Annotated in this window: 49 protein-coding genes (2 of these 49 cut by a window edge); 37 read left to right on the top strand and 12 right to left on the bottom strand. The window is 46.0% G+C overall.

The genetic code is table 11. The features are described 5' to 3' along the window. From deoB to ACR1R9_RS11445, 3 genes are all read left to right on the top strand, one after another. Positions 1-287, top strand: partial view of a phosphopentomutase gene (gene deoB / locus ACR1R9_RS11455; protein WP_076288672.1) — the 3' end only. The gene continues 892 nt to the left of window position 1, outside the view; the window shows 287 of its 1,179 coding nt (coding positions 893-1,179); its start codon lies off the left edge, out of view; its stop codon occupies positions 285-287. Positions 288-433: 146 nt separating this feature from the next. Further along, positions 434-1,141, top strand: coding sequence for a purine-nucleoside phosphorylase (gene deoD, locus ACR1R9_RS11450; protein ID WP_076288673.1), 708 nt, complete (start codon positions 434-436; stop codon positions 1,139-1,141). 243 nt (positions 1,142-1,384) lie between these two features. Next, complete coding sequence (locus ACR1R9_RS11445) at positions 1,385-2,686, top strand: pyrimidine-nucleoside phosphorylase (RefSeq protein ID WP_326065488.1); 1,302 nt, start codon at positions 1,385-1,387, stop codon at positions 2,684-2,686. A gap of 85 nt (positions 2,687-2,771) precedes the next feature. Here the strand turns inward: ACR1R9_RS11445 and ACR1R9_RS11440 are convergent, their stop codons facing one another. Further along, a complete protein-coding gene (locus ACR1R9_RS11440) occupies positions 2,772-3,755 on the bottom strand; it encodes a TIGR03943 family putative permease subunit (protein ID WP_433948957.1) in 984 nt (327 codons plus the stop codon). Between the two features lie 40 nt (positions 3,756-3,795). Then, positions 3,796-4,830, bottom strand: a complete 1,035-nt coding sequence (locus ACR1R9_RS11435) for a permease (protein ID WP_099853898.1) — start codon at positions 4,828-4,830, stop codon at positions 3,796-3,798. Between the two features lie 277 nt (positions 4,831-5,107). Between ACR1R9_RS11435 and ACR1R9_RS11430 the strand changes: the two genes are divergently transcribed. The 7 genes from ACR1R9_RS11430 to ACR1R9_RS11400 all read left to right on the top strand — a co-directional run bounded on the left by ACR1R9_RS11430 (position 5,108) and on the right by ACR1R9_RS11400 (position 10,626). Continuing rightward, positions 5,108-6,307 carry a GTP-binding protein gene (locus tag ACR1R9_RS11430; RefSeq protein WP_433920999.1) on the top strand — a complete coding sequence of 400 codons (1,200 nt, stop codon included), beginning with the start codon at positions 5,108-5,110 and terminating at the stop codon, positions 6,305-6,307. A gap of 74 nt (positions 6,308-6,381) precedes the next feature. Next, positions 6,382-6,531, top strand: coding sequence for a 50S ribosomal protein L33 (gene rpmG, locus ACR1R9_RS11425; RefSeq protein WP_024631975.1), 150 nt, complete (start codon positions 6,382-6,384; stop codon positions 6,529-6,531). Positions 6,532-6,580: 49 nt separating this feature from the next. Next, the gene (locus tag ACR1R9_RS11420; RefSeq protein WP_433921000.1) at positions 6,581-7,288 is read left to right on the top strand and encodes a metal ABC transporter ATP-binding protein; all 708 of its coding nucleotides are present in this window, start codon (positions 6,581-6,583) and stop codon (positions 7,286-7,288) included. Continuing rightward, a complete protein-coding gene (locus ACR1R9_RS11415) occupies positions 7,234-8,127 on the top strand; it encodes a metal ABC transporter permease (RefSeq protein ID WP_433921001.1) in 894 nt (297 codons plus the stop codon). Before ACR1R9_RS11420 ends, ACR1R9_RS11415 begins: the two co-directional genes overlap by 55 nt. Further along, entirely contained in the window at positions 8,114-9,193 is a 1,080-nt protein-coding gene (locus ACR1R9_RS11410; RefSeq protein ID WP_433921002.1) for a metal ABC transporter substrate-binding protein, read from the top strand. Before ACR1R9_RS11415 ends, ACR1R9_RS11410 begins: the two co-directional genes overlap by 14 nt. A 201-nt stretch (positions 9,194-9,394) precedes the next feature. Continuing rightward, complete coding sequence (locus ACR1R9_RS11405) at positions 9,395-9,871, top strand: hypothetical protein (protein WP_076288680.1); 477 nt, start codon at positions 9,395-9,397, stop codon at positions 9,869-9,871. Between the two features lie 47 nt (positions 9,872-9,918). Next, positions 9,919-10,626: a M50 family metallopeptidase gene (locus tag ACR1R9_RS11400; protein ID WP_433921003.1), complete on the top strand. Its 708-nt coding sequence runs from the start codon at positions 9,919-9,921 to the stop codon at positions 10,624-10,626. Positions 10,627-10,684: 58 nt separating this feature from the next. Here the strand turns inward: ACR1R9_RS11400 and ACR1R9_RS11395 are convergent, their stop codons facing one another. The 5 genes from ACR1R9_RS11395 to ACR1R9_RS11375 form a co-directional block, all read right to left on the bottom strand. Beyond that, on the bottom strand, positions 10,685-11,056 hold the full coding sequence (locus ACR1R9_RS11395; protein ID WP_175382932.1) for a DUF4363 family protein: 372 nt from the start codon (positions 11,054-11,056) through the stop codon (positions 10,685-10,687). A 23-nt stretch (positions 11,057-11,079) separates the two neighbouring features. Next, on the bottom strand, positions 11,080-11,808 hold the full coding sequence (locus ACR1R9_RS11390; protein ID WP_083678848.1) for a DUF421 domain-containing protein: 729 nt from the start codon (positions 11,806-11,808) through the stop codon (positions 11,080-11,082). 231 nt (positions 11,809-12,039) lie between these two features. Next, positions 12,040-12,903 (bottom strand): SDR family oxidoreductase, encoded by an 864-nt coding sequence (locus tag ACR1R9_RS11385; protein WP_076288682.1) that lies wholly within the window; start codon positions 12,901-12,903, stop codon positions 12,040-12,042. Next, a complete protein-coding gene (gene uxuA / locus ACR1R9_RS11380) occupies positions 12,900-13,967 on the bottom strand; it encodes a mannonate dehydratase (RefSeq protein WP_433921004.1) in 1,068 nt (355 codons plus the stop codon). Before uxuA ends, ACR1R9_RS11385 begins: the two co-directional genes overlap by 4 nt. Before the next feature lie 47 nt (positions 13,968-14,014). Next, entirely contained in the window at positions 14,015-14,746 is a 732-nt protein-coding gene (locus ACR1R9_RS11375; RefSeq protein WP_433921005.1) for a GntR family transcriptional regulator, read from the bottom strand. A gap of 196 nt (positions 14,747-14,942) precedes the next feature. Between ACR1R9_RS11375 and ACR1R9_RS11370 the strand changes: the two genes are divergently transcribed. Together ACR1R9_RS11370 and ACR1R9_RS11365 are read left to right on the top strand one after the other, a co-directional pair. After that, positions 14,943-15,245: an ArsR/SmtB family transcription factor gene (locus tag ACR1R9_RS11370; protein ID WP_076288684.1), complete on the top strand. Its 303-nt coding sequence runs from the start codon at positions 14,943-14,945 to the stop codon at positions 15,243-15,245. 98 nt (positions 15,246-15,343) lie between these two features. After that, entirely contained in the window at positions 15,344-16,735 is a 1,392-nt protein-coding gene (locus ACR1R9_RS11365) for an aldehyde dehydrogenase (RefSeq protein ID WP_433923727.1), read from the top strand. Between the two features lie 65 nt (positions 16,736-16,800). On the opposite strand, the gene ACR1R9_RS11360 is transcribed toward ACR1R9_RS11365, so the two are convergent. Then, on the bottom strand, positions 16,801-17,712 hold the full coding sequence (locus tag ACR1R9_RS11360) for a helix-turn-helix domain-containing protein (protein ID WP_099853878.1): 912 nt from the start codon (positions 17,710-17,712) through the stop codon (positions 16,801-16,803). Between the two features lie 179 nt (positions 17,713-17,891). Between ACR1R9_RS11360 and ACR1R9_RS11355 the strand changes: the two genes are divergently transcribed. The 9 genes from ACR1R9_RS11355 (at position 17,892) to ACR1R9_RS11315 (ending at position 28,788) form a co-directional block, all read left to right on the top strand. Continuing rightward, on the top strand, positions 17,892-20,117 hold the full coding sequence (locus ACR1R9_RS11355; protein ID WP_433921006.1) for a glycoside hydrolase family 52 protein: 2,226 nt from the start codon (positions 17,892-17,894) through the stop codon (positions 20,115-20,117). Further along, a complete protein-coding gene (locus ACR1R9_RS11350) occupies positions 20,114-22,264 on the top strand; it encodes an alpha-glucuronidase family glycosyl hydrolase (protein WP_433921007.1) in 2,151 nt (716 codons plus the stop codon). Before ACR1R9_RS11355 ends, ACR1R9_RS11350 begins: the two co-directional genes overlap by 4 nt. A gap of 143 nt (positions 22,265-22,407) precedes the next feature. Then, positions 22,408-23,475 (top strand): NAD(P)-dependent alcohol dehydrogenase, encoded by a 1,068-nt coding sequence (locus ACR1R9_RS11345; RefSeq protein WP_433921008.1) that lies wholly within the window; start codon positions 22,408-22,410, stop codon positions 23,473-23,475. Positions 23,476-23,660: 185 nt separating this feature from the next. Further along, positions 23,661-23,909 carry an HPr family phosphocarrier protein gene (locus ACR1R9_RS11340; RefSeq protein ID WP_079696156.1) on the top strand — a complete coding sequence of 83 codons (249 nt, stop codon included), beginning with the start codon at positions 23,661-23,663 and terminating at the stop codon, positions 23,907-23,909. Positions 23,910-24,053: 144 nt separating this feature from the next. After that, a complete protein-coding gene (locus ACR1R9_RS11335) occupies positions 24,054-24,302 on the top strand; it encodes a type B 50S ribosomal protein L31 (protein ID WP_062319704.1) in 249 nt (82 codons plus the stop codon). 214 nt (positions 24,303-24,516) lie between these two features. Further along, complete coding sequence (locus tag ACR1R9_RS11330) at positions 24,517-24,822, top strand: Dabb family protein (protein WP_076288689.1); 306 nt, start codon at positions 24,517-24,519, stop codon at positions 24,820-24,822. A gap of 156 nt (positions 24,823-24,978) precedes the next feature. Beyond that, on the top strand, positions 24,979-25,740 hold the full coding sequence (locus ACR1R9_RS11325; protein WP_433921009.1) for an SDR family NAD(P)-dependent oxidoreductase: 762 nt from the start codon (positions 24,979-24,981) through the stop codon (positions 25,738-25,740). A gap of 225 nt (positions 25,741-25,965) precedes the next feature. Next, positions 25,966-27,693 carry a ubiquinone-dependent pyruvate dehydrogenase gene (gene poxB / locus ACR1R9_RS11320; protein WP_076288691.1) on the top strand — a complete coding sequence of 576 codons (1,728 nt, stop codon included), beginning with the start codon at positions 25,966-25,968 and terminating at the stop codon, positions 27,691-27,693. Positions 27,694-28,032: 339 nt separating this feature from the next. Then, positions 28,033-28,788 (top strand): SDR family NAD(P)-dependent oxidoreductase, encoded by a 756-nt coding sequence (locus tag ACR1R9_RS11315; protein WP_063563872.1) that lies wholly within the window; start codon positions 28,033-28,035, stop codon positions 28,786-28,788. 98 nt (positions 28,789-28,886) lie between these two features. Here the strand turns inward: ACR1R9_RS11315 and ACR1R9_RS11310 are convergent, their stop codons facing one another. From ACR1R9_RS11310 to ACR1R9_RS11295, 4 genes are all read right to left on the bottom strand, one after another. Beyond that, entirely contained in the window at positions 28,887-30,068 is a 1,182-nt protein-coding gene (locus ACR1R9_RS11310; protein ID WP_433921010.1) for an MFS transporter, read from the bottom strand. A gap of 246 nt (positions 30,069-30,314) precedes the next feature. Next, on the bottom strand, positions 30,315-30,599 hold the full coding sequence (locus tag ACR1R9_RS11305; RefSeq protein WP_076288694.1) for an ArsR/SmtB family transcription factor: 285 nt from the start codon (positions 30,597-30,599) through the stop codon (positions 30,315-30,317). A 170-nt stretch (positions 30,600-30,769) separates the two neighbouring features. After that, positions 30,770-31,114, bottom strand: a complete 345-nt coding sequence (locus ACR1R9_RS11300; protein WP_433921011.1) for a hypothetical protein — start codon at positions 31,112-31,114, stop codon at positions 30,770-30,772. A 39-nt stretch (positions 31,115-31,153) separates the two neighbouring features. After that, positions 31,154-32,344 carry a cytochrome P450 family protein gene (locus tag ACR1R9_RS11295; protein ID WP_433921012.1) on the bottom strand — a complete coding sequence of 397 codons (1,191 nt, stop codon included), beginning with the start codon at positions 32,342-32,344 and terminating at the stop codon, positions 31,154-31,156. A gap of 570 nt (positions 32,345-32,914) precedes the next feature. Here ACR1R9_RS11295 and ACR1R9_RS11290 point away from each other — a divergent pair. From ACR1R9_RS11290 to ACR1R9_RS11215, 16 genes are all read left to right on the top strand, one after another. Beyond that, positions 32,915-34,015: an ATP-binding protein gene (locus tag ACR1R9_RS11290; RefSeq protein ID WP_433921013.1), complete on the top strand. Its 1,101-nt coding sequence runs from the start codon at positions 32,915-32,917 to the stop codon at positions 34,013-34,015. Further along, positions 34,003-36,405 (top strand): DUF5682 family protein, encoded by a 2,403-nt coding sequence (locus ACR1R9_RS11285; protein ID WP_433921014.1) that lies wholly within the window; start codon positions 34,003-34,005, stop codon positions 36,403-36,405. The genes ACR1R9_RS11290 and ACR1R9_RS11285 overlap by 13 nt, the downstream gene beginning before the upstream one ends. Beyond that, complete coding sequence (locus ACR1R9_RS11280; protein ID WP_433921015.1) at positions 36,390-37,580, top strand: VWA domain-containing protein; 1,191 nt, start codon at positions 36,390-36,392, stop codon at positions 37,578-37,580. Before ACR1R9_RS11285 ends, ACR1R9_RS11280 begins: the two co-directional genes overlap by 16 nt. Before the next feature lie 51 nt (positions 37,581-37,631). Next, entirely contained in the window at positions 37,632-41,147 is a 3,516-nt protein-coding gene (locus ACR1R9_RS11275; RefSeq protein WP_433948958.1) for a DUF4132 domain-containing protein, read from the top strand. Positions 41,148-41,151: 4 nt separating this feature from the next. Beyond that, entirely contained in the window at positions 41,152-42,882 is a 1,731-nt protein-coding gene (locus ACR1R9_RS11270) for a hypothetical protein (protein WP_433921018.1), read from the top strand. After that, the gene (locus ACR1R9_RS11265; RefSeq protein WP_326065475.1) at positions 42,869-43,147 is read left to right on the top strand and encodes a hypothetical protein; all 279 of its coding nucleotides are present in this window, start codon (positions 42,869-42,871) and stop codon (positions 43,145-43,147) included. The genes ACR1R9_RS11270 and ACR1R9_RS11265 overlap by 14 nt, the downstream gene beginning before the upstream one ends. Before the next feature lie 180 nt (positions 43,148-43,327). Further along, entirely contained in the window at positions 43,328-45,838 is a 2,511-nt protein-coding gene (locus tag ACR1R9_RS11260) for a WG repeat-containing protein (RefSeq protein WP_433921019.1), read from the top strand. Positions 45,839-46,072: 234 nt separating this feature from the next. Further along, positions 46,073-47,872: an ABC transporter ATP-binding protein gene (locus ACR1R9_RS11255; protein ID WP_433921020.1), complete on the top strand. Its 1,800-nt coding sequence runs from the start codon at positions 46,073-46,075 to the stop codon at positions 47,870-47,872. Next, positions 47,869-49,611, top strand: a complete 1,743-nt coding sequence (locus ACR1R9_RS11250; RefSeq protein WP_433948779.1) for an ABC transporter ATP-binding protein — start codon at positions 47,869-47,871, stop codon at positions 49,609-49,611. Before ACR1R9_RS11255 ends, ACR1R9_RS11250 begins: the two co-directional genes overlap by 4 nt. A 59-nt stretch (positions 49,612-49,670) precedes the next feature. Next, positions 49,671-50,633 carry an ABC transporter substrate-binding protein gene (locus ACR1R9_RS11245; protein ID WP_433921021.1) on the top strand — a complete coding sequence of 321 codons (963 nt, stop codon included), beginning with the start codon at positions 49,671-49,673 and terminating at the stop codon, positions 50,631-50,633. 195 nt (positions 50,634-50,828) lie between these two features. Beyond that, positions 50,829-51,227, top strand: coding sequence for an RDD family protein (locus ACR1R9_RS11240; RefSeq protein ID WP_433956443.1), 399 nt, complete (start codon positions 50,829-50,831; stop codon positions 51,225-51,227). A 319-nt stretch (positions 51,228-51,546) separates the two neighbouring features. Next, positions 51,547-53,172: an extracellular solute-binding protein gene (locus ACR1R9_RS11235; RefSeq protein ID WP_433921022.1), complete on the top strand. Its 1,626-nt coding sequence runs from the start codon at positions 51,547-51,549 to the stop codon at positions 53,170-53,172. A gap of 56 nt (positions 53,173-53,228) precedes the next feature. Next, complete coding sequence (locus tag ACR1R9_RS11230) at positions 53,229-54,152, top strand: ABC transporter permease (protein ID WP_072732961.1); 924 nt, start codon at positions 53,229-53,231, stop codon at positions 54,150-54,152. 10 nt (positions 54,153-54,162) lie between these two features. Next, positions 54,163-55,044 carry a carbohydrate ABC transporter permease gene (locus ACR1R9_RS11225; protein ID WP_063563855.1) on the top strand — a complete coding sequence of 294 codons (882 nt, stop codon included), beginning with the start codon at positions 54,163-54,165 and terminating at the stop codon, positions 55,042-55,044. 102 nt (positions 55,045-55,146) lie between these two features. After that, entirely contained in the window at positions 55,147-56,205 is a 1,059-nt protein-coding gene (locus tag ACR1R9_RS11220) for a glycoside hydrolase family 88 protein (RefSeq protein WP_433923728.1), read from the top strand. A 260-nt stretch (positions 56,206-56,465) separates the two neighbouring features. Continuing rightward, positions 56,466-57,671: the 5' portion of a helix-turn-helix domain-containing protein gene (locus ACR1R9_RS11215; RefSeq protein WP_433956442.1), read on the top strand. 1,122 nt of this gene lie beyond the right edge of the window; only the first 1,206 of its 2,328 coding nucleotides appear in the window; the start codon lies at positions 56,466-56,468; its stop codon lies off the right edge, out of view.

The raw sequence follows: 57,671 nt of genomic DNA, 5'->3' as shown, positions 1-57,671 counted from the left end.
ACGCTCAGGCGCTTGAAGAGTATGATGCTCGACTGCCAGAGATCTTTAGCAAAATGACAGACGATGATCTGCTGCTCATCACAGCTGACCATGGTAATGACCCAACCTACCGCGGCACGGACCATACTCGTGAGTATGTGCCACTGCTTGTTTACTCTCCACGCTTCAACGAGGGTAAAAAGCTTGAACTGCGCAGCACGTTTGCTGATGTTGGAGCAACAGTAGCTGAGAACTTCGGAGTGAAACTGCCGGAATATGGTACAAGCTTCCTGAAAGATTTGAAATAGTCAACATTCTTATCTTTAACTGAACATGGGGAAAACTGATATTTTCTTGAAACACAAAGTCGGACAGGATGACCACGGGGGCAGCTTCGGCTGCTCCGGTTCCTGACTTTCATTCAATCATATGGATAACTGGAGGAGATTTAATCATGAGTACACATATTGGAGCTAAACCCGGAGATATTGCAGAAACAATCCTTTTGCCAGGAGATCCATTGCGTGCAAAATTTATTGCAGATACGTATCTTGAAGATGTTGTTTGTTACAACGAAGTTCGCGGAATGCTCGGATTCACGGGTACATATCAAGGACACCGTATCTCGGTACAAGGCTCGGGCATGGGGATTCCATCGTTCAGCATCTATGCCAACGAACTGATCAGCGAATACGGTGTGAAAAACCTAATTCGTGTTGGAACTTGCGGAGGTATGCAAGAACATGTACGTGTTCGTGATGTTATCCTTGCTCAAGCTTCATGTACCGATTCCAGCATGAACAAGCTCGTATTCGGCGGATATGATTTCTCCCCGATCGCGTCGTTCTCCCTGCTGAAAGAAGCCTATGACCGCGCAACGGCCAAAGGCATGAAAATCCATGTCGGAAACGTGTTCAGTTCCGATTCCTTCTATCGTGACGACCGTTCCGTGACTGAGAAATTGATGCAGCACGGCGTACTGGGCGTTGAGATGGAAACAACTGCACTGTACACACTCGCAGCCAAATTTGGCGTAAACGCACTCACGATCCTGACAGTAAGTGACCACTTGCTGACAGGTGAAGAGACTTCCGCCGAAGAGCGCCAAAAAACGTTCAACGACATGATGGTAGTAGCACTGGAAACAGCAATTACGCTGTAAAAATCACTTAATTTATCAATATCAATTGATTTTAATCGAAACTTTTGTTCCACGAGCGTAGTGGAGGAACCGGAATCGATTCTAAAGAAGCGAAGCGTTCGCCTTTGTCTCCAAATTTCAACCTTATGAAAGGTTATTCAAAGAAATTTGGAGACAACAGCGATCGAAAGAACGATCCGGGGCCGGAACGGACTCTGCACAAAGTGTTCTATACAAATCACCCACAACGAAGGAGAGATCATCATGAGAATGGTAGACATTATTGCTAAGAAACGCGACGGGAAAGAACTGACAACAGCTGAGATTGACTTTGTTGTTCAAGGATATACACAAGGCGATATCCCTGATTATCAAGTCAGCGCTTGGGCGATGGCTGTATTCTTCAAGGATATGTCTGACAAGGAACGCGCAGATTTGACGATGTCCATGGTAAACTCGGGCGAGACCATTGATCTGTCTGCCATCGAAGGTATCAAGGTAGACAAGCACTCCACGGGAGGCGTTGGTGATACTACAACGCTGGTACTGGCACCGCTTGTTGCTGCTCTGGATGTTCCAGTTGCCAAAATGTCCGGACGTGGATTGGGTCACACTGGTGGCACAACGGACAAACTGGAATCTGTTGCAGGTTTCCACGTGGAGCTTGAGAAAGAAGAGTTCATCCGCCTCGTTAACGAACATAAAGTTGCCGTTATCGGTCAAAGTGGAAACCTTACGCCGGCAGACAAAAAGCTCTATGCATTGCGTGACGTTACAGCTACCGTTAACTCCATCCCACTGATTGCCAGCTCCATCATGAGTAAGAAAATTGCAGCAGGTGCCGATGCGATCGTATTGGATGTTAAAACGGGTGCTGGTGCATTCATGAAGACAACTGAAGATGCAAAAGAACTGGCACATGCGATGGTAAGCATCGGTAACAATGTAGGACGTAAAACGATGGCTGTCATTTCCGATATGTCTCAACCACTAGGTCTCGCTATCGGTAACGCGCTTGAAGTGAAAGAAGCCATCCTTACGTTGCAAGGTAAAGGACCGAAGGATCTGGAAGAACTCTGTCTGGCGCTTGGACGTCAAATGGTATTCCTTGCTGGCAAAGCAGACTCCCTGGAGCATGCTGAGGAGAAATTGAAAGAAGTAATCCAGAACGGTAAAGCATTGGATAAATTCAAAGACTTCCTGGCAAATCAAGGCGGAGACGCTTCAGTTGTAGATCACCCGGATCGCTTGCCACAAGCGAAATATCTGGTTGAAGTACCAGCAGATAAAGACGGATATGTAGCTGGTATCGTCGCTGATGAAATCGGTACTGCTGCAATGCTACTTGGCGCAGGCCGTGCAACAAAAGAATCCGAGATCGACCTCGCTGTTGGCTTGATGCTCAACAAAAAAGTAGGTGACCAGGTTAAAGCTGGCGAATCACTCGTAACAATCCATGCCAATCGTGAAGACGTAGCAGACGTAATCGCGAAGATCAAAGAAAACATTACCATTGCAGATCATGCCGATGCTCCGGTATTGGTGCATGATATCGTAACTGAATAATATATCAGGCAAACAAGGTTAACCTTATGCCTGAATTGAATTTAAAGCCCCGAAGCTGTGCATTCCATAGCTTCGGGGCTTTTTCTTATTTATTATGCAAATTATCATACGTCACAACTGAATCTGCACTGGTGTAAATGTAAGGGGTGGATGGCTGATCAACCGGAGTTACTTTCGTCGCCCGAATCTCAATGGTGTCTTCGCCATTCACTTGAGCAGAACCAATGGTGCCATCGATTTGTACCCAACTGTCTGTAGGAAAGCTGTCTGCATTCGGGACATGAATCATCACGCCAAAGGGTGCCGCGTCTGCCGGGCAGCACATCACAAGAAATCGTCCTAATGCAAAATGAGATTCATGCTCCATGCTTTTGTCTCGATATACAAACCCGGTAAGGCTGATGGCCTTGCCTGCGAATTGTCGTTGAAACATGTCGATGGACCCCAATGTCTCGGAGAAAATTTCGGGATATACCTTAATGACAGATTCCGCATATAACTTCTCTGCAAGTTCAGCAAATTCACGACTATACTCATCCGGGGGAACAAATTGTACTTTCGTGGCAGGCACAGATGATTCAACATTTGCAGTTTTTTTGGATAGATCTTTAATGTCCAGTTCTGCTGTATCAGGTAAGGGTTCTTTTCGACGAATCTCCGGAGGTCCATACGTTAGGGACATGCCTTTCTTACTGGCCATAGAACTGCCTAGTGCCTGATCTGGCAAAAGAAAACCAAGTATTAATGGAATGGCAATCAATCCATATATCAGCGAGCTGCGTACCCATCCTGAAGGAGGTGGATGCTCACAGTCGCAATGGAGCTGGCTAGTACCAAACAGTCCGTGCCAGGCCATGATGGCGGCAATAAACAAAAAGGGAACAGGGCAGCATAGAAGCAATCGCTGCATCGTTGGAGCCAAGTAATAATGAAGAGAATCCGTTGAATTCAAACGAATGATGTATACAGCGAGCCCGCCGATCCACAGCGCACGAATCAGGTTATGCCATTGGATAGGATGAGATTTGGTAACCGGAGCTTTGGTCGCTGTATAACCAGGATGGTTCATGTAATCACCTCTTTTGTTCAGATAATACATTCATAAATGCTCATACCAAAAGGTTAATCAACCATGATCCTGCGAAAACCAAAGCAATAATGGCCAGGCTCAGGCCAATAACAAACCGGGTGCGGAAGGTAGAAAGCAGCATCAATGTGCTTTTGAAATCAAGCATTGGACCAAGAACGAGAAAGGATAGTAGTGGCCCTAACGCAAACGTGTGAGAGAAGGCTGAGGCTACGAATGCGTCGGATGTCGAACAGAGAGACAATACATACGCAAAACCCATCATGAAGACATAGGAGGCAACAGGCCCATTACCCAGAGAAATGAGATCACTGCGGCTGATAAAGGTTTGAATGCAGGCTGTTATTAGAGCACCAATCACCAAATATTTGCTCATATCTACAAATTCGTCACCCGCATGGATGAAAAAGCTGCGCCAGTTTTTATCGTGAACGTGATCATGATCGGCAGAATGGGAATGAGGCTGTGCCATTTTAAATCCGGGATGTGTTTTGACCTCCGTCACTGTAGCCTTCGGTTTGCGCAAAGGATTCTGACGGACGAACATATACACCAGACCGCCGATGGCAGCTGCAACTGCAAAGGCCAGTCCCATACGGGCGATCGTAATTTCGGGATGGGAAGGAAAAGCGAGCAGGGTCGCGGTAAAGACAATTGGATTTACAACAGGGCCACTAAGAATAAAGGTCACCGCGATATAGGGCGGTATGCCTTTATGCATCAACCGTCGAACGACCGGAATCATACCACATTCGCAGATCGGGAAAATGATTCCCAGCAGACCCGCCACCAGCACACCTCCAACGGGGTTCTTGGGCGTTAGTTTGCGAATCATTTCCTCAGAAACAAACCATTGCATTAGCGAAGACAACAGCACCCCTATGAGCAGAAATGGAGCAGCTTCGAGAAAAATGCTGATGAATATCGTTTTCATATTTTGAAAGGCTTCACTGTTCCAAGCTTCTTTCAGATTGGGAGCCATCGTGATCAACACGGGAACAAGAAATGCGCAGGGAATCAGGAATGACAGGAGCTTAAGATTGGCTGCCATTTTCATGGGATAGACCTCCAGAACCGGGACTTTGCTAAAATATATGCTTGTACCGTCCGCATCATACTCGTTCTCCGTAATTAATCAACATTTTTACGATTTACATATCTTGAGCAAAACTTGTTATGTTGACAAAAGAAACGAGGTTCAGGTATAGTTTATTTTGTTAATCGTAATAATTACTATTAATTAATCATTATTTTTCAGCCCATCGGTCGAGTGGAAGCTACATAGCATTCCGATTTTTTAGTTTTAAGAGGATAAATGGAAGGGAGTAATTGAAATGACAGAACAACAGGTACAACCCCGAGTTCCGGTGACTGTATTAAGTGGATATCTGGGCGCAGGCAAAACGACATTGCTTAACCATGTGCTTCACAATAGGGAGGGTATGCGAGTCGCTGTCATTGTGAATGATCTGAGTGAAGTTAATATTGACGCTGGCTTGATCCGGGATGGTGGTGGATTGTCACGTATTGATGAAAAGCTGGTGGAGATGTCCAATGGCTGCATCTGCTGCACGCTGCGTGAGGATTTACTGAAAGAGGTGGGGCGGCTTGCGCTGGATGGTTCTTTTGACTATATATTGATTGAATCGACAGGTATTGGAGAGCCAGTCCCCGTTGCCCAGACATTTACGTATATTGATGAAGAGCTGGGGATTGATTTGACGAAATTTACGCGGCTCGACACGATGGTAACGGTAGTAGATGCTGCCCAGTTCTGGCGTGACTTCTATTCCAAAGAAACATTGAAGGATCGGGGGCAGGAAGCCGGAGAGGATGATGTACGGGGGATCGTTCATCTGCTGACGGATCAGGTTGAATTCTGTGATGTGCTGATTCTGAACAAGTGTGATCTGGTAACGGAAGACGAGCTGCTCAAACTTGAGAAAGCACTACACGCGATGCAGCCGGAAGCTCGACTTATTCGCACCACACATGGACAGATTGACCCGAGGGAGATATTGAATACCGGACGGTTTGATTTTGAAAAAGCAAGCCAGTCTGCGGGCTGGATCCGCGAATTAATGAAGGAAGAACACACACCCGAGACAGAGGAGTATGGCATTCACTCGTTCGTGTACCATCGGAAACGTCCGTTTCATTCGGAGCGTTTGCTGCGTTGGATTGCCAAATGGCCTGAGAGTATTGTTCGTTCCAAGGGCTTAATGTGGCTGGCTACACGTAACCATATGGCGGTGTCGTTTAGTCATGCGGGAACATCCAAGCAGTTGGGACCAGCCGGGTTGTGGGTAGGCGCGATGAGTGAAGAAGAGCGACAAATGCATTTTGGTGATACACTTCCCCCTATTCCGGATTGGGATGAGCAGTGGGGCGATCGGATTACGAAGCTGGTGTTCATCGGGATAGACATGGACCGACTGGAGATCGAACGGACGTTAGATGAGACACTGCTAACCGACGAAGAGATGATAATGAACTGGCGAGAACTGAAAGATCCATTTCCTGCGTGGAGTTGACAAACGTAAAAGCATGGGCTAAACTCATTAAATAGTAATAATTACGATTAGATAAATCAAAGGAGGCCATTTCCATGAGAGTCATTGTAACCTTAGCTTGCACCGAGTGCGGAGATCGCAACTATACAACAACCAAGAACAAGCGTAATCATCCGGAACGGATCGAATTGAAGAAGTATTCACCACGATTGAAGAAGATGACCATTCACCGGGAAACAAGATAATTTTTTTTGTCATTTTTACATCGTAATAATTACGAAAAGAGGAAAAACCATGATTCTATCTTCCATGCGTGATGTGGTATTCGGATACGGCAAAGAGCCAGTCATTGACCAGCTGTCACTGGATATCCATGTGGGGGAGTTTGTCGGCATTACAGGACCAAATGGTTCTGCGAAGACAACCATGCTGAAATTGCTGCTGGGGCTGTTACAGCCCTGGAGCGGCACGGTACATATGAATGCACAGTCCGTACGTGGCAGTAAGCTGAACATCGGATATGTACCTCAACAGGTAGCATCGTTCAACAGTGGATTTCCCAGTACGGTGATCGAACTGGTGCGATCCGGATGTTACCACAAACTCGGCTTGTTCCGCAGATTTACATCCGAGCAGGAAGCCATTGTGGAACGAAGCTTGCGGGAAGTCGGCATGTGGGAATACCGCAACGCCAGGGTTGGCGAACTGTCTGGTGGACAAAAGCAGCGAATCTGCATTGCCAGAGCATTGGCAGGCCAGCCGCAGGTGCTTGTACTGGATGAGCCGACTACAGGCATGGACCGGCGCAGCCGTGAAGGGTTCTATGATCTGATGCGCCATTATGCAGACGTCCATGGACTGACGATTGTTATGGTCACCCACGGATTAGAAGAGATGGGCAACCGGTTGGACCGGACGATTACCCTGGAGCGGCAAGAAAGTGAGGAATGGCAGTGTTTGAGTACGAATTCATGCAGCGTGCTTTCTGGGCAGGCGGACTGATCGGAATCATTGCTCCAATTTTAGGAGTTTATCTGATGCTGCGGCGTCAGGTGCTGATGGCGGATACGTTATCCCATGTTTCATTGGCAGGGGTTGCCCTGGGTTCAGTGATGAACCTAGATCCCGTGATCTGTGGATTTGCGATTGCGATTATCGGCGCATTGCTGGTGGAACAACTCCGGCGAAATTACCTGACATATAGCGAGGTACCTGTAGCGATCATTATGACGTCGGGGCTGGCCCTTGCTGTAGTGCTCATGAGTCTGAAAACCAATCTGTCCAAGACATTTAGCTCTTACCTGTTCGGTTCCATCGTTGCCGTTAGTGATATGCAGTTGTGGATTATGGCGGCTGTGTGCGTCATCGGACTGATTTTTTTCATCGTACTCAGAAGGCCACTGTACAATTTGACGTTTGATGAAGAGACAGCTTCCATTGGAGGCATTCAGGTTAAAGGTTTATCCTTTGCCTTTGCTGTCCTGACAGGAATGACTGTTGCTTCAGCCATGCCGATTGTTGGCGTATTGCTTGTGTCTGCTTTAATCGTACTGCCCGCTGCCCTGGCACTGAGATTGTCACGCAGCTTTGCAACAGCAATCCTTATTGCAGTCGTCACTGGATTGATCGGTATCTTTAGCGGACTAACAACCTCTTACCATCTAAACACACCACCGGGAGGAACGATTGCTCTTATCCTGTTGGTCTTTCTATTGATTGGAATATCAGCGCAAAAGCTGATTGGACGATATAACCGTAAACGTCATCGTAAAGAGAGAAAACAACAACGTGCAACTCTATTCATACATTCAAGGGAGAATACGCCACATGAAATTCAATAAAAACTCAGCTCTTGCATTATTATTCAGTCTTACACTTATCGTAGCTGGTTGTGGACAAAATCAGTCCGCTTCCGATTCCAGTACCAGCTCGGCCAACACGCCGGTACCAGCCGAGACTGAAGAAGCCAAACTGAACGTTGAAGTCAGCTTTTATCCAATGTACGAATTCACCAAAAATGTAGCTGGAGATCTGGCTAATGTTCATACACTCGTTCCTGCGGGCATGGAGCCGCATGATTGGGAGCCGACACCACAGGATATTGCGAGCATCGAAAAAGCGGATGTGCTTGTCTATAATGGGGCGGGAATGGAATCCTGGATCGATCAAGTTACGGATAGTCTGAGCAACTCCAAACTCATTCAAGTAGAGGCAAGCCATGGGATTGATCTGCTGGAAGGATCGGAAGAAGATGAGCATGATCACGAACATGGCGATACAACGGACACGCATGATCATGCGGATGAAGCCACAACAGAGGAGCATGATCACGATCATGACGCTGAAGCAGAAGAAGGACATACACATGATCATGATCACGGTGGACTTGATCCCCACGTTTGGCTGTCACCTGCACTTGCCGTGAAGGAAGTACGGAATATTGAGGCTGGACTTGCACAGGCTGCACCTGAACATGCGGATCAATTCAAGCAAAATGCCGATGCCTACATTGCCAAACTGGAGGCACTGGATCAGGATTTCAAAGCAGCTGTAGCAGACAGCAAACGTAAAGATTTCATCACACAGCATGCTGCATTCGGCTATCTTGCACAGGAATACGGTCTGCAGCAAGTACCGATTGCCGGTCTGTCTCCTGAACAAGAGCCTTCCGCAGCGCAAATGGCATCCGTTATTGATTTTGCCAAGGAGCATCAGGTGAAGACGATTTTCTTCGAAACGTTGGTTTCATCCAAAGTGTCAGAGACTATCGCCAACGAAGTAGGAGCCAAAACAGCTGTGTTGAACCCAATTGAAGGATTGACGGAAGAGGAAATCGCAGCTGGAATGGATTACATCGGTGTAATGCGGCAGAATTTGGAGGCACTGAAACTGGCGTTGAATGAATAGCGTTTGTGCTTATTAACAAGTAGAGTTTACGAAAAAAGAAAACCCATTTGATGCCTGTCATCGAAAAAGGTACAATAATACAACATGCTGAGGAATGGCACAGCCATTCCTTTGCCTTTGGCCACGCAGAGAGCACAGGGATGTGCTCTTTTCGTTGTTCAAGGTGACGGAGATCATGCGGGGAACGGGAGGAAACGCCTTATGGATTTACATGAAGAACAGGAAGTGCTGTTAAGCCAGCAACCTGCCCATCTATGGAGAAGACGCAAGCTGGAGTTAATGCAGTGGACGGAACGCGAGAAGCAGACCGTGGCAGCGAAGAGGACGGAGATTTGGAACGATGTCGAAGTGGATGCTGAACTTGTCGCTGCCTTGACTTTCCTTCACAGAGCGGGCGTACGTACCGAGTTTTCTTGCGCTGGTGTAAGCCCACTCGATGAACCGATAGATCATTCCCTTTATGCCTATGTTACACTTGTACAAAACGAGGCAGCCGATCGATTTGTGAACTTTGCGCTGTCGAAGATGCGGAGCAGATTGCTTGCTACACTGGAGACAGGAACGGGTCGGTATGATCTGTCTTCTTTTTTCATCGGTCATAACCGGAGTTTCTGCTGGTGGATGCAATATTGCGCGGCACATTTCACGGATCGAAACGATTATAGTGTAGCGACGTAGTACAGTGATAGGCATTTTTACTTGGAGGCAAGGGAGGTAGGACCTGATTGAATAAATGGCTCAAAACCATACTGTTTCTGGTGGGATCGGCGCTACTGACTCGCTTTATACCTTTTTCTTCATTGTTCCGTAACCTGGATACGATGATTCACGAATTTGGCCATGCGCTGGTAACACTGTTGTTATCGGGCAAAGTATTGCGTATTGAATTGTATGCAGATCACAGCGGCGTTACATATTCATCCATGCTAACACCAGGCAGATCTATATTGGTTTCCTTAGCGGGGTATGTCACGGCGTCCCTTTTTGCCTGGCTGCTATTCTATCTTTACCGGAAAGGGCGGCACATGTGGGGGCTCGGCATTATGACGGGTGTAGCTCTTGTATCGCTTCTCTTCTATGTAAGGGGAGAATTCGGCATGCTCTGGCTTACAGGCTTTAGTGCGCTGAATGTTGTGATTATGATCTTTGGTGCCAAAATCGCGAAATTTTATTATTTATTATTGGCTTTCCTCACGCTGGAAGAGTCCGTAGTTAGTGCCATGTACGTCGGGCTATTGTCCTGGACACAGCCGTCCCGGGCAGGGGATGCAGCCAATCTCGCTCAGCAGACATTTCTACCAGCGCTGTTCTGGGGAACGTTGTTTGCACTGTTTGCACTGTGGTGTGCGAAGGGGGCACTTACGCTCTTTTTCCGAAAAGAAAGCTCAGCCCGCACTTCAAAATCCCGTGGATTGCGCGGGCGTAATGTTTAAAAAACAGAGAAGGCACTTCCTTTTATTAAAGGAGAGTGCCTTTTTGTGTGTCTTCGTGTCAATCTCCAAGATTGTCCCATAACACATAAAAGTAATAAATTTCTTCCATGATCGCCTTATCGTCCTCTGCGGCAATACCGCCCTTCATCCGCGCAAGGGTACCCAGAATATCGTAAATAGTCTCACGCTCCACACTGAACTGTATGCGATTGACGATCTTGTCCCAGGCTTTCATCGCGTAATCGATTTGGGACTTGGCTTCAGTCCATTGTTTGCCCTCAACCTGTTTCTGCAATGTTTGTACAGATTCAAGCAAGCGATCATCAGCACCAAAGGGCTTTTTGAGAAGGGCCCCGCTTGCCATTATCGCAACGAACACAAGAATGAGGCAGATCGGAAGCACATAAAGCAACCAGAAACGCGATTTCATTCAATCGCCTCCTTCATGTAAATTTAGAAAGGCCCCTCATAATCGCCCATATCGATTTTTTCGGTGATCTTATCCTTAAATAGATCAATATACAATTTATCGTTAGGCAATATGGCGGCAAAAGCAATATCCTGTATCGTCACTTTTTGCTTCTTAAGCTGCTCGCTGAGCCAATTTGTATCTTTGTTTCGTTCCTCCAGATTTTGCTTAATCAGCAAACCGTCAATGATAATCTCGGTCATCAGCTTATTTTTAGGAGGATGCATATGCATGTCTTTGGCCGTTACAGGTTGATTCTCGGGTTTCAACACAACAGAGAGACTGCCGTCCGGTTCAAGAATGGCATAATCTAGTGTAGTGATGTCAAATACATCTTTTTGTCGCAGCATCATGGTCAATTCGTCGAATTTCACACGCATTTTACTCAGGTTTTGTTCGAGAATTTTACCGTTCTGGATGATCAGTGTAGGGTCAGAGTCCATCAGTTTGGAGATGGTACGATTTTTCAACGTAATATACTGAAAGATAATCGTGATAATGGTGAAAATGGTCAAGGCCACAAAATGAATCCATGCCTTGGAGGAGAGATCGGTCGCAAATGTACCTGCGATGGAACCGATCGTAATACCGTTAATGTAATCAAAATACGTCAAGTTGCCCATTTGTTGTTTGCCCAGCACCCGGGTATAGATGATCAGGGTCAGAAAGGCGATAATCGATCGCACAGCAACAACCCATGTTTCTTCCATCATGTATGTATCACCTTCCTTCGCTTCGTCTTACAGATTGAAAATGAAATGCTTGATGTAATTTTTAATTCCACCCAGCATATTTTGTGGTCTATAACAAGCTTTTCCTAGGCTGGATAATCTTATTCTTGAACGCAAAAAACCGAAACCTGGCTAAGTGCTCCAGGCTTCGGTTAATCATTCGATACATATCTTTAAATCGGTCAGGCCAATTAAAAGTAAATAATATTGCGGTTAAACACCCGAGTACGCCATAAACCCACCATCCACAGGAATAACCGTACCTGTAACAAAACCGGACTGACGTTCATCTGCCAGCCACATCAGCGTGCCTAGAAGATCTTCCGGTTTGCCGAAGCGACGCATTGGCGTGTGCGCAATGATTTTGCTTGAACGTTCGGTCGGCGAGCCATCCGGCTTAAGCAGCAGATTACGATTTTGTTCAGTCAGGAAGAATCCTGGTGCAATGGCGTTTACCCGGATTCCCGATTCGGCCAGATGTACCGCAAGCCATTGCGTGAAATTGTTAATCGCCGCTTTGGCTGCACTATACGCAGGAACTTTGGTCATCGGCGAAGGGGCACTCATGGACGAAATATTAATGACAGTAGCTGGAACATCACGTTCAATCATTTGTCTTGCGAAGATTTGGGTAGGGATGAGGGACCCGACAAAATTCAGATCCATCACCTGACGGAATCCCTCGACACTTACATCAAAAAAAGTAGTGATATCCGGCTGTTGCAAATCTTCCTGTCTGAAAATTTCATTGGTGGTATTAGCACTGGCATTGTTGCCACCCGCTCCGTTAATAAGGATATCGCAAGGTCCAAGCTTCTCTTGAACAACAGCTGCTGCCGCTGTTACACTATCGGCCTGGGTCACATCACAAGCTACAGCGATCGCTTTTCCACCCGCAGCCTCGATTGCCGCAACAACTTCTTCCCCTTTGGATACGGTACGGTTCAGAATGGCTACACTTGCACCATGGCGTGCGAGCTCTTCAGCCATGGAACGACATAGAACACCTGCTCCACCAGTAATTACAGCTACTCTGCCTTCCAGACGGCTTGAGCTTTCTTTGGCAAAGTCACTCATGCTTTTGACCTCCTTTGCAGGGAGTCCCAGACGCCCCACAGATACATAATTCCCAGAGCCCGATCATAGAGTCCATACCCAGGTCTACATTGCTCTCCCCAGAGATGACGTCCATGGTCCGGCCGTGCATAACCTTCAAATCCAATATCGTGATAGGCTTCCACAACACCGGCAATATCGACATTTCCATCCTGACTGCGGTGGGATGTCTCGATAAAGTCTCCATTATCGTAGATTTTGACATTACGGATATGGGCAAAAGGAATACGGTCCTTGAACTCGTGGATCATACCGATAATATCATTGTTCGCATTAGCCCCAAGAGAGCCGCTGCACAACGTTACACTATTGTAAGGGCTATCATACAAGTGCAGATATCTGCGAACATTGTCTTGGCTCGTAATAATCTTTGGCAGTCCAAAGATTGGCCAAGGCGGATCATCCGGATGAATGGCCATTCGAATACCTAACCGTTCAGCAGTAGGAATGATCTCCTGCAGGAAATAACGGGCGTGTTCCCACATATCTTCCTCTGCTACATCCTTATAGGCTTCGAACAGACCTGTTAAATACTGCAATCGTTCCGGTTCCCAGCCAGGCATCGTCAATGCGGAATTTTCAGTGATGCGTCGAACCAATTCCAGCGGTTCAATATCGGCGATTTTGCTATTCTCGTAGAAGAGGGCGGTAGAGCCATCTTCCATCTCCTTATGCAAATCGGTACGCAGCCAATCAAAGATCGGCATGAAGTTGTAACAGATCACTTTAACGCCTACCTGGGCGAGTTTTTCCATCGTTTTTTTGTAATTCTCAATATATTGATCACGTGTAGGCAGACCGAGCTTGATGTCTTCATGAATGTTAACACTCTCAACGACATCCAGATGTAACCCAGCCTGATCTGCAGCAGCTTTGACTGCCAGAATTTTGTCCATGGGCCATTCCTCACCTGCCGGAACATCATGCAGCGCCCATACAATGCCTTCGACTCCGGGAATCTGCCGGATGTGGTCAAGTGTTACGGTATCATTGCCTTCTCCAAACCAGCGAAAAACCATTCTCATCACATTCACCTCATCAAGATTAGTTTAAAGAACAGGTAGATCCATCATCATTGAAAATAGGAAGGGTATGTATCCCGCAGGACAGCCAGATCCGTAACGGTCAAATGCAGATGTTCCTGCATAATGTGCTCCGCCGTTTGGGCATCGTGCTGATGTATCGCCTGAACCATGGATCGATGCTGTTCGAGCAAATGATCCCAATGATGATCCGAAGACAGACGGAGCATTCGACTCCGGTTCAGATGCACGTTCATATGCTGGATCACGGACCAGGTGTTTTTTTTGTTACAGCCTGCAAAGAGAGTACTATGGAATTCCTCATCCAATCCGAACATTCGTTCATCATCCGGTTCAAGTATACATTCCTGCTGCTGCGCAAGGTTCTGCTCCAGTATTTTCATGTGTTCATCTGGAAATTGCACACACGCGAGCCGTATGACGGCACGCTCAAGCTGCTCACGCATGAAACGTGCTTCCTCCACAAGATCAACCTGAATCAGAGATACATAGGTACCTCGCTGCGGATAGACTTCCAGCAGACCTTCCTGCGCTAATCGGACGAAGCTTTCTCGAACAGGGGTCCGACTTACATTGAACTCAAGCGAGATCTCTTTCTCCGAGATGGCGGTACCGGGAGGCAGCTTTAAACTCAGAATTAACTGCTTCAACGTCGTATAGACCGCCTCACGAGAAGAGAATGTTTGTTTGTTCAGAGAAGACGGGTTTATTAAGGATGATAATAATTCGGCTTTGGACGAAGACCTAGGGGGAAATTCCATAATCTCAACTCCTTCTAGGATATACTACCATACTTGTATGGTAGTGTGGAAGCGCTTTATATAAGTTGTTCTAAAATCTATCGCATATAGCTTGCTGTTAGCGAGATGCTGGAGTAAACTATAGTCATTAGGTTCAAACGTTTAAACCAACAGTCATGACAACTGTGATATCTGTAGAACATATAGAGGTGAAACTATGGGACAAAAAGCGATATCTATTTTTCAAACCTGCATCCCCTTATTCCAGGTACTTAGCGACAATCATCGTCAGGCGATTTTACTTGCTCTTAGTGAGAAGGGCAGCATGACAGTGAATGAAATTACAGAACAGTTCAACCTGTCACGACCTGCTATATCTCATCATCTCAAGTTATTGCTTGAAAAAGGGCTCATCTCTGTAGAACAGAAGGGCACACAACGATATTATTCCGCTTCATTAAGGTCTTCAGTGGAATTATTGAAGGAACTGGTTGGGGCGTTGGAAGAAGAGTGCTTATAAGCAAGAGTTGTTAACATGCCTAGGCATGTGGACTATATGTTCGTATGTTTAAACGAATAATCATTAACTCGGAAAAGGAGTTGTATTATATGAGTGTCATGCAGGAATTAAGCGAACATGAAGTCGAAGAAATTTTACAGCAGCAACGGCAGTTTTTTCGCTCAGGGGCTACTCGTTCGGCTGAGTCTCGCATTACACATTTAACCCGGTTGAAACAGGCGATTCAGAAGTATGAGTCCCGTCTTACTGAGGCGCTCTATCAGGATTTGGGCAAGAGTGAGTTCGAATCGTATACTACAGAGATTGGATTCATGCTGGATAGTATCACGCACACTATTCGGCAAGTGAAGAAATGGGTCAAGCCGGTTAAAGTCAAAACCCAACTCGCGCTGATCGGGTCTAAAAGTTATATCATTCCTGAGCCATATGGTGCGGTATTGATTATTGGACCTTTTAATTATCCATTCCAGCTGTTAATTGAACCCCTGGTTGGCGCGTTGGCAGCTGGCAATACGGCTGTACTCAAAGCATCAGAGAACACACCAGCCGTATCAGCTGTTATTCGCGAGATGATTAGCTCGGTATTCGAACCATCATACGTTCACGTGGTCGAAGGAGCCAAAGATACAACCACGGCGCTTATTCATGCGCCTTTTGACTATATCTTTTTTACAGGAAGTGTACCTGTTGGCAAAATCGTCATGCAGGCCGCTGCCAAAAATCTCGTTCCAGTGACGCTGGAGCTTGGCGGTAAAAGTCCGGTCATCGTGGATAAGCATGCAGATATTAAAGTGGCTGCACAGCGTATTATATGGGGAAAGCTGCTCAATACGGGTCAGACCTGCATCGCTCCAGATTATCTGCTTGTGCATGAACAGGTGAAAGATTCGTTGATCTCCGAAATGAAAGCAGTAGTGGAAGCGTTCTTTGGGACAGATATCCAGCATAATCGTGACTATGGGAGAATCGTCAATAAGGCGCATTTCAAACGTCTCACGACTCTTATTGAACGTGATCAGGCTCATGTCATCTATGGTGGTCAATCCGATGAGGAAGACCGTTTTATTGAACCGACATTTATTGATGCTGAATCGTGGGAAGCAGCTACGATGGAAGACGAAATTTTCGGTCCGATTCTGCCGATTATCAGTTATTCCCATATTGATGAGGCGATTGCAGGTATTGTGAAGCGGCCGAAACCGCTGGCCCTCTATCTCTTTACATCGGATACACAATTACAAGATAAAGTGATGCGAGAGGTTTCTTTTGGGGGAGGATGCATTAACGATACGATTACCCACGTAGCCAACCCACGTCTGCCGTTTGGAGGGGTAGGACATTCCGGCCTTGGCTCGTATCACGGGCGGTATAGCCTGGAGACCTTCTCTCATATGAAAAGTGTGCTCAAAAAGAGCACCAGATTGAACTTATCTATTTTATATCCGCCATATGATAACAAGCTGAAGACGATTAAACGTCTATTAAAATAAAATAACTGACGTTTAATCGTAAGCAAATTAAATATCATACTGGAATGATGTACAAAGGATGAAGCTCATTCGGGAGCAGGCTGTTCCAGTCTATAGCGTGTGGGTGATATCCCTGACCAGCGCTTGAATTGACGACTGAAATGGGCAATATCCTTGTAACCTAGCATGGCAGCGATGTTCTGAACCGACAACTTAGGGTTGCCCAGCAGAACTTTGGCTTCATGCAGAACCATTTCAGATAAATATACACGCGGAGACTGACCATATACCTGCCGAAATACACGGTTACAATGTGAGGAACTGATGCCCAGCTCTGCTGCAATATCATCAATGCCATAATGGCTGGTAGACTCACGTCCCTGCTTAAATTGCTGACTCACCAGTCCTTGCAGCCGATTACGAATTTGATGGGCCAGTTCGATCTTCTCATATCCATCCGTGAACAATTGTGCGGCTTCCTGAGAGACAGCCTCCCATAAATGGCCGAACAACTCAAATACCGCCGATTGCAGCTGCATGCGCTGTACCATCGTACTCGCCGCCCGGTTATCCGCTGAAGACATTAATTTGCGAAGGACAGGCTCGATCTGGCGGGTAACCGGACTATCTGCATCGAACAAAACCTGCTTGATTCGTGCAAGCAAAGAGAGAAATAACTGATCATCGATATCAAAATGCATGCAAAAATACGTAAAACCCTTGCCTTTATGGCTCAGGCTGGAATGAATGCTCCCTGGAGGAATCAGGAGTAATTCTCCAGCCTTTTGAATATACAGCTTGCCGTCCACGGTCATGTATTGTTCGCCTTCCGTTACATAATTCAGCTCATATTGTGGGTGTTCATGGGCTGGATAATCCCAATCGGCCCCGACACTTCGCAAATGTATAGCGAACAAATTCACCGTTGTTTGTACATCCGGGTAAAATACTTCATGTACACTCTCTCCCAAAGCGGGAGGTAAATAGGTGGAAGACATGGGAGACCCCCTTGATAAAAAATATGGAAACAGATGTAACCGCTTTATTTATATTATAGTCTATTAGCTTGATTTGGGTAAATATCCGATTGATTTGACCATGGTCTACGGTGGAATGCCCATGGTAGGATGGGGCTAATGAAAACGTATGCAAACCATTTTGAGAGGGGTCATCGTTCATGAGCACATCCAAATACATCTTTTATAATGCCCATCACTCACCGATCGGGGCTTTTGCCAGCTTTACGCTTGGATACAAAGGAGCCAAAGGCGGACTAGGCCTGGAGCTTGGCAAGCCAGCAGATCAGAACGTATATATCGGTTTACAATCTCGCGATAGTGAGCACTACGAAGCTTTACCATTTTTCGAAGCCGTTGAAGATGCAAGCGTTCGATATGATGTAGAGAAAGTGGACAACTCGGATTCAGATCAGGTGTCTTCGGCCTCGACAGAAAATGGATTGAGCACACCAGCGGCATCACAGGGAACACGCCCGCTAATTTCAGCATTCCGCGATGAAGAGATTACGCGCGAGTTTACTTCTGGAACAGATACGTGGACGGCAGGTGATCTGACTTTCCGTATCTACTCACCTGTGCGTCCTGTACCCGAACCGCTGAGTGGTGATCGTGAAGCATTAATGGATGCACTTGTGCCTGCGGTGCTGGTGGAAATGACAATTGATAACACGCAAGGACAGCAGCCGCGTAAAGCATATTTTGGCTACCAAGGTAATGATCCTTACTCAGCCATGCGCATCGTCGGAGGGCCTGAGGGTGGGTCATTAACCGGAGTTGGACAAGGTCGCCTAACCGCCATTTTATCTGCGGATGAGGGTCTATGGCCTGCTCGAGGATTTACATTGGAGAAGATATTGCAGGAGAAACATCGTGAGAATCTCGCGTTCGGACTGGGCGAAACAGCTGCTCTGCTGATGGACGTTCCCGCAGGAGAGAAGCGTACATACCAATTTGCCGTCTGTTTTTATCGCGGCGGGATCGTTACTACGGGTATGGACACGACCTATTGGTATACACGTTATTTTGCAGATATTCTGGATGCCGGAAAATACGCGCTTGGCCGTTTCAACGAGCTAACTGCTTCCTGTAAGGAAGTTGAGCAACGTCTCGGTGTAGCTGCTTTGAGTGAAGATCAGTCATTTATGCTTGCCCATTCTATTCACAGCTATTATGCAAGTACACAACTGCTGGATGCGGATGGAGAGCCGTTCTGGATCGTAAATGAAGGCGAATACCGGATGATGAACACACTTGATCTGACCGCAGATCAGTTGTATTTTGAACTTGCACTAAACCCTTGGACCGTGCGTAACGAGTTGGAGTGGTTTGTGAAACGTTACAGTTATACGGATCAAGTGCGGTTCCCGGGCGAAGAGAAGGAATATCCGGGCGGCATTACGTTCACGCATGATATCGGTGTAGCCAATGTATTCTCACGTCCGGGGCACTCGGCATATGAACTGGTAGGTATCGATGACTGCTTCTCGCAAATGAGCCACGAGGAACTGGTCAACTGGCTCTGCTGTGCAACTGTATATATTGAACAGACGCAGGACCGGGAATTTGTTAAAGAGATGCTGCCCGTCATTCGGGATTGCTTTGAAAGCATGTTAAACCGGGATCATCCGGATGAAAACCAACGCAACGGCCTGATGGGGCTGGATAGCAGTCGTACCAAAGGCGGAGCCGAGATTACCACTTACGACAGCTTGGATGTGTCACTTGGACAATCCCGCAACAACATCTATCTGGCTGGAAAATGCTGGGCCGTCTATGTAGCCCTGGAGAAGCTGTTCGCTGCAGAGAAGCTGGCTGATTTGTCTCATCACGCAGGACGTCAGGCGGATCGCTGTGCAGCCAGTATCGCAGCCCAGTTAACCGATGGTGGTTACATTCCAGCAGTTATCGCCGAAAATAATGATTCCCGTATCATTCCGGCCATTGAAGGCTTGGTGTTCCCATACTTTACCGGCTGTGAAGGCGCGCTGGATGTAAATGGCCGTTTCGGTCCTTACCTGCAAGCGCTCCGAACCCACTTTAAAACGGTTCTTGTCCCTGGTACATGCCTGTTTGAAGATGGAGGCTGGAAACTGTCTTCTACGAGCAATAACTCATGGCTCAGCAAAATATATCTATCCCAGTTCATCGCACGAGAACTGCTGGGCGTGGAATGGGATGAAACAGGGAAGGCATCTGACGCTGCTCATGTAAACTGGCTGCTGCATCCAGAGGAATCTTACTGGTGCTGGAGTGACCAGATCCTGGCAGGTGTGGCGGTCGGAAGCAAGTATTACCCGCGAGGAGTAACATCAATTCTATGGCTGCTCGAAGGCAAAGGCAATCGTCTGGAGCAGATCTATGCCAGCAAGGAGGCTGTACAATGAGCAACACAACCCTTCAATCGAATTTTTACGGCCCTCAATACGATGCGTGGCTTGGATATCTTCAAAGTCAAACCGCAGTAAAAGGAACCGTCAAAAAATCAGCCCCTGTCTGGAGTCATATCGTGACTGTAGCGGAAGATCAGGAAATTATATCAACAGCATCAGCCGAGCTGACTCAGGGACTGGATAAGCTGTTTGGCATCAAACCGAAAGTTAATCAGGAAACTGTCAGTCAAGTGAGCAAGTCGGATTCAGCCCACCAGGAGGCACAAGGGATCTGGCTTGGCACATGGACGGGTTCAGAAGCCGTGTCTCAGGCCTTTAGCGACACGGAACGCTCTACTGTGCAGGGAGAAGGTTATATTATCCGCGAAGATAAAGAGCAGGGTAGGCTATTTATTGGTTCTGAAACCCCTCAAGGTGTTCTATATGGTACTTTTCATCTATTAAGGGAGCTTGTTCTGGAGCAAGAAAACTCAAACGAAGTGCACCCTGCTGGGGGAAGATTAAGCTATATCTCTGAGCAGCCTGCTAATGCATTACGCATGATCAATCAGTGGGATAATGTGGACGGCAGTATCGAGCGTGGTTATGCTGGAAAATCCATTTTCTATGACAATGGAGAATTCACTCGTGATCTTGGACGTATTCGAGATTATGCCAGATTGCTTGCTTCTACAGGCATTAACGCTATTTCAATCAATAACGTAAACGTGCATCAGCGTGAGAGCTTGTTCCTGACGGAACGTTTCCTGGGTGATGTTGCGAAGGTTGCTGCCCAATTCAGAGCGTACGGCATCCGATTGTTCCTTAGCGCCAACTATGCTAGTCCAATAGAGATTGGTGGATTGCTTACGGCAGATCCGCTGGATGAACAGGTCCGTGAATGGTGGAACATTCAGACAGCCAAGGTGTATGCGGCAATCCCGGATTTTGGCGGCTATCTGATCAAAGCTGATTCGGAAAATCGGCCTGGACCCTTCACATATAACCGTGATCATGCCGATGGAGCGAACATGCTGGCCGAGGCACTGCGCCCGTTTGGTGGACTAGTAATATGGCGCTGCTTCGTCTATAACTGCAAACAAGACTGGCGTGACCGCTCAACGGATCGCGCACGGGCAGCATATGACCACTTCAAACCACTGGATGGCCGATTTGCGGATAACGTCATTTTGCAGATCAAGAATGGGCCGATGGACTTTCAGGTTCGCGAGGCCGTATCTCCGCTGTTCGGTGCAATGGAGAACACAAATCAGGTATTGGAATTCCAGATTACGCAGGAGTATACGGGCCAGCAGAGGCATCTCTGTTATCTGATTCCACAGTGGAAAGAAGTATTGGATTTTGATACGTTTGCCAAGGGACCGGGTTCTGAAATCAAACGCATTGCTGACGGTTCTCTGTACAATAGACCCTACAGCGGCTTTGCTGCAGTATCCAATATCGGTGCAGATGCTTGCTGGACAGGACATCCGCTCGCTCAGGCGAATCTATATGGATATGGAAGACTTGCCTGGAATCCGGAACTGTCATCGGAAGAGATCGCGGAGGAGTGGGTCAGACTTACATTCGGACATGACGAAGAGGTCGTTCGTCTAATCTCTGGCATGCTTTTGAATTCATTGGATATCTATGAAAGTTATACAGCACCACTAGGTGTAGGCTGGATGGTTAATCCGGAGCACCATTATGGGCCTAATGTGGATGGCTATGAATATTCCAAGTGGGGTACGTATCATTTTGCCGATTGTGATGGCATTGGTGTGGACCGGACTGTGAGAAGTGGAACCGGATATACATCGCAATACCACCGCGAAAATGCCGAAAGATATGAATCCGTAGACTCCTGTCCGGATGAGCTGTTGTTATTTTTCCACCATGTCCCGTATACGCATGTTCTGCATTCTGGCAAAACGGTCATTCAGCACATTTATGATACACATTTTGATGGAACAGAGCAGGCGGAAGCCTTAGCACAGACCTGGAGACAGTTGGAAAGCAAGATTGATTCGACTGTATTTGATAAGGTGTCTGCGTTACAGGCAGGGCAAGCGGAGCACGCCAAGGAATGGCGTGACATGATCAATACGTACTTCTATCGCAAAAGTGGTATTGCAGATGAACAAGGAAGAACGATATATTAATCTGGATACGAGAGTGATATAAGTTGAACTAAACATTTACAGGGTAACAGAGAGGCCAGAGCAAATCTGACGAAGCCGAGCGTTCACCTTTATCACCTTTGGAGGAAAGAACAACGTTGGCATACACGAGAAGGAGGGAACATATGGGACATCATCAATTACCAGAGACCATGAAGGCTGCTGTCATGACAGAGCCGGGGCACATCATCATTGAAGAACAGGCTGTACCACAGCCGGCTGAAGACGAGGTGCTCATTCAGGTGATGGCCGTTGGCGTTTGCGGATCGGATGTGCATTATTTTGAACATGGTAGAATTGGCCGATTTGTAGTTGAGAAACCGATTATACTTGGACATGAATGTGCAGGTATCGTAGCGGCTGTAGGTTCAAGAGTATCACGGCTGAAAGAAGGAGATCGGGTAGCCATTGAGCCCGGGGTAACCTGCGGACGATGCACGGCATGCAAAGAAGGTCGTTATAATCTATGTCCCGATGTGCAATTTCTAGCGACGCCTCCGGTAGATGGGGCATTTGTACAGTACATGACCATTCGGGAGGATATGGTTTTCCCGATCCCGGATCATCTGTCTTTTGAAGAGGCAGCCATGAACGAACCTTTCTCGGTTGGCATTCATGCTGCACGACGTAGTAAACTGGCTCCTGGCACCACACTTGCCATTATGGGCATGGGACCTGTTGGATTGATGGCTGTTGCAGCGGCTAAATCGTTTGGCGTAGAACACATCATCGTCACAGATTTGGAGGAAGTAAGGTTGGAGGCTGCTCGTCGTATGGGCGCCACCCATACCATTAATGTACGGAACGAGGATGCACAGGCGGTGATCCGTGAGTTAACGAACGGCGTCGGTGTAGATACAGCTTGGGAAACTGCGGGGAATCCGAAGGCACTTCAGTCTGCACTATATTCGCTCCGTCGAGGAGGCAAGCTTGCTATTGTAGGACTGCCCGCACAGGACGAAATTGCACTGAATGTTCCTTTTATCGCGGACAACGAGGTGGATATATACGGAATCTTCCGTTACGCCAATACGTATCCGACGGGAATTGAATTTCTGAGTTCAGGCCAGCATGATGTAATGTCCCTGATTACTGACCGTTATTCGCTTGAGGAGACACAGCAGGCCATGGAACGGGCATTGCACAACAAAAGTGGCAGTCTCAAAGTAATGGTGTATCCGAACGGAAAATGAATCTATTTCAAAGGAGCCCTGATATTTAGGGTTTCTTTTTTTGTATTTTTCGCCATAAAAGGATTAAACAAGCTTCCATAACGTGGTATAATGCTTGAAGATTTTAATATATAAAATTATACACACCACATTGGTTAAATAGCATCTAGCGAAAGGAACTGAAGGTAGTGAGAACACATGAATTTATGATTCACTCTGATTTCCACCGGGATGATCTGATGTCTGTTTCTTCTCAAGCTTCGCGTTTTGCCTCGGATATTTCATTGTCATTTATGGATGCGAATCATGAACATCGTGTAGATGTCAAAAGCCTGCTCGGAATGGCGCTTCTTCCCATTCGACATGGCAGTGTGGTGAGATTGCAGACACGGGGAAGAGATGAACTTGAAGCGTTGGAATATATGCTAAATGTATTGGAGAAGGGCTTAACTTGAACTCTGAAACCTGTGCAAATCACAGTGAATTGTAAAATATTTATCGTTTCTTCAATTCCGACTGGTACTTCGTCCAAAAAAAGAGTATAATAAAATTTAGTTCTATTCTAAGAAGTACCCATATTAAAGGAGTGTAAATAGATTATGCCAAAAGCTGATATCCATCCAAAGACACAAACAGTAATTTTCTTCGATGCAAGTGCTGATTACAAATTCCTGAGTTCTTCGACTAAATTCTCGAACGAAACAATGGAATGGGAAGATGGTAACACTTACCCAGTAATCCGTGTGGACACTAGCTCCGCATCCCACCCATTCTTCACTGGTAAACAAAGAAACGTGGACATCGGTGGTCGTGTTGATAAATTTAACCGTAAATACAACATCAAATAGGTTGTCCAACCATTACAAGAAAACCTCGGGATTAATCCTGAGGTTTTTTTGTTTGCATACCGATTAGTAAACCCATGTAATTCAGAGTAAAAGTAATTCTAATACTCCTACATATTCATTTCCTCTAAAATTAATTCAACCAATTATTGCGCTTACAACACATTCGGATGTACACTAGGAAACAGAATCAGACATATTGGAGGAGGAAATAGAGATGAGCAGCATCAATCATATGGTAACGTTTACACTTTACGCAGGTAAAGATACACCCGAAGCAGAGGCATTTTTGAAAGAGAGTGCGGATGCACTGGCGAATATTCCCGGTGTAGAGCAATTTCAGGTCCTGCGTCAGGTGAGCGAAAAAAATGAATTTGACTATAGCTTTTCAATGGTCTTCGCCAACCAGGCTGCATATGATACATACAATGATCATCCGGTTCACCGCAAATATGTAGAAGAACGGTGGGAAAAAGAAGTTAGTCGCTTCCAGGAAATTGATCTCATTCAGCACGGGAAGTAATGAAATGATGAATCTCATTGAACCAAACAGAAGATAACATGAACTTCGAAAGCGTTTTCCAGTTTGATTAATGAGGGTTAAATCATTATTAAATCCTTTTTTTTCATCACTAAATTTCGTGATTACACATGTGGCTCAAAGGAGGGGACTGTCCTTATGAAATTGGATCTTACAGGTAAAACGGCACTGGTGACAGGCGCAACCGGTCAATTGGGAAGGGTCATCGCTCGTACGTTGGCAGACTGTGGTGCTGATCTCGCGCTGCATTACATAAATAATGATACGAAGGCTAGAGAACTTCAGGCTGAGATTGAAGCCATCGGTCGGAAAACGGTCATTGTTCAGGGCGATATCACGAAGCAGGATACGGTATTTCGGATGCGGGATGAAATTCAGTCTAGCCTTGGCGATGTGGATATCGTGGTTGCCAATGCAGTCATCCAATATGCCTGGACAACGGTGCTGGAACAATCACCCGATGATTATATAAGCCAGTTCGAATCATGTGTGATGCAGAGTGTGTATCTTGCCAAAGCATTCATCCCATATATGAAAGAAGCCAGAGCTGGTCGATTCATTGGTATCAATACGGAATGTGCGATGCAAAATTTTGCTACCCAGTCTGCATATACGGCTGGAAAACGCGGCATGGATGGTTTGTACCGTGTGCTGGCGAAAGAGGTAGGCGAATATCAGATTACGGTCAACCAGGTTGCGCCTGGATGGACGATCAGTGAGCGCGACCGCAACAGTGAGTCGGTGCATGATGAGGGTTATATTCAAACTGTACCGTTGAAACGCAGGGGAGAAGATCAGGAAATTGCCAATGCGGTAGCATTTCTGGCTTCCGACCTGTCCTCGTTTATTACAGGAGCTTATATCCCGGTCAGTGGTGGCAATGTGATGCCTGCCATTTAATATTGATTTATGGATGTGAATGAATTACTAAACATGCAATGAACCGCTTTTTAAACCATAACAACCCAAGATCCGTTTGTCAGTCCATGACAAGCGGATTTTTGTATATACCCATAAATACATATGATTTTGTTTCTAATTTCAAAAGATTGGGGTAAAAGAATAGGTAGTTTAACGCGGTGGAAACATAACTCAAAATAAGCGAATAAAGGAGACCGACCTGTCATGAAAAAAACAATTGCAGACGTTCTGGTCGAAGCACTATTGAACGCAGGCGTCAAACGCATCTATGGTATCGTTGGAGACTCCTTGAATGCGGTACTCGATTCCATCCGTCGTTCGGGTAAAATTGAATGGATTCATGTCCGCCATGAGGAAGTTGCAGCTTTTGCGGCCGGGGCAGATGCCCAAGTGAGCGGAAGTATCGCCGTATGTGCGGGCAGCAGCGGACCGGGAAACATGCACTTGATTAACGGTCTGTATGACTGTCATCGGAACCGTGTACCGGTACTTGCCATCGCTGCTCATATTCCAAGTGATGAGATTGGGAGTGAGTATTTTCAGGCGACTCATCCAGAGTATTTGTTTCAGGAATGCAGTCATTATTGTGAAGTCATCACAACAGCCAAGCAGATGCCGCGTTCCTTTACGATGGCAATGCAGACCGCAGTAGCGCGTTCAGGCGTTTCCGTCATTATACTGCCGGGTGATGTAGCGGCTTTGGAAGCGGCGGACCTACCTGTTCCGGAGCATGTATATCATGCGACACAGCCTGTTGTACACCCTTCCGAACCTGAACTGCGGAAACTGGCGGAATTCTTGAATCAAGGAAAAAAAATTACGTTGCTGTGTGGTGCAGGCTGCGCCGGTGCGCGTGAACCTCTGATGCAGCTCTGTGATCGCTTGAAATCTCCTATGGTTATTGCTTTGCGAGGCAAGGAATACCTGGAATACGATAACCCGTATTCGGTGGGCCTCACAGGATTAATCGGATATTCCTCCGGTTATCATGCCATGATGGACTGTGATGTGCTCCTGATGTTGGGAACTGATTTTCCGTACCGTCAATTCTTCCCGGAAGATGCGGTTGTACTTCAAGTGGATATTCAGTCTTCACACCTTGGTCGCCGTACAAAGCTCGATTATGGATTGTGCGGAGACATAAAGGCCACCATTGAAACATTATTACCTTATCTCACGGAAGAACATAGCGACAAACATTTGCATAAAAGTGTGGAACGTTACGAGAAAGTTCGCAAAGAATTGGATGAGCTTGCCGTAGGTAAACCCGGAAAAACACCAATTCATCCACAGTATCTAACCAAGGTTATCAGCGATGCTGCAGCAGAAAATGCAATCTTCACCTGCGATGTAGGTACACCTACGGTATGGGCGGCTCGCTATATTGAAATGAGCCGTAATCGCCGATTGTTAGGTTCATTCAGTCATGGCACTATGGCGAATGCTCTTCCACAGGCAATTGGAGCGCAGGTGTCTGATCCGGGAAGACAAGTGATTTCTTTGTCCGGTGATGGCGGCATTGCCATGCTGATGGGTGATCTTCTGACGCTTAAACAGCATAATCTCCCGATTAAAGTTGTCGTGTTTAACAACGGTGCACTCAGTTTTGTTGAACTGGAGATGAAAGCTGCCGGATTGCTTGAATCCGGTACCGAGCTCGTAAATCCCAACTTTGCCATGGTAGCTCAAGCGATGGGCCTGGAGGGGATACGGGTTGAAGATCCGGCTGATCTGGAAGGGGCTGTAGAGCGTGCATTGCAGCATGATGGTCCTGTTCTGATTGATGTTGTGGTGAACCGTCAGGAGCTGTCCCTGCCTCCGAAGATTAATATAAAACAGGCCGAAGGCTTCACCTTATGGATGATGAAGGCGGTGCTGAATGGGCGTGGCGATGAGCTGATTGAGCTGGCCAAAACCAATTTGCTAAGATAAGTAAAAGGTTTTCCTTAGCATTATCGCACCATGTTCAACCGTTCGATCTGACAATGTAAATGCATGAAATTAAACTGTACATCTCACCAAAAAGAAGGGGAATGTTACACGTTTTTATTAAGGAGTTCTCCTTCTTGAGATGTGTGGAATGTGATGAATATTATAGTATGTGCTCATATTATATGGTTTGTTTTTAAATTGAAACTCCTTTAAAATAGGTAAAGTCAGACAGGATTCAAAGCTTTTTACCCTACATATGTTGCATTCCAACGCAATACCGCTTCATATCGAATTAATCGATCCGATGACAGATGACGAACACACATGGAGGAGATCAAAATGAGTCACAAAGGAAAAGTAGCAATTATCACTGGAGCAGGAAGTGGATTAGGCCAAGCGACTGCACTGAAGCTGGCAGAAAAGGGCGCGTCTATAGTGGTCGTTGATCTCGTGGCTGAAACGGGTCAGGAAACTGTAAAACAGATTGAGAAGCTGGGCGGTAAAGCCATTTTTGTACAAACAGATGTAAGTAAGGCGAACGAGGTAGAGAATTATGTTAACAAAACGATCGAGGAATTCGGTCGAATCGACATGTTCTTCAATAATGCCGGGATCGCTGGTCCTGGTATTAAACTAATTGAGCATACTATCGAGCAGTTTGACCAAATCATTGATATTAACCTGAGAAGTGTATTTTACGGATTGAAATATGTGATTACCGAAATGCTCAAAACTGGTGGTGGTTCCATCGTCAATACGGCATCCACAGCAGGTATTGTGGGTGTTCAAGCAGTTGCACCTTATGCAGCGACGAAGCATGGCGTAGTTGGACTAACACGTACAGCGGCCATTGAGTATGGCAAAGAAAACATTCGCGTGAATGCCATTGCCCCAGGTACGATTGAAACTCCTATGGTGGTTCAGTTCGGGAAGGATAATCCTGAAGTATTCAAAGCAACCCTTGACAGCATTCCATCCGGTCGTCTCGGTAAGCCTGAAGAGATTGCCAATCTGGTATCCTTCTTACTGGGAGACGAAGCTCCTTATATTAATGGCGCTGTTTATCCCATTGATGGTGCTGTAACTGCACAATAAGGCACCAATCAGACTGGAATAAGAAAGAGAGGCTACTGTAATATCACAGTGCCTCTCTTTTTGCGTGTTATCATTTTTATTCTTGAGCATAAGCTCCATCATGCAACATTGGATGATTCGGTCTGAGCTGTTGTGGTAATTGCCGGACGGTAGGCAAGAATGATGATGATCATTGCAATTAGTACCCCTACAGCTCCAATCCAGGTGATGGATGACAATGATACTGAGCTGACAGCGATTCCCCCAATACCGGCACCAGCAGCCATGGCCAGTTGCATTACGGAACTGTTCAGACTCAACATAATTCCAGACGATTCTGGAGCCATTGTAACCAGATTATATTGCTGTGTTGGGCCGGAAGACCAAGCGGAGAAGGACCATAGGATCAACACAATGAAGATGGCCAAACCTGAATGAGCCGTGATGTTTAGCACCAGCAGACTTATGACATGCAGGGCCATTCCCAGGATGAGTGTTCGCTTTACTCCCATACGATCGGCGCTGTATCCTCCAGATTTGGAACCAATCAGACTTGCGATCCCAAAAGCCAGCAAAGCGGAACTTAACAGCGTTTCGCTCATGCCTGCAACAGATACCAAGTAGGGTGAAATGTAGGTATACGCAATAGAATAGCCTCCTAACCAGAAAAAGCTGACAAGTAGCGCAAATCCAATACGAGGTTGTTTGAGGAGCGCTAATTGTTTTTTCAAAGGAACGGGTGCTTCGCCTTCAGATGGCGGGATCGTAGATGCAATAACAATCATGGCAATCACACCCAAAATCGCTATACCTGCAAAAATAAGTTTCCAATCCCAAGCTGCAGCTACCATTCTTCCCAGTGGAACTCCCACGATTAGAGATGCGGTAAACCCCGTAATGACTGTTGCGATAGAGCTGGCCTGTTTGCCTGCGGGCGCTATTTTGGCAGCGACTGTCAGGGCTGTTACAACGACGACTCCAGCTCCCAGCGCCATAAGGACACGTGCAGCGATAAAGAGTCCATATCCAGGTAACAGGTAGGCCAAGACGTTGCCGACGACAAAAAGTCCCAGAAAGTAGAGCAGCAGCTTTCGTCGATCCATGCGGGATGTTAAGGCGATAATGATGGGCGTACCGAGCGCATAAATGAGTGAAAAAATTGTGATCAGCTGTCCCGCAGCAATCAACGATATATTCATGGTGTCCGAGATCCGATCCAGAATGCCCGCAATGACATATTCGGAGGTCCCTACAAGAAAGCTGACCAAGGCCAGGACATAGATTTTCCATGTGTTAGACATGAGTATATAACCTCTTTCTGATTATAATTATTATATTTTTAGAAATATAGAAATAAAGACGAGAGAACAGGATTAAGATAAAACTAATCTACCAATGAGGCAAAGCGAGTACTTAATCTATCAAATGTACCGCGTGCTATAGCAAAAGGGTATTTAAATGACAACCATTAGGCTCAGCGGACTAAGTAGCATTACCAATATAATGATTTTATGTTTCTAGTATTATGGAAATATAAAACAAAAATTTTACTTCTCTAACAGATAAGGAGCGAATCTCTGTAAAGTATCTGTATTCAGACTGTAGTAAATATACGTACCTTTCTTTTGTGAGGTCAACAAACCACAATCGGAAAGTTGCTTCAGGTGATGAGATAAAGTGGAGAGCGCTACAGTTACAAGCCGATTCTCCAAATCAGCTGGACACAGGTTACTTTCACCTGAAAGGATCTGAATGATTTTATATCGCGTTTGTTCACCTAGCGCTTTATGAATTTTGACAGCCTGTTCAGTATCAATCGGATTGGATTGCATCAAAATCGGTCCTTTCGTCTTTATTTCTTATTTCTATAAATATTGAAATAACTTTATCATGTCTTTAGAAAAAAGTAAACTCCCCGCGAAGATCGTTGTTTCCAGTCGAACACGAATCAACTGAAAGCAAAAACCTTTGCAGGGAGTTGAAAAGTCTATCTACATACTAATTACAGGCGTTCAAGAGACTCAACGTAATCTTTGGCTTCTTTAAGAGACAGGTTTCTGGCTTCACGGGCCTTTTTGATTGCAATTATTTTCTTGCCCTGTTTTGCAAGCTCCTGCAATTCTTTATCAAGTTCAGTGAGATCAGCCTGTGCCGGTGGAGTTAGAGACACATTCGCTGCAGAATCGTTATAACTGAGAGGGGAATGTGTGGTACGTCCTGAACCATTCTCCAGACGTTCAACATCCCTTTTCAATTCATTCAACTGGGTCTGCAAGCTGATGACGCGAACCAATAAGATAAGAATAAGAAACAAAAAAACAACTAGAACAATGGTGTTAATTTCCATGCAATCAGGTGCCTCGCTTTCCTTGCTTCAAATACATAACTATTTAAGCTGTACCGGGATCTCCTTAACACCTCGAACAATCATGCCGGGTCTCCATTCAAGTTCATTAACATCCGTCTGAAGCTGCATATCGGGAAAGCGGCGAAGCAGTGTATTAATCGCAATCTCGCCTTCAAGTCGCGCGAGAGGGGCTCCCAGACAGAGATGAATGCCTTTGCCAAAAGCCAAATGTGGGCTCTTCTCACGAGTGATGTCAAAAACATCCGCATCTTTAAATTTCTCTTCATCCCGATTGGCTGAATCCAGTGCTACAATGACTAGTTCACCTTCAGCGATGTGATGTCCATGAAATTCTATGTCCTCGGATGCCCAGCGAGATGTGCTGAATTCAACCGGACCGTTATAACGCAGCATTTCTTCAACAGCATTATGGATTAACTCAGGCTGCTTGATCAGCAGGTCGCGTTGTTCCGGATGCTCCAAAAGGGCAAGTACACCATTACCGATCAGATTGACAGTTGTTTCGTGCCCGGCGATGATCAGCAGAGCGACAACACCAAGCAGTTCCTTTTCAGTGAGTTGTTCTCCTGATTCTTCTGCTACAACGAGCTGACTGATCAGATCGTCACCCGGCTGCTCACGTACTTTGGCAAACCAATTATTCAGGTAATCAATGAACTCCTGGGCATGCTTCTCAAACACTTCGGAATGTTCCGCACTTGTCGCATCGATAATGGAATTGGACCATAAACGGAATTTGTCCTGATCCTCAAGAGGTACACCCAGGATCTCGCTGATGACAATGATCGGTAATGGAAATGCAAACTCATCAATCATATTCATCTTATCCTGGGAATTGAGATTATCCAGGAGATCGTCAGCAATATCTTGAATATGGCTTCTCATGCCCTCAATCAATCTTGGAGTAAAAGCCTTCTGTACGAGTCCACGTAACCGGCGATGATCAGGTGGATCGGAAAAAAGCATGTTATGCACGAATATATTTTGTTGATCGGGTCCATAACGTTTGACTACGTCCTTACTGAAACGGTTGTCTTTCAACACTTCCACTGCATCCTCATAGCGGCTAATAATCCAACCGAAATCACCATGAGGAAACAGGACTCTGTGAATTGGATCATTTTGTCTCAGCTTTTCGTATACGGGGTAAGGGTTCTGTGTAAATTCTTGAGTGAACAACTCAGACTGTGAAGTTTCATTAGTACTCAAATGGTTAATCTCCTCTCATCAAAAGCTCGTATTGTTACGCATCTTATCTAAGGGATCATATGTTAATTTCGGTGGCTTCATACGAAAAGCCTGCACCATCTATATATTCAATATTGGATGGATTGAAACCTTGTTTTTGACTGACAAATATGGTATGGAAAGCCTATTTAATTTTAGATAGAATAGCACATGGAATAAGGAATAAAATCAATAGAAATGAAGTAAAGACACAGACTACTGGGCTGTGTTTTTTTGTGAGATTGGACTTGAGCTGCTTGAACCATATTACGTGGTGTTTAATGAACTATAGGGACGTATGGCCTATAAATTGAAGTTATCTACAACAACAACGAGGATTCAAATTAGTTTTGAATCCAACCTCCATGATGCAACGATATAAGTAATTCACAATTATGCTACGAACTATGTCCATTGGCTCAGGAAGAATGCCGATAAGAAGGACGTTTCAACCATTTTTGGCGTTTTCTAAGTCCGTTCAAAGGCTGCTGTGATAAGATAAAACTTAATAAGAACATACGATCTGTTTATGCGAGAGGAGAAACCTTGACGATGGAGATGCTTAAGCCACCCGCAGAGACACTATATGAGACAGAATTAAGGGCGTTACGAGAAGAAGATACGGGAAAACGTCCTCCAAACTGGCTGCTGTCCCCGGCCTATGTCAGAGATTTTATTATTGGTAGGAATAAACCTGCAATGTTGAATGGAGAGGAGGTTTCCATTACACGGAAATTTTATGGCAACGATGTTCTCATTGAACGTGCTGTAGTGACACTGGCAGGCAATCGGGGCTTGATGCTTGTTGGAGAACCCGGAACAGCCAAGACCATGCTCAGTGAACTGCTGACCGCCGCCATTTCTGGTACCAGTCTCAACACAATTCAGGGTACGGCAGGTACAACCGAAGACATGATCAAATATTCCTGGAATTATGCCATGCTGCTGGATAAAGGCCCGTCCGAAGCTGCACTTGTACCCTCGCCTTTGTATAACGGAATGAAGAAAGGAATTCTTACCCGTTTTGAGGAGATTACACGTTGCCCCGCTGAAGCACAGGATAGCCTGATCAGTATTCTTAGTGACAAGGTGATGAGTATACCTGAGCTGGATGGTGGTGTGCTGTTTGCCAAACCGGGGTTTAACGTGATCGCTACGGCGAACATTCGTGATAAGGGCGTCAATGAAATGAGTGGTGCGCTGAAGCGCCGTTTCAATTTTGAGACGATCAAACCGATTAGCAGTGTGAAAATGGAAGCCAAAATTATTGAATCCCAGGCGCGAAGCCTATTATTACATAGCGGAATAGACATCGAGATTAATTCGGATGTGGTTGAATTGCTGGCCACGACATTTATGGAGCTTCGCACAGGTATGACGCGGGAAGGTTACAAGTTGGATACGCCCCAAGCGTCCATGAGTACGGCTGAAGCCGTATCTGTATATGTACAGAGTGCAATGACTTCCTATTATTACGAAGACAAGGGAATCGCATTGGATCGGCTGGTGCAAAACATGCTAGGGACGATAGCGAAAGAAAGCGACAAGGATCTGTCCATTCTCAAAACTTACTTCTCCAAGGTCGTGAAGGAGCGTTCGAGAGAAGAAGGGATTTGGAAGGATTACTACGAGGAAAAGAAATGGATCGATTAACAGGAAATGCGGATTTGGATGTTGCACAGTTACAGACGCTATTTGAGTTGCAAGTGTATAACCTGAACAACGGAACGGTTTATTTCCCCATACGCCATCATAGTCCAGCCTGTTCCTATCATTTGTTGCGATTAATTGAAGAATACAAGCCGGATATCATTCTAATCGAAGGACCTGAGAGCGGCAATCCATTACTTCAAGTTCTGTCTGATGAGGCGACCGTACCTCCTGTCAGTCTTTACTACACCTATGAGAGTGAAGAGGAGAGAGCGGCCTGTTATTATCCGTTGCTTCGTTATTCTCCTGAATATGTAGCGCTGAAAGAAGCAGCTCGGCTGAGCATCCCTGCAACTTTTATCGACCTGGATTATCATCATTTCTCCAATCCCAACAAGGCAGAACAGCGGGAGATATCCATTCAAGACGAGACATTGCTTGCAGGGTCTGAGTTTATCCACCGTTTATGTCAGAAAACAAACTGTCGAAGTTTCGATGAGTTGTGGGAGAACGTATTTGAAATTGGTGGTCTGGAGAAGTCAACACAGGCATTTGTACAGGATGTATTCACGTACTGCACCTTATCCCGGATGTGTTATTCAGCAGAGCGCTTGCACAGTACAGGTGATTTGGCAAGAGAAGCTCATATGAGAAGTCGTATTAAGCAGGCTGGGCAGGAGCATGAACGTGTGCTTGTCATTACTGGCGGATTTCATACGTATGGACTGCTGATGCCCGAGAATCATGAGACGGACTCAGAAGAGATGACGATGCAAGAGCTTGTGAAGGCTCAGAATTCGGTGCATCAGCAGATGTATCCCATGGTCTACACGTTTGCCGAAGCGGATCGGCTGAATGGGTATGCAAGCGGCATGCCTTACGTGAATTATTACGAACAGATATGGACTCAGCTGCTTCAGCAAAAGAACTCCGTGTACAATTTGACCGCTTTGGATTTGTTATCACGACTAACCCGCAAGCTGAGGGAAGGGCATGAACATGTATCAACCAGCGACGCTATTGAGGCATACAGCATGGTTCAAGGACTCGCAGGACTGAGAGGAAAAAGGGAAGGTGGAGTCTATGAGCTGATGGATGCAACACTTTCTTCCTTTGTTAAGGGTGAACTTACGTTAGCTTCAGACAAACCAATACAAGAACTGCACAGATTGCTAACCGGGGATGTCATCGGAAAAGTGGCTCCCAACCCATTCAGTATTCCGATCGTTGAGGATTTCAAAGAACGTTGTACAGAATCAAAACTTCAAATTCGTACTACAGGCCAACATAAGAAGATACTTGATTTATATGCCAAACCAGATCATCGTCGGCAAAGTCAATTGTTTCAATGTATGGTCTATCTCGTTCCGGATTTCGCGAAGCGACAATCAGGCCCGGATTGGATTGCACAGCGTGACATGAACCTTGTTCGGGAGACATGGGTATATTCCTATTCCTCCAGAATTGAGGCTCGATTAATCGAGAACTCGCTCTATGGAGGCACAATTCAGGAAGCCGCTACGCGCAAGATGGAAGAGGAAATGCAGGGAATACCGGATCATCACAGCGGTGACCTCGCCAAATCCATGCTGCAGGCTCTGCTCATGGGCCTGCAGGATAGCGCAATGAAGCTGTATGAACAAGTAAAGTCAGCGCTCCGGAAGGATGGGAATTTCTTGTCACTGTGCGGAAGTCTGCATATTTTGAATCGAATTCAGCAGCATCGCAGACTTCTTGGGTTGTCTGAGGAACAGCAGCTTCTCAACCTCGTGTCCGAAGCCTATAACAATGCCGTGGACAAACTGATGCAGCTCTCAAGAACGAATCCGGATGAACATGAAGCGATTGTCCAGGGACTGAAGCTGCTTGCCATGCTGGCAGAATCGTCCGAAGAGCATTTCCGGGATGAACCATTCAGGGCACATCTGGATGAACTTCTGTCAGACAGCCAGCTTCCGGCACAGCTGGAGGGGGTGTGTATTGCCATATCTTCAGGACTTGGCGATAGGCATAGAGAAGAGATCGTGGATCGAGCACGTGCATATATCCGGGGATCGCAGGAACAGACTCGCCAGACTGCACTTTATCTACAGGGTGTGTTCTCTGTAGCACGGGACGCTTTTCTGTATGAAGATCAGCTTTTATCAGAATTGAACTATATGATCGAGAAGCTTGATTATGAAGAGTTTATTCGCATGATCCCTGAACTTCGTTTGGCGTTTACTTACTTCACACCAATGGAGACAGGCCTAATTGCGGATCGGGTTGCGAACTTGCATCAGGTAGAGAACGAAGAGATGTCATGGCCTTCCGTTGACGAGCGATTGCTGATCCAGACGAAAACATGGGATGAAGCCCTTCGGAAGGAGTTTGACGCATGGAAGCTGATCTGAATGAGCTCAATACTACCAAGGAAATGGTGAAAGACAATGCAGATCTGAACCGGGCTGAGACCTTAAACCGTTGGCGCCTTATCCTGGGTGAATCCTCCGAAGAAGGACTGTCCAATGCAGATGACTACTCCCCTGATGATTTTAAATATACCGAAGTCGATGAGATTCTCGGATATCTGTATAATCGCGAATATGGTGAAGAGCAGGGTTACAGAAAAGGGGGAGGAAGAGGCCCCTCGGACCTTACCGTCCCCAAATGGTTGCATAAGGTCAGGGAACTGTTCCCGAAATCAACGGTAGAAATTTTGGAGAAACAGGCGCTTGACCGTTATGGCCTAACGGAATTGTTAACGGACAAAAAGCTGCTGGAATCCCTCGAACCCAATATGAACCTACTCAAGAACATTATGCAATTTAAAGGACGAATGAAAGGCGACGAATTAAAGAGCGCCAAGGAAATCGTACGAGTCGTGGTTGAAGAGCTGCGACGCAAACTCGAATCTCAGACCAAAGCGAGCATTATGGGGAAACGCAGCCGTTATGCATCCAGTTCAGTACGTTCCTTGCGCAATTTGAATTTCAAGCAGACGATTACCAAGAACTTGAAGAACTATGACAAAGACAATCGAAGATTTGTAATTGATCGTCTATATTTTGATGGGAATATCCAGTCTCACAACAAGTGGGACATCATCATTGGTGTGGATGAGAGCGGAAGCATGTTGGATTCAGTGATATACAGTTCGGTGATGGCAAGCATTTTCTATCGCCTGAATGCACTGCGAACAAAATTGTTCATTTTTGACACACAGGTTGTCGATTTGAGTGACAGGCTGGAAGATCCGGTAGATGTGCTTATGAATGTGCAGCTTGGCGGGGGAACGCATATTACCAAGGCACTCCGTTATGGTGAGACGTTAATCGAAAATCCTGGGAAAACAATATACATTCTCGTTAGCGATTTGGAGGAGGGTTACCCGATCCAGCACATGTATAAGGCATGCAAGGATATTCTGGATACGGGCTGCAAATTGCTTGTGCTGACCGCACTCGATTTTAACGGAGATACCGTGTACAACAAACATGCTGCGCAAACGTTATCCAATATGGGTGCACATGTTGCTGCGATTACACCCAATGAGTTGGCAGATTGGATTGGCGAAATTATTACTTAATTGGTTATATATAAGATCATTTATAAACTCATATTCGAGGAGGAATGTGTCATGTTAACTGCAGATCGCGCAGTAGAAGCTCTGGTGGAGAAGTTTGCAGAGGTGTGTTCCAATGAATATTCGTTGAAAACGGATCGGAGTCCGGAAATCATAGATTATGTGATGGGAACGACGGATAAGTTTCCTGATATGATGGGAGGTTCCAGCCATTATGCGTACCAGACGATAGAAGTACTCATGAAAATTGCCAAAAAAGATGACGGAGACATCTTTTTTCGAGCGGGAGCCATTGTAATTCATATGGAATCCAATTATTCCAGAAGAAATTCGTGGAGAACCGATGGTTTTACGCTCTGCCTTGGAAACGACTCGGAAGCTTATGGACTGAGTGGAAAGAGCAAAACCAATGATCGGATGGGCGAATTGCTGTCCCGTTTGGAGAAAATCAATCGCTATGCTGGAGAGAAGGAAATTCTGGATGAATTAAAGAGCAGACTGAAGGGGAATTCCCATGATGTAATCAATGGAATGATACTCCTCCGACTCTATTCAGATCTCAATAATAGCCCTTCCCATCTTGCCCAGGTGCAACAGTTCACTCAATCTCTGCCAGCATTGTTTCAACATGTGATGACCCATGATACAAGTAAGCTGCGGAAAGAATTGCATGCATTGATTGAGCCATTGGTGGTTTGCAATTTTCAAACGAAGCATAACAAATCTGCATATGAATTAAATGATGAATTCCTCCGGGAGAAGCATAATCAGGTTATAGCTGAGAACTATTCGAACACTCCTCTTTCCAAAAAGGAGCAACTGTCTTACAGTGAGTTCGACAAGACGATGATCCTCTTGAGCAATGCTTTGTTGTATTTGGTTAACATCAGTGGCGGCAAACAACGTTTCCTTGAAGACAAAAGTGAGACCGGTCTTATTTTGCTCGAAGCCATAAACCAATTACATGAGATCTATCCACTTGAAGTTCGGCGCTATTTGTTAAGTATGGATACAAGAACGAAAAATGCCAACGAATTGCTGTCAGGGCTGGTGCCCCTGGACGAGCCATATCAGCTCATCGAAATGTTGCGTAATGAACTCGAATCGTACACCATACCATGGCAATTTCTGCAATCAACGATTGTGAATGATCCGCAACAAGCAATTCGTGCATACCACATATTAAAACCCCCATTCCTCAAATTGTGTATTCAAAAAGTGCTGGAGGATCATGGAATCGCAGTGCCAGATGTGGATGAAACGGTTGAACAAGCCGTATTCAGCGCTCTTCGACATCCATTAGATGGAGGCAGACAGGGACTTGCGATTGCACGATATTTGAACGGTGAAAGCTCCTTTGAAGAATACTGGGAAGATCCGAATAGTCGAGGACTGTTTAATAACCTGAATCGTGACAAAAGGCGTGTTCATAACTTGATCAGCATTAGTTTCCTGCCTTTGAATTCGGAGGCGATGCGTCGGTTCGTGATTCTAACCACGTATCCCGAGTGGACACTGGATATCGTTTCTGATATGTATCAATCTTACGCGTTTAGCGGTGAGAAGCTGTTGGAACTTTACGGCCAAGATCCAGAGGTAAAACAAGAGAAATTGCTGTCCAGTCTGATTTCTCTCAACGGTATGACCGATTATAAGTACAAATCGATGCCTCAGGATGAATATCGACGGATCATTCAGCAAAATCTGGACTTTGCTCTGGGACAGTACAAGAAACTACCCACGGACACGCGCATCTTAATTTTGGAAATCACCTTTGAACAACGTCAAGAGCTGTCGACTAAACAGGTAGCTGAAGCAATTCGTGCCGGATTGCAGGATTCATCCAAAAAGGCAAATGGCGTGGCATTATCTGAATTCAATCGGATTCCTGACCAGGACTTATACACGACAATATATCGTTCGGAGAAAAAAACGGGTGTGAAAGAAATGGCTCTGAGCGCCATCCGCAGTTTGGATAATAGCAAGGAGATATACCTTGAGCTTCTGAAGGGTGAGAAGTCTGCCGAATGGAAGAACCTGATTCAAATTCTGCTGGATACCGCGGATCAAAGTCCAGAGTATGCTCATGCGGCACTTGCAGATCAGGCAGATGCCAAAAAGCTGACCAGACTAAGTTGGTTTTCTTTGAACGATCTTCCTTCTCTGATACGTTCAGAGGACAATCAACCATTAGATGATCGAATCAAGCAATATATCTTGGTCCAATCAATAGATCATACATCTGCGCCGAACGAAAGACTGAATGAACTCCGTGAGTATGTAAGCGAGGAATCGCTCGCACGTTTTGCTAGCGAGCTGCTGCAGTTGTGGATTCAGGAGAGTGCTTCTGCGAAGGAGAAGTGGGTAATGTACCTCTCGGCACTCTTTGGCGATACTCAAATTGTGAATATATTGGCTCCCCAAATTAAGGAATGGACAGAAAACAGCCGAGGGGCCATTGCGGCTGATGCTGTAAAAGTACTGGCCTATCTTAAGGAACCTTCTGCTCTTATGGCGATTGACAAGATTAAACGCACTGTGAAGAACCGCCAGGTTAAGGGTGCGGCTGAAGAAGCGTTGCAGCTGGCAGCGGAAAATTTGGGACTCACCTCTGAACAACTGGAAGATCGACTCGTCACCACACTTGGTTTTGATAAGAATGGAACGATGCAGCTGAGCTACGGGGAGCGTTCATTCCTGATTAAAGTGAATGGAGATCTGCAGGTCGTTGTTGTAAATGAAGAAACGGGTAAATCTGTGAAGAGTCTACCTTCTCCTGCACAGAAAGATGATGCTGAACTTGCAGCACAATCTAAGGCGCGTTTCACACAATTGAAGAAGGATCTCAAAACAATGGTTAACATCCAGGCGCAACGTCTGGAAGAATCTTTGTCAAAACAACGGCTGTGGTCTGCTGATGAGTGGACAGCATTGTTTGTACAGAATGTAATCATGCAGAAATTTGCTGTAGGTCTGATATGGGGCACATATGAAGATGGTCAGTTGGTCACCACGTTCCGTTATATGGAGGATGGAACGTTTAATACCGTCGATGAGGATGAATACGAGCTGCCTTCGGGATCTCTAGTGGGATTGATTCATCCACTCGAACTTGACCAATCTACGCTCGAAGGATGGAAAACGCAGCTGGAAGATTATGAGATAAAACAGCCGTTTGAGCAGCTGAATCGTCAAATTCATGTGCCTGAGGATGAAGACAAAAACAAGGTTGAATATGACCGCTTGCCCGAGTCTGATTTCTCTCCCACCGCATTCCCCAAAGCACTGGAGAAATATGGATGGATCAAAGGTCCAGCACAGGATGGCGGCTGGTATCATGAATTTTACAAAGAGTATGGAAATCTTGTCGCAGAACTGCGCTTCAGTGGTACCAGCATTTCATATTATGAAGGATTGGAAGATATCACGCTGGAATCTCTGCACTTCTTTAAACCTGGCAGTCAGAAACACTACTATTATAGCGATCACAAGTCCATTGCTTTGGGTGAAATTGCAGGTCGTGTGTTCAGTGAGACGATCTATGATATTTTAAGAGCGTCAGGTCGTTGATCACGTGAGTGAATTTGAACTGAAATTTCGGATGTTTTCGAAGCTGTGTACGGAGGATTATTTGATTCGAAATGCCAACAAAGGGTTGTACAAACGGTCTCTGAAAGAGTTGGATAATGGCTTGACTGTGCAATACACTTGGAATGAAGCCTCTGTGAGTTGTCAGTTGAGTGATGGTACACATTGTTCGCTTGAAAATACGCTGGATCATTGGGAGTGCTCCTGTCCGGCAGACAACATTTGCAAACATATACTGATTTCGATTTTGTATTATCAGCGGGAACATCAGACAGAGGATACATTAAATCAGGGTGAAGCAGCGTCATCAGCACAGTTGGAACCTGAGTCTGGTCTGGTAACGGAGTCACGCTTCCGCTGGATGGTTGAATCGGATCTTGCTCCTTTGATTAAATCATATAGTTCTTCATTGGTTGAGGAGGTTCTGTTCCGATTAAGATATCCCGAGCAGATTGAAGTATTGGAAGATTCTCTTCTAACCGTGCGTCTGGTGAAACAAGAAATTGAGGTTTCGTTTACAGAAGAAGCTAGTCTGGCTAAGGCCCTGTGCAAAGTAAAACAAACTGCCGGTAATATGTCCAAACTTGAAGCATTATTGCGGTATCGGATGCAACAAGGTTTGGATGATATTGAAGCCATAAGTGGAAGAGTCCATGATACCAAGTTTTCACTTCAAACAGTGCGGGAATGCCGCTCCATGCTTGCAGGTCTGCTAAAGACGGGACTTGCTCGTCTACCGCAATCGTATATGGCTCAATTGGAGACACTGGCGATTGCGGCCCATAGTGGTCATCTTCCTGACGTTGAGCGGAGTTTACGCGGGATTCAGGGGGAACTGCAATTGTTTTTTAACCGACACGTACGGTTCTCCATGCAATCGATGCTTGATCGGGTAAGCAAGTTGTATCTTGCATTACAGGTGCTTGAACAAGAGAAGGTATCTGCATTCAAACAGAGTCAGCTCATTGGCAGTTTCCGAAGTAAATACTATACGGTTCCAGAGCTGCATCTGTATGGACTGGGTGCTGATGCATGGGAGACACGCTCCGGTTACCGTGGAATCACTTATTATTTCTATTGCTCTGATGATGCGGAAATCTATACGTACAGCGATGTCCGGGCTGTATACTATGAAGATAATCAATTCTCATATACAGAGCATTATGGTTCCTTCACTCCATGGCTGCCCAATCTGACTTTTCGTCAATTTGCCGGGGAAGAGATTCAGTTTCGCTCGGTGAAAGTAAATGAAGAGCATAGACTCTCCTCCGGGGAAGGCGCAAAGCTTACACTGTTGCCACGAACATCAGTGGAAGAGGTGAATCTGGGCAAGTACATGCAAGATATACCCTCCGTACTCGCTGAAGATGCACGCTCATTTGGGTTGTTTTCCGTTCCGAAAGAACGACTGGCGATGATCAAGGTTGCCCGGGTTGTAGAGCATCGCTTCGAGAAGCAATCACAGGACCTTATTCTAACGATGGAGAGTGACCATGGGGAGACGTTGGATCTGACTCTTCCTTATTCAACGGAATGGGAGACCATGATCAAAAGGTTGGAGTCAGGTTATGGGACAGGAACACTCGAACACTTTTATGCTTTTGTGCGTATAGAACAGCAACGGATATACCCGATCAGCTTCCTGAAGGGTCCAACAGTGATCAGTCTGAAACTGGATACGGGTTATGGAAGGACGGGTAGAATTGGAAGACTATAGTCAGTTGATGCAGAAGATCAACAGCTGGTCAGAAGAGCTGTTTCTTCGCGGATTATCCCAATTCACATTGAAAGATATTGATGTATTGGAACAGCTAATTGTGGAGACCTCGAGGTTTCAAATGACTTTCCTTCGTGAAATACTGGAGCTCATGATCGAAGAGGGCCGAAAAACTGCTCTAGGGAGCGGTGATGAGGAGCTTATGTTGCTTCATTATTGCCGCCTCACACAGTATGTACAGCTCAGCACTCAAGAATCATCCTGAACCGATTGGCACATAAAGAATTGCAGAAGCATGAGCCTCTGCAATTCTTTTTATTTTATTTGAGTAAATTAGGTTTTTGAATCTCCAAAGTTAACGGTTATATTCGCTCAGATGTCATATCCCCGCTTATGATGCATACCCATACCATTAGGCGAATGCTGTCTTAAGGAGGAAACAGGCATGTCCATGAGCGAACCTCTGTTAACGCAAATTGTCAATCAACATATCCCGGCTGACGCTACTGTCGTCACCATTGATAAACCGGTCAAACATCCGGCCATTTACGCTTCAGATTTAACTGGAGACGGAATGCCGGAGATTGCTGCTGTATATGAGCAGGGCGGAGAATTAATGCTGCTTGTCCTGAAATTTTACCAGGGTCACTGGATCAAGATGTCTTTGACGAAAGGCCTGGGTTATGGTGTTACCTTGCTGACAGCGGCATCGGTGACATCCACGGCGCGGAACAATCTCATTGTAGGCTGGCAGATCGGTGCGATCTGGTCGAAGCTTGCTGTATACGAATGGACGGAATCAGGACTGACAGATCAGGCGCCGGAAGATTTGTATTACAGCCATGCGGAAATCATCGATATGCCGGGTCACCACGGCAGAGATGGCAAAGTAGAGATTGCACTCTGGATTCATGATACAGGTGAAGCTTATCGGGTCGAGATCATCCGCTGGCAGAATGGGAAATGGGTTCCCGCAACGGATGTATATCCGTATTACTTTCCTAAAGTTGTGCAGTATTACGAACAATTGACTAAACACTATCCAGACTACACTTTCTATTGGTACTATCTCGCAGATGCCCAGTACAAGGCCGGATTATTTCCTGCCGCGCTCGCCTCGGTCCAAAAAGCGCTAAGTTTTAGTGACCCATACCCTTCACGGGAAGTTTTGCTTGAGCTGGAAAAGAAGATTAGGCAAGCCATGGGCACAGAGGGGCCGCGTGAAACGACGTGGTTATTTCCGATATCAGTCAGAACAACAACTGGAACCCGGTGGGGCTATATGGACGCCCAAGGTCGTATTCGTCTTGAACCGATACTTGACGATGCCCAAGACTTTCAACGAAATGGCCTGGCTGTCGTGGTGAAAGACAGGAAGACTGGTATCATTAATCTTAACGGGCAATTTGTCGTTCGACCTGTATACGATTCCATTAATCCTTTTTCAGAAGGTCGGGCCATTGTCATTGATTCCCAAGGGTTCAAGATGATTGATGAACAAGGCGCCGTATTGACCAAACGGGCATATCCGTTTATTGCCGATGTGAAGGACGGTCGAGCGCTATTTTACCTTTCAGACAGCAGTCAGGCAGGCGGGGAAGTCAGTCGTTACGGTTATTTGGACACCTCTGGAAATGAGGTCATTCGGGCTCAGTTCACTTCAGCGAACGATTTTCAGGATGGCAAGGCCGTTGTGCAGATCAAAGAAAATGAATATGCGTTAATTAACCGAAATGGTCAGCGGCTGGCGACGTATCCGTATGCCTACGTAGGACCTCTGGGTAACGGATTACTTCCTTTTCAGAAAGAGACATCGGGTAAATACGGTTATATCGACGAAAGTGGTCATATCCGAATTCAGCCGAGCTTCACTTCGGCATTTCCGTTCAGTGGTGGATACGCTATTGTGAATACAGCGGAGGATTACAACTACATCTATGGCGTTATTAACACACAGGGCACATTTACCATCCAACCCGCCTATAATGACATTCGAGATCTGGGAGAACATCGGCTAGCCCTGGGGCAAGCGATTGACCCCAAACAGTCTTTCTTAGGTTCGGTCTATGCAATTGCAGATGTCACTGGTAGAAAACTTTCCGATTTTGTATATACGGATGTATCGAATTACAAGGGAGGGCTGGTTTCAGTCACGAATGGAACACAAACGTTCTTTCTGGATCTAAATGGGCGACCTGCATCGGGATACCCCCGTGTTGAAGGCTCGGGCACACTCGAATGGGTAGCTCCCGATCTAATCAAGGCGTATGTGGACCAGCGCGTATCCTATGTAAACCGGGCCGGGCAGGTCATTTGGCGACAAAATACAATTGTTCCACTTCACCCGCCATATCGTGTACGGGAAGAGAAATATAAGCCAAACCCCGATTATCTCGTGTATTATCCGCAGGTGGAAGGGTTAACCGATCAAGCCGTTCAGCTTGCAGTAAACGCCAAGTTAAAGGCACTTTCCCAAGTGAAGCCAATCCCTGCGGATCAGAAGCTGGGTTACACATATACAGGGGATTTTGATATTACGTTCTATCAGCAGCAATTGCTTCAACTCAAACTTACGGGTTATAACTACCCGGCGGGTGCAGCACATGGCATGCCGACGATGATCTATGCGATTATTAATCTGAGCAGCGGCCAGATGTATGAACTCAAGGATTTGTTTAAACCGAACAGTGATTATGTAAAGGTGCTCAGCAAAATTGTAGGTGATCAGATCAAGAATGATCCACAATACTCTTATGTTTTTCCGGACACGTATGAGGGAATCAGCCCGGATCAGCCTTTTTTTGTCACAGCGGATGCACTGCATCTATATTTCAGCCCTTATGAAATCGCTCCTTATGTCGCGGGATTTCCGACATTTACAATTCCTTTTGCCCAGATCAAGGATATCATTAATACAGAGGGTTCATTCTGGAAAGCTTTTCACGAGCAGCCGTAACCAATCCATTTCACCCCAGTGCAGAGAGGCCATATGTGCAATATATGGTCTCTTTTCTTTTGTTCTCATGAATTATCAGATGAAATAAAACAGAATGATGCCATTTATTATCCGTATAGAGGTATTTTTGCTCCGTTTTGAGGTAGTAGCCGATCACTGTGCTGTGAGATATTAATTGGGCGTATATAACACTGCGCGATATTGAGAATGATTATTAATGTCAGGAGGAGCGGGATGAACACCACATCTGAAGTATCCGGTTTAATGGAAGTAACCAAGGAGCGGAAAGGTTTGCTGATTACAGCAAGTATCTTCTCGATTTTATCGAGTCTGCTGCAAATGGTTCCATTTATCGGAGTGTATAAAATCGTCGAAGAACTGTTAATCCATGCTCGGGAGCCATCTGGCCTGGACAGGGATTTGCTGATGTATTGGGGATTCGTCTCTTTTGGAGCGCTAATCGCGGGTCTTATCGCGCTCTATATTGGAGGAATGTGCTCGCATATCGCTGCATTCAACATCCTGTACCAGCTCAGAGTAAAGCTTGCCGATCATGTGGCAAAAGTGCCGATGGGGTATCACACTCGAACTGCGACAGGTGAGCTGAAAAAAATCATTGAAGTTAGCGTTGAGAAAATAGAGAAGTTCATCGCGCATCAGCTTCCCGATCTGGTGAGTGCGATCGTCATTCCACTAGTGCTACTATGCTATTTGTTCTGGCTAGATTACCGTATGGCACTGGTCTTGCTAGTTCCCATGATTATCGGGTTCTGGCTGCAAAGCAGCATCTTCCGAAGTGAACGGGGACGTCAGGCATATCGTGATTTTCAGTATGCGATTGAAGAAATGAACTCAACAGGGGTTGAATACGTAAGAGGAATGCCGGCGGTAAAAGTATTCGGTATTACAGCGGACTCGTTTCTCACCTTTAAACAGGCAGTAACGAGATATCGGGATATCTCGTTGAGAATAACCGATTTATGCAAGACGTCGTATGGCATGTTTTTCATCATCATTATTTCGCTGGTGACCTTTATTGTTCCGATCGGCATTTTACTTTCAAGCGAAAACGCAGGCAATCAGTCTTTCGCGATCACCTTTATTCTATTTCTAATCATTACACCAAGTTTGTCCGCACCACTCTTGAAACTGATGTATCTGGGTAGTGGCATGCGTGAGATCGTAGAAGGTCAGAATCGGATCAAGGCTGTATTTGCTGAGTCGGTTGTACAGGAACCTCTCACTCCGCTAGTGCCCGATACATATGATGTGGCTTTTCGGCAGGTATCCTTTGCGTATGAACAAAAGGATAGCAAAGCGTTCAAACCTGTGCTTCAAGAAGTTGATTTTGTAGCTAAAGCAGGAGAAATGACGGCATTGGTTGGACCTTCGGGTGGCGGAAAATCTACCATTGCCAATCTGCTTCTGCGTTTCTGGGACGTGCAGCAAGGCGAAATTACGATTGGTGGGGTTCCCATTCAGGAAATGGGGACAGAGAAGCTGATGGAGACGGTTTCGTTTGTATTCCAGGACGTACATCTGTTCTACGATACGATTGAGGAAAATATCCTCATGGGCAATACAGCTGCATCGCGGGATGATGTCATTGCTGCGGCTCGAACAGCTTGTTGTCATGAGTTTATTGAGAAGCTGGATGAGGGATATGACACCAAAATTGGAGAAGGTGGTACGTACCTGTCCGGTGGTGAAGCTCAACGGATTGCCATTGCGAGAGCTTTACTCAAGGATGCTCCCATTCTCGTTTTGGATGAAGCGACAGCATATGCGGATGCAGAGAATGAACATAAGATCCAGCAAGGACTGGCCCAACTGGTTCAAGGTAAAACGGTACTGATTATTGCTCATCGTCTAACAACGATTCGGGCAGCTGAACAGATCCTGGTCATTCGTCAGGGTACCATTGTTGAGCGAGGTACACATGATCAATTACGTGAGGCAGACGGTTTGTATGAGAAGATGTGGCAGGCCCATATTCATGCTGCTTCCTGGAAGCTTGGAGGTGCGAAGCAATGAGGAACTATTTATACAACATATCGGGTGGTAACCCCCGCAGTCTGCTTCCATCCATCATAGCCGCCATTCTGGACGGGATTGCGAAGATCATTCCGGCTGCGCTGCTCGTTGATATTTTCAATACGATATACAAATCCTTCGCTGAACCGGATAAGGGACTGGACATCCAGCGAATGTGGATGGTGTGCTGCATTCTGTTTGCATGGCTGTTGGTGGAGTATGCGGCTTACTCTTCTCTCTATGATAAAACCTATCGGGCAGCATACAGCCTCGCCGCAACGGGACGCTTGAAGCTGGCTGAACATATTCGTCATCTATCATTGGGTTTCTTCGGTAAAAGGGACCCGGGAGATCTGACCAATCTGATTCTGAGTGATTACGGACAGGTAGAGCATACGATCTCTCACAATCTGTCACAGCTCATCAGCGCAATTGTGCTGCCGGTGCTGGCTTTTGTTGGACTGCTGTTTGTAGATTGGCGAATGGCAGTTGCGATGTTCGTCGCTGTTCCACTGGGGGTGGCCTTGTTATGGGTGACAGACTCCATTCAGGCTCGCTTAAGCGAGAATCATGTGAGAGCCAAGAACGAAGCGGCCAGTCGGCTGCAAGAGTATTTGACCGGTATTCGTGAGATCAAAGCCCACAATATGGGCGGAGAACGATTTGAACGACTGCGTCGTTCTTTTGACGAGTTGAAGTCGGCATCCATTCGGTTGGAAGGCATTATGGGTCCGATGATTATGGGGGCGATGCTTCTTGCGCGTTCCGGCATGACGTGGATGATTTTGGCAGGGAGTTATTTGCTTGCTGGCGGGGAATTGACATTGCCGATATTTTTGCTGTTTTTGCTAGTCGGTACGAAAGTGTTTGAACCTCTGACCGTTGCGCTGATGAGTTATGGTGAAATGCGATACTCCGCATATAGTGCACGGCGCATTATGGAAGTGCAGCAGGAGGCGCCAATGACAGGAACAGGAGGCGTACAACCTAATCAGGCGATTTCGTTTGACCGCGTAACCTTTGGTTATGATGATGAGCTGCCTGTGCTGAAGAATTTGTCGTTTACCATTCCTCCGCACACCATTACTGCACTTGTAGGGCCATCCGGTAGTGGAAAAAGTACGGTTACCCGTCTCATAGCGCGTTTCTGGGATGTGCAGTCAGGTTCCATTACCATTGGCGGGCAGCCAATTAACCGTATGGACCCGGAGAAACTGTTGGAGGATATCTCTGTTGTCTTCCAGGACGTGTATCTGTTTCAGGATACAATCGGTAACAACATACGTGTAGGGAAGAAAGAGGCTACCCAGGCAGAAATTGAAGAAGCAGCACGTCGGGCTTGCTGTCATGAGTTTATCGCAAGTCTGCCTCAAGGATATGACACGATAGTGGGAGAAGGAGGCTCGACGTTATCTGGTGGGGAAAAACAGCGTATATCGATTGCACGTGCGTTGTTGAAAAATGCATCCATCGTATTGCTGGACGAAGCTACGGCATCACTTGATCCAGAAAATGAAGCCGCAGTTCAGCAAGCGATTAATGAGCTGGTCGCGAACAAAACGGTAATTCTAATTGCCCATCGTCTGAAAACGATCCAAAATGCGGATCAGATCCTTGTTCTGGATCAGGGCCAGCTTGTCGAACAAGGAACGCATGAGCAATTATTGCTAACATCAGGTATCTATTCGCGTCTGTGGCAATTACAGCATGATGCCGAGGGATGGCAGGTAAAGGTATAGCGATGAACGCAGTCGTCCAAACCAGATAGATGAATTGACTCAAAAGGAGAATAATTTAAATGTTAAAACGAATTTATATATGGATTGCACTATGCTCCATGCTGATGCTTGCGGCTTGCGGAACTGAACAGACAAGCAGTCAGGAGGTTAGTTCGTCAGAGGGAACGACGCAAGCGACAACGAAAGTCATCACCAATCCAAATGGAGAGGAAGTTACAATCCCCCTTAATCCGCAGCGGATTGTGGATCTGTCCGGCTCAACAGAGGAATTATTGATCGTTGGCAAAACGCCTGTCGCGACGACCAGCGCCGATTATGGGCAGCAGGATCAGATCACTCCACCCCTTAAAGACAAGTTGGATGCAAATACCGTGGTTCTGGGGTGGCTCGGCAGCAAATTCAGTATAGAAGCGGTGACTGCGTCGAACCCGGATCTGATCATTCTGGGAAAGGATTTTAATACAGATCAGTATGAAACCTTGTCCTTGATTGCACCGACGATTGTTTTGCCATACTCGTATTATGATTGGAGAGAACGTCTGACGTTCCTGGCAGATACGTTCGGAGAAGAAACCAAAAAGGATGAGTTCCTGGCTAAATATGATGCAAAGTCGGCTGAGTGGAAGCAAAAACTTGAATCGACTGTGAACGGTGAATCTTTTGCGGTCATCGAAACCTATCCTAACAATCTGGTGATCTATTCGAATAAAGGTGCGGCAGAGATGTTGTACGGCGAGTGGGGACTAAAACGCACAGAAGGTATTCCTGAGCCCGAAGGCTGGGGAGGCAAACAGATCAGTATAGAGGCGTTGATCTCCGTCAATCCGGACCAGCTGGTGCTGATGGAGAATAGCGAGAACAAGATGGAAGACAGCAAGGTGTGGAATAACATGAATGCCGTCAAGGATGGGAAGATTTATAAAATCTCCAGCGTAGATAACTACAATTATTCTTATACGGCTTTGGGACGGATGGAACTCATGGATCGTTTAGGTAACCTGATTTTGGAAGGACAGAAGTAACGCTGAATAGAAATATAACAAAAGATTTAAAAGCTAAAAGGTTCGCCATGAAAAGGCTTCTCAACAAAAGTTGAGGAGCCTTTCTCGATTCCTTGAATAGGATGATTAAGAACTTAATGGAATATTTTTCTGTTATACTACATGGATATGTGTCTACATACATTCAACTAAATCCATATGAAAGGAGGCATTCATTTGAGAGAAGCAGGTTTTTGGGTTAGATTAGGAGCAAACTTGTTAGATGGAATTATCGTTTCAATCCCTTTAGCCATTATTGTAGGTGTACTGACTGGAAATTTTGATAATGACGAGCCTTTAGCTAAACTACTGAGTGGATTATATTCCATTTTATTACCTGTATTATGGAGTGGCCGAACGATAGGAAAACGTATTTGCGGAATTCGAATTCGAAAATACGATACACATGAGCCCCCTGGAATTGGAACCATGCTCATGCGAGTTGTTGTTGCAGGACTGATATATGGAATCACATTTGGCATTGGTTTCATTGCGAGTGTCATCATGGTTGCTGTACGAGAAGACAAACGTGCAATACATGATTTTATCGCAGGTACCGAAGTCGTCTGGGACTAAAAATGAGAAATCGATCCCTGGAGTAATTTATTCGTTATATACAATCCACTCAAATTTACCCACGTTACAGACGATGAACCTTGTTCATGGTCTGTTTTTTTGTGATGTCAGAAGTACACTCAAAAACCCGCGCCAACACTGCTAAATCAAGGCATTGCAGATAATTATATAGAGAATTCGTCTATCGTTTTGGCTAAATGATCATTTGGTTCTGACGAAATCAACATGTCATTTCATCTTTTGCGAATATCGCTACAATGCGCGCTCCCTTACTCTGAGGTAGAGCACAGACATTCCCAAAAGGTGGAGGATAAGGTCCATGAGAAGAAAAGTGTTATCTACGAGTTTGATGATCCTGTTATTAGGTACAACGATCCTGGGGTGTTCGTCCGGAGACAGTAAAACGGGCGATGCTGAAAAAGGCACACCAAGCGGATCAACGGAAGCAACAACCTATCCAATTCAAACGGATAAGACGCTTACGTACTGGGGTGAAATTAACGGAAACTTGATCGGGGTCAAAAATTCGCACAGCGAAATTCCATTCTTTCAAAAATGGCAGGAAAAAACCGGCGTGCCACTCAAATTCACGGCACCACCGACCGGTCAGGTCAGAGAATCCTTTAACGTGATGCTGGCTTCCGGGGATTTGCCTGACATGCTGGAGTACAATTTTATCGGTGATTTCCCTGGTGGACCGGAGAAAGCCATCAATGATGGTTATATCCTCAAGCTGAACGATCTGATTGACCAGTATGCTCCGAATCTGAAGAAATACCTGCAGGACAATCCGGACATCGACAAGATGGTCAAAACGGACAGTGGTAGCTACTATGTATTCCCGTTCATTCGGGGAGATGAGTATCTTCGTGTCTTCCAGGGACCAATCATTCGTAAGGATTGGCTGGATGAGCTGGGACTACCAGTTCCGGAAACGATTGATGAGTGGACAACAACCCTGAGAGCTTTTAAAGAGAAAAAAGGCGCATCCGCCCCGTTCTCTGTTGTAAGTAAGCCACGATTCTTTAACGATTCCGGTAATGGTGCTTTCCTTGGCGCCTTCGGTGTAAATCGCGGATTCTATCAGGAAGACGGACAGGTCAAATTTGGTCCTGCGGAAGAAGGTTTCAAAGAATACTTGACGTTATTCCAGGAATGGTACAAAGAAGGTCTGATTGATAAAAACATCTCGACAGCGGATACCAAATCCGTTGACGGTAACCTCGCTTCGGGTGCTACTGGCGCTAGTGTCGGTAACGCAGGCGGAGGTATCGGCAAATGGCAGCCGCTCGTAGAAGCAAATGATCCGGATGCCGTTCTGGTCGCCGCACCATATCCGGTGCTTAACAAAGGGGATATTCCTAAATTCGGCCAGCTTAACCAGGGTTATGCCTCGGAAGGTACGGTTGCCATCACAACAGCAGCCAAGGACCCGGAACTTGCCGTTCGCATGCTGGATTACGGCTATAGTGAGGAAGGGCACATGTTCTTCAACTTCGGTGAAGAGGGTGTCAGCTATAACTTGGAAGGAGATTATCCGAAATTCACGGACTTGCTGCTAAAGAATCCGGATAAACTCGCTCCTGCACAAGCGATTTCACTATATGCCCGCAGTAGCTATAACGGTCCATTCGTTCAAGACAAACGTTATGCCGAGCAGTTCTTTGCATTACAGACTCAGCGTGATGCCATTGATGTATGGAAGAATACACAGGCCGCCAAATATAATCTGCCTTCAATCACACCTACACCTGAAGAGAGCTCCGAATACGCGACCATCATGAATGATATCAACACACTCGTCGACGAGATGACCATCAAGATCATTCTAGGTAACGAACCAGTGGATCAATTTGAGAGCTATGTCGCGAAAATGAAATCGTTACATCTGGATCGAGCGATTGAAATCCAAACAGCAGCACTCGAACGCTACAACAACCGGTAATTGTAAAAGGGGAGGGCTCTAGCCCTCCCGATTGAAAAGAGGTGAAAAGGTACATCATGAGCAATCGTCAATCCTTTAGAAGCCGGTTCGTGCGGGACTTCATGATGAACAAGTATTTGTACATCATGATGATTCCAGTTATTGGATATTATTTAATATTTCATTACGGTCCGATGTACGGCGCAATTATTGCCTTTAAAGATTATTCTCCGATGAAGGGCATTTTGGGGAGTGATTGGGTTGGGCTGAAGCACTTTGAAGAGTTTTTCAACAGTTATTATTTCTTGCGTGTTCTGAAGAACACCCTTCTTATCAGTTTGTACACACTGGTCTTTGAATTCCCCGCACCGATTATTCTGGCGCTGCTAATTAACGAAGTACGCAAGCGCACGTTCAAGCGGGTCGTTCAGACGATAACGTATATGCCTTATTTCATCTCTCTCGTCGTCATATGCGGTATTATTACAGACTTCACGAACGCGGATGGTTTAATCAACCGTCTGATCATGATGCTTGGATATGACGGTCAGGCGATGCTGCAAAAGCCGGAGCTGTTCCGTCCGATCTATGTTCTGTCTGAAATATGGCAGCGGATCGGTTGGGAATCCATTATCTATATTGCTGCGTTAATGAGCATCGACCTGGAGCAGTATGAAGCGGCTAAGATAGACGGAGCGAGCCGTCTCAAGCAAATGTTTCACATTACGCTACCCGGATTGCTGCCTATTATTACGATCATGTTCATTCTCCGGATGGGTAATATGCTGAATGTCGGGTTCGAGAAAATCATTCTCCTTTATAATCCGGTGACCTATGAAACAGCTGACGTAATCTCCTCCTTCGTATATCGAAAGGGATTGTTGGAGTTCGGATGGAGTTACAGCTCGGCAGTCGGTCTATTTAACTCGGTGATCAATCTCGTTCTTCTGATTTCGGCGAACTATATCAGCCGCAGAGTGAGTCAAAACAGCTTATGGTGAGGTGATAACTTTGATTAAGGAAAGCGGTTGGTTTGACCGAATCTTTACGATCTTCAATTATACGTTTCTAATCCTGCTCGTCATCGTCACATTGTATCCGCTGCTCTACGTGTTATTCGCGTCCTTAAGTGATTCGGCGCAGCTGTTAGCGAACAAAGGCCTCTTGTGGAAGCCGGTCGGGTTCAGTCTGGAAGCTTACAAGAGTGTACTTGCCAATCCAGGTATAGCCACAGGTTTCCGCAATACATTGTTTATTCTTGTGTTCGGTGTTATCGTCAACCTGTTCATGACTGCGCTTGGTGCATATGTGCTATCCCGTAAAAACGTGATGTGGAACAAGGTGTTCATGTTCTTTATCGTGTTCACGATGTTCTTTGGCGGCGGGTTGATTCCACTGTACCTGGTCGTAAAAGGTGTTGGCCTGTTAGATACATTGTGGTCGACCATTCTGCCTTTTGCCATCAGCACGTTTAACCTGATCATCATGCGAACGTCATTTATGGGCATTCCGGACAGCCTGGAAGAGTCGGCCAAGATTGATGGAGCGAATCACTTCACCATTTTGTTCCGTATCATTATTCCGTTGTCCATGCCAGTCATTGCCGTGATGATTCTGTATTACGCGGTCGATAAGTGGAACGGGTGGTTCTATGCATCAGTATTTATCAAAAGCCGAGAACTGTTCCCATTGCAATTGGTGCTGCGTGAGATTCTGATCGCCAATTCTACAGAGAGCATGTCGGCCGGTGCATCGGCTGGGGATCGCTTCCAGATCGGGGAAACCATCAAGTATGCGACGATTATGGTAGCGACGATACCCATCCTGTGCATCTATCCGTTTTTGCAGCGCTTTTTCGTGAAAGGTGTCATGGTTGGTTCATTGAAAGGTTAAATCAGAGTATTGAAGAACGGTAAGGAGGTATGAGGTTACATGAGCGTATTAAATGAAGTGAACAAGGACGTGTGGGATCAGATTAAAAGTAAAGCCGATCAGATGCTTGCAGCCATAGGTGAAAAGTCTCCGCATGTCGCAGGAGCAAATGGCATCTATGACGACATGAGAATCGATTGGTGGACCTCAGGATTCTGGCCGGGCATATTATGGATTGTGTACGATATGACGGGTGATGAGAAATATAAAGAGGCTGCATGGAATTGGGATGAGCGACTATCGGAACGTTTTTTAGAAAACAACTACTTTGATCACGACGTGGGCTTTCATTTCCTACCTACGGCTGTCATCAAATACAAGCTCACCGGAGATATCGATGCCGCAAGGCGTGCCTTATTTGCCGCCAACTTTCTGGCTGGCCGTTTCAATACCAAAGGCGGCTTCATCCGGGCTTGGAATGGAGACATGCTGGGCTGGTCGATCATCGACACCATGATGAACCTGTCATTGCTCTTCTGGGCGTCTGAGGAAAGTGGAGATCCTCGTTTCAGCCATATCGCCAAAGCTCATGCGGATATGGTCATGAAGCAATTTGTGCGGGAAGATGGTTCTGTGCATCACATCATTCGATTTGATCCCGAGACAGGTGAACGGACAGAAGCGATAGGTGGACAGGGAGCGGCGCCGGATTCGGCATGGAGTCGGGGAGCGGCGTGGGCATTATATGGATTAACGAATACGTATCGTTATACAGAGGACCCGTCATATCTGGATGCTGCACAGCGTGTGGCGAACTTCTTCATTTCCAGCCTGCCCGAGGATAGCGTTCCGCATTGGGATTTCCGTGCTGAGCCCGAAGAAGGGGAGGAGATCCCACGAGACAGCTCCGCTGGTGCCATTGCTGCTTCCGGATTGCTTGAGCTTGCAGATGTTCTTCCTGATCCAGAAGGCAGACTCTATGCCACCGTTGCTAAACGTATCCTGAGTTCCCTGCGGGATCATTATGGAACCTGGGATCTTCCTGAGCACGAAGGTATGCTTCTCGAGGGAACCGGTCATAAACCGGCAGGTCAGAACGTAAACGTCTCGCTCATTTACGGTGACTATTTCTACGTCGAGGCGAGTGCCAAATTAAACGGTTGGAAGCATCGCATTTTCTAAAAAAATTCTAAGAATATTTAAAAAACTTTCTCAACTTGATACCGAATTGATACCGAATGCCCGATAGACGAAATTAGTCTATTCGGGCTATTTGTGCTTGATTTGACGGGAAAAATCGGTGGTGGCTACCCTTTTTGTCAATCGAATTGAACTTTTTATCTATATCCCAATTGCGCTCTTACCGTTATAATAAATTCCTGATCCAAACATAGATAATCTACGAAGAGTTGGGTGATGAGTTGTTGCTAAACATTCGATATTTGTGGCAAAAACGAGAAAGCATAATTGTAACCTGGCTTGTCTCTTACAGTGCTGTTTTGATTGTGCCGATTCTGATCAGTTTGGTTATTTACATGCAAGCAAATGAGACTTTGAAGAGTGAAATACATCGAGCCAACGATTCTTTATTGAAGCAGATGCGATATACAATCGATACACAAGTTGATCTGATGAAGCGGTTAAACATGGAGATGACGTGGAGCCCAAATCTGCAAACGTTGATGTATTCCAATCAGCCGGCCAAAGAGGCGCCGTATACGGCATACCAACTGGTAAAGGAACTCCGTCTCTATAAAACATCCTACGCATCCATCGATGAATTCTACGTCGTGTGGAAAAAAGATCAATCCATTCTCCGTTCAGGTAATATTCGGGATATGCGAACGGCATTTCATACCATACATAACACAGGTGCAATGTCTTTCGAAGCGTGGCGGGATCAGATTCTGGGTACAGAGACGAATCAATTCGTCATACTGCCACATCAGAATGCAGCTCCGGCGGAGTCTTCCATTGCGTACATTACACGTCTGCCTGATGATTTGAATGGTCAGGAGACCGGTACGGTTGTCGTCATGGCGGATACGCGAAGATTCCAGGAAGCAATTGAGAGCATTTCAGGTTTTAGTGATGCCACGCTGCTGATTCTGAACCAGAATAACGAGATTCTGATGAGCAATCATCCGGGGTCAGAGGAATTGAAGCCATTCATGAATGGCAATCAGGTTCAATTGGATAACGCCAAGGTAGGCAAGTCGGAGATGTTCTACATGGACTCTGCGGTATCCGATCTCAAGTACGCATTGATTATTCCCAGCAGCCTATATTGGGAAAAGGCAGTGTATGTCCGCAATTTTACGTATATCAGCATCGTAGTGAGTCTCATTAGCGCGGGTGTACTGACCTGGTTCTTCATGCGCCGGAATTATTCCCCAATCCAACAGCTCGTGGAATCACTAAAAGACAAAAATAGTCAGAACGAACCTGCTGATCGGAACGAACTTCGGTTTATTCAGAAGGTCATCATGAACACACGTTCAGAAAAGAATGAGATTGCCCAACAGTTGCAGAAACATCAGCAGGTGCTGCGCTCCAATATGATTAATCGGCTTCTCAAAGGCAAACAGGATACGCTTGTGCCTTATGAAGATGCATTCCGTTCATTCCATATGCCGCTGTATTCAAGT

The sequence above is a fragment of the Paenibacillus taichungensis genome, assembly GCF_050994985.1.
In the GTDB taxonomy this organism is placed as follows: domain Bacteria; phylum Bacillota; class Bacilli; order Paenibacillales; family Paenibacillaceae; genus Paenibacillus; species Paenibacillus taichungensis.
This window is presented reverse-complemented; position numbering and strand designations above follow the sequence as displayed.

What these genes read in the sequence shown, in the direction of transcription:
- deoD (WP_076288673.1), top strand. Translation starts at nt 434, where the DNA reads ATGAGTACACATATTGGAGCTAAACCCGGAGATATTGCAGAAACAATC.
- ACR1R9_RS11435 (WP_099853898.1), bottom strand. Translation starts at nt 4,830, where the DNA reads ATGAAAATGGCAGCCAATCTTAAGCTCCTGTCATTCCTGATTCCCTGC.
- poxB (WP_076288691.1), top strand. Translation starts at nt 25,966, where the DNA reads ATGAAAAAAACAATTGCAGACGTTCTGGTCGAAGCACTATTGAACGCA.
- ACR1R9_RS11430 (WP_433920999.1), top strand. Translation starts at nt 5,108, where the DNA reads ATGACAGAACAACAGGTACAACCCCGAGTTCCGGTGACTGTATTAAGT.
- ACR1R9_RS11290 (WP_433921013.1), top strand. Translation starts at nt 32,915, where the DNA reads ATGGAGATGCTTAAGCCACCCGCAGAGACACTATATGAGACAGAATTA.
- ACR1R9_RS11275 (WP_433948958.1), top strand. Translation starts at nt 37,632, where the DNA reads ATGTTAACTGCAGATCGCGCAGTAGAAGCTCTGGTGGAGAAGTTTGCA.
- ACR1R9_RS11325 (WP_433921009.1), top strand. Translation starts at nt 24,979, where the DNA reads ATGAAATTGGATCTTACAGGTAAAACGGCACTGGTGACAGGCGCAACC.
- ACR1R9_RS11415 (WP_433921001.1), top strand. Translation starts at nt 7,234, where the DNA reads ATGGCAGTGTTTGAGTACGAATTCATGCAGCGTGCTTTCTGGGCAGGC.
- ACR1R9_RS11300 (WP_433921011.1), bottom strand. Translation starts at nt 31,114, where the DNA reads ATGGAAATTAACACCATTGTTCTAGTTGTTTTTTTGTTTCTTATTCTT.
- uxuA (WP_433921004.1), bottom strand. Translation starts at nt 13,967, where the DNA reads ATGAGAATGGTTTTTCGCTGGTTTGGAGAAGGCAATGATACCGTAACA.
- ACR1R9_RS11235 (WP_433921022.1), top strand. Translation starts at nt 51,547, where the DNA reads ATGAGAAGAAAAGTGTTATCTACGAGTTTGATGATCCTGTTATTAGGT.
- ACR1R9_RS11345 (WP_433921008.1), top strand. Translation starts at nt 22,408, where the DNA reads ATGGGACATCATCAATTACCAGAGACCATGAAGGCTGCTGTCATGACA.
- ACR1R9_RS11285 (WP_433921014.1), top strand. Translation starts at nt 34,003, where the DNA reads ATGGATCGATTAACAGGAAATGCGGATTTGGATGTTGCACAGTTACAG.
- ACR1R9_RS11305 (WP_076288694.1), bottom strand. Translation starts at nt 30,599, where the DNA reads ATGCAATCCAATCCGATTGATACTGAACAGGCTGTCAAAATTCATAAA.
- ACR1R9_RS11375 (WP_433921005.1), bottom strand. Translation starts at nt 14,746, where the DNA reads ATGGAATTTCCCCCTAGGTCTTCGTCCAAAGCCGAATTATTATCATCC.
- ACR1R9_RS11245 (WP_433921021.1), top strand. Translation starts at nt 49,671, where the DNA reads ATGTTAAAACGAATTTATATATGGATTGCACTATGCTCCATGCTGATG.
- ACR1R9_RS11360 (WP_099853878.1), bottom strand. Translation starts at nt 17,712, where the DNA reads ATGTCTTCCACCTATTTACCTCCCGCTTTGGGAGAGAGTGTACATGAA.
- ACR1R9_RS11250 (WP_433948779.1), top strand. Translation starts at nt 47,869, where the DNA reads ATGAGGAACTATTTATACAACATATCGGGTGGTAACCCCCGCAGTCTG.
- rpmG (WP_024631975.1), top strand. Translation starts at nt 6,382, where the DNA reads ATGAGAGTCATTGTAACCTTAGCTTGCACCGAGTGCGGAGATCGCAAC.
- ACR1R9_RS11370 (WP_076288684.1), top strand. Translation starts at nt 14,943, where the DNA reads ATGGGACAAAAAGCGATATCTATTTTTCAAACCTGCATCCCCTTATTC.
- ACR1R9_RS11405 (WP_076288680.1), top strand. Translation starts at nt 9,395, where the DNA reads ATGGATTTACATGAAGAACAGGAAGTGCTGTTAAGCCAGCAACCTGCC.
- ACR1R9_RS11390 (WP_083678848.1), bottom strand. Translation starts at nt 11,808, where the DNA reads ATGATGGAAGAAACATGGGTTGTTGCTGTGCGATCGATTATCGCCTTT.
- ACR1R9_RS11315 (WP_063563872.1), top strand. Translation starts at nt 28,033, where the DNA reads ATGAGTCACAAAGGAAAAGTAGCAATTATCACTGGAGCAGGAAGTGGA.
- ACR1R9_RS11395 (WP_175382932.1), bottom strand. Translation starts at nt 11,056, where the DNA reads ATGAAATCGCGTTTCTGGTTGCTTTATGTGCTTCCGATCTGCCTCATT.
- ACR1R9_RS11230 (WP_072732961.1), top strand. Translation starts at nt 53,229, where the DNA reads ATGAGCAATCGTCAATCCTTTAGAAGCCGGTTCGTGCGGGACTTCATG.
- ACR1R9_RS11420 (WP_433921000.1), top strand. Translation starts at nt 6,581, where the DNA reads ATGATTCTATCTTCCATGCGTGATGTGGTATTCGGATACGGCAAAGAG.
- ACR1R9_RS11260 (WP_433921019.1), top strand. Translation starts at nt 43,328, where the DNA reads ATGTCCATGAGCGAACCTCTGTTAACGCAAATTGTCAATCAACATATC.
- ACR1R9_RS11335 (WP_062319704.1), top strand. Translation starts at nt 24,054, where the DNA reads ATGCCAAAAGCTGATATCCATCCAAAGACACAAACAGTAATTTTCTTC.
- ACR1R9_RS11310 (WP_433921010.1), bottom strand. Translation starts at nt 30,068, where the DNA reads ATGTCTAACACATGGAAAATCTATGTCCTGGCCTTGGTCAGCTTTCTT.
- ACR1R9_RS11255 (WP_433921020.1), top strand. Translation starts at nt 46,073, where the DNA reads ATGAACACCACATCTGAAGTATCCGGTTTAATGGAAGTAACCAAGGAG.
- ACR1R9_RS11410 (WP_433921002.1), top strand. Translation starts at nt 8,114, where the DNA reads ATGAAATTCAATAAAAACTCAGCTCTTGCATTATTATTCAGTCTTACA.
- ACR1R9_RS11385 (WP_076288682.1), bottom strand. Translation starts at nt 12,903, where the DNA reads ATGAGTGACTTTGCCAAAGAAAGCTCAAGCCGTCTGGAAGGCAGAGTA.
- ACR1R9_RS11350 (WP_433921007.1), top strand. Translation starts at nt 20,114, where the DNA reads ATGAGCAACACAACCCTTCAATCGAATTTTTACGGCCCTCAATACGAT.
- ACR1R9_RS11280 (WP_433921015.1), top strand. Translation starts at nt 36,390, where the DNA reads ATGGAAGCTGATCTGAATGAGCTCAATACTACCAAGGAAATGGTGAAA.
- ACR1R9_RS11220 (WP_433923728.1), top strand. Translation starts at nt 55,147, where the DNA reads ATGCTTGCAGCCATAGGTGAAAAGTCTCCGCATGTCGCAGGAGCAAAT.
- ACR1R9_RS11445 (WP_326065488.1), top strand. Translation starts at nt 1,385, where the DNA reads ATGAGAATGGTAGACATTATTGCTAAGAAACGCGACGGGAAAGAACTG.
- ACR1R9_RS11355 (WP_433921006.1), top strand. Translation starts at nt 17,892, where the DNA reads ATGAGCACATCCAAATACATCTTTTATAATGCCCATCACTCACCGATC.
- ACR1R9_RS11440 (WP_433948957.1), bottom strand. Translation starts at nt 3,755, where the DNA reads ATGAACCATCCTGGTTATACAGCGACCAAAGCTCCGGTTACCAAATCT.
- ACR1R9_RS11330 (WP_076288689.1), top strand. Translation starts at nt 24,517, where the DNA reads ATGAGCAGCATCAATCATATGGTAACGTTTACACTTTACGCAGGTAAA.
- ACR1R9_RS11365 (WP_433923727.1), top strand. Translation starts at nt 15,344, where the DNA reads ATGCAGGAATTAAGCGAACATGAAGTCGAAGAAATTTTACAGCAGCAA.
- ACR1R9_RS11340 (WP_079696156.1), top strand. Translation starts at nt 23,661, where the DNA reads ATGATTCACTCTGATTTCCACCGGGATGATCTGATGTCTGTTTCTTCT.